The sequence below is a fragment of the Streptomyces sp. NPDC028289 genome (assembly GCF_055565975.1).
The window spans coordinates 224,730-270,030 of record NZ_JBVHTI010000002.1 but is presented as its reverse complement, the minus strand read 5'-3'; the positions used below and the strand labels follow the sequence as shown (position 1 = coordinate 270,030).

Below are 45,301 nucleotides of genomic sequence, written 5' to 3'. Positions count from 1 at the left end.
GCGGTGCGGGCTTGTGGGGGGGGGGGGGGGGGGGGGGGGGGGTGGTACACACCCCGCTGCCCTTCAAAACCGGGGGGGCGCCGGGGGGCGGGGGGGGGGGGGGGGGGGGGGGGGGGGGGGGGGGGGGGGGGGCCCCCGCCCCCCCCCCCCCCCCCCCCACGACGGCGCCGCAGCCGACACAGTCAGGTCACGGCACCCCCGGCGGAGCGCCTAGTAGGCACTCCGCAGCGCTTGTTCGAGGATCGTCGCGCCCTCCTCCGCCTCCGCCACCGTCAGGGACAGAGGCGGGGCGATGCGCAACGCGCTCGTGTTGTGGCCGCCGCCCTTGCCGATCAGGAGGCCGCCTTCACGGGCCGCTTCCAGGACGGCGGAGGCAGACTTGGGGTCGGCCTCGTCGGTGCCGGGCTTGACCAGTTCGACGCCGATCATCAGGCCGCGGCCCCGGACCTCGCGTACGCCGGGCAGCTGGGCGGCGACCGCGCGGAGGCGTTCGATGAGGAGGCCGCCGACGCGGCGGGCGTTGCCCTGGAGGTCGTGTTCCAGGAGGTACGACAGGTTGGCGAGGCCCGCGGCCATGGTGATCTGGGTGCCGCCGAACGTCGAGATGCTGTTGGAGTCCAGGCAGTTCATGATCTCGGAGCGGGCCACCACACCGCCGATGGAGCTGCCGTTGCCGATGCCCTTGGCGAAGGTGAGGATGTCCGGCGGACCGCTCTGGCCATGTGCCTGCCAGCCCCAGAAGTGCTCGCCGGTGCGGCCCCAGCCGGTCTGCACCTCGTCGGCGATCCAGAGGATGCCCTGCTCCTGGAGGACCTTGCGGAAGGCCGCGTACAGCCCGTCGGGCGGGGAGGTGAAGCCGCCGACGCCCTGGATGGGCTCGGCGATCAGCGCGGCCGGCGGGCGGGTGTGGCCGAGGAGGTCGCGCAGGTCGTCGACGCAGGCCGCGATGAAGTCACGGTCGTTCAGCTCGGCGAACGGGCCGCGGGTGCGGACGCCGCCGTGGACGTAGAGCGTCTGCAGCGGGGACAGGGAGGTCGGGGACCAGCCCTTGTTGCCGGTGATGCCGACCGCGCTGAAGGAGCGGCCGTGGTAGCTGTTGCGCATCGCCAGGATGGTGTTGGTGCGCCGGTACGTCGTCGCGAGCAGCAGGGCCGTGTCGTTGGCCTCGGTGCCGGACGTGGTGAAGAAGACGCGGGCGTCCGGGATGCCGCTCAACTGGGCGATGCGCTCGGCGAGTTCGACCATCGGGCGGTTGAGGTAGAGCGTGGAGGAGTGGATGATCCGGCCGGCCTGCTCGCTCACCGCCTTCGTCACCTCGGGCAGGGCGTGCGCGGTCATCGTGGTGAGGATGCCGCCGAAGAAGTCGAGGTAGCGGTTGCCGTCCGCGTCCCAGACGTGCCGGCCCTCGCCGTGGGTGATCTCCAGGGGCTCGTCGTAGTAGAGGGCCAGCCAGTCGGGCAGGACCTGGCGGTGGCGGGCGAAGAGGTCGTTCACGGCTGTACCAGCCCTTCGTAGGCGTCGGGACGGCGGTCGCGGTAGAAGGCCCACTGCTGACGCACTTCTTCGATCAGGTCGAAGTCGAGGTCCCGGACGACGAGTTCCTCACCCTTGTCGCTCGCGACCTCCCCCACGAACTGCCCACGCGGATCGACGAAATAGCTCGTCCCGTAGAAATCGTTGTCCCCGTACTCCTCCTGGCCCACCCGGTTGATGGCGGCGACGAAGTACTCGTTGGCGACGGCGGCGGCCGGCTGTTCCAGCTGCCAGAGGTAGGCCGACAGGCCGCGCGAGGTGGCTGACGGGTTGTACACCAACTGGGCACCGTTGAGGCCGAGTTGCCGCCAGCCCTCGGGGAAGTGGCGGTCGTAGCAGATGTACACGCCCACCTTGCCGACGGCGGTGTCGAAGACCGGCCAGCCGACGTTCCCGGGCTTGAAGTAGTACTTCTCCCAGAAGCCCTTGACCTGCGGGATGTGGTGCTTGCGGTACTTGCCGAGGACGGTACCGTCGGCGTCGATCACGGCGGCGGTGTTGTAGTAGAAGCCGGACTGCTCGACCTCGAAGACGGGGACGACGATCACCATGCCGGTCTCGCGCGCGAGTTCCTGCATACGACGCGTGGTGGGGCCGTCCGGGACCGGCTCGGCCCAGCGGTAGTGCTCGGGTTCCTGGACCTGGCAGAAGTAGGGGGCGTTGAAGACTTCCTGAAATCCGATGATCTTCGCGCCTCGGCGGGCCGCCTCGCGGGCGTGTTCCTCGTGTTTCGCCACCATGGACTCGGTGTCGCCGGTCCAGGTGGCCTGGACCAGAGCGGCGCGTACGACGTTGGCCATGAGCTGCTCCTTCTACGCCCGTAGAGGGTCGAAAGTAGGCCTCCTCGGAGTCCTTGCCAAGACCATCGTCGTTAAGCCGCCGAGTCCATCGCGTTTCTTACCCCGGTGGAGGAGTCAGGGGGCTCCGCCATGGGGGTTCGGCCGTTTACCGGGTACCGGTGCGTGGGGGCTGATCGCGCAGTTCCTCCCCCAGCGCCCCTGAAGGGGTCAAGAAGCGAGGCCCGCCACCCGCAGTGCGTGCAGCAAGTCCCAGTGGCGCTGGTCCGAAATCGTCTGCGCCGAGCGGAGCAGCAGGGGCACCAGGCGCCGGGGATCCGGTTCGGCGCTGTGGGCCGCCTCCTCCGGGGTGCGGACCTGGACGTACGTGTCCAGCAGGGCCCGGGCCTCGCGGTGGCGGCCTTCCGCGTCCAGGGCGAGGACGGCCTCACCGATCTCCGCGGCGGGGCGGGCGACGCCCTGGCGCAGGATCTGGCGGCCGTCGTCGGTCCGGCCCGCGGCGGTCAGGGCGTCGGCGGCCGCGACGAGCCGGGCGGGCGGCAGCGAGGCCGCCTCCCACAGCAGCGTGGCCCAGTCGGCGCCGAGCCCGGCCCGCTGGAGGGCGTCCGCGAGCAGCGGGAACCGGGCGGCGGACCAGTGCGCGACCTCGGCCAGGAGCGCGTGCGCCTCCCCGGTGCGGCCCGCCGCCCGCAGCCCTTCGAGCCGCTTGACGGCCGCCGCCACGGCCCGCTCCGATTCCTCGTCGGACTCCGCGGGCACCGGCTCCGGCCGCGCCGGTACCTCGACGGCCCCGGCGAAACGGGCTCCGCGCGGGGTACGACGGCCGGTGGCGGCCTCGGACACGGACGCCTCCGGCGTCTGCGGTACGACCGTGGGCACGGCCTCGTCCTCCGCCATGCCGGCGAACCGGGCACTGCCCCGTCGCCGCTTGCGCTGCTTGGCCGGGGCGGGAGCCGGGGCCGGAGCCTCGGTCGGGGCGGGGGCGGGAGCCGGGGCCTGGGCGGGAGCCGGAGTCTGGGCGGGAGCCGGGGCCTGGGCCGGCCGGGGAGCCACGGGGAGGGTCTCGCTCGTTGGGCGCCCGGCGAGCTCGGCCCGCTGTTCCAGCCGTCCCATCCGGGCCCGGAGCTCGGCGCACCGGGCGGCCGCGCGTGCGTGGTCGTCGCGGGCCCAGGCGAGGTCGATGTTCAGGGCCTCGGCCTCCTCACGGGAGCGCGCGGCGTCCAGGGCGCGGCCGAGCTGGGCCAGCCGTTCCGCCGCGTACCGCTGTTCCCTGAGGGTGACGTCGAGGCGGTCGCCCAGGTCCTCGCGGGCGCCCGGCCGGGTGTCGTACGCGGCGAGCGCTTCCGCGTGCAGCCGGCGGGCCTGCTCGGCCTCGCGCGCGGCGGCCCCGGTGCCGTGGACGGTGGCCAGATCCTGGAGCAGCGCCTCGACGACGTCCCAGGGCGGCACCTCGCGCCCGGCGAGGCAGCCCTGCATACCGTCGGGGTCGCGCTGCCAGAAGACGGCGCACCAGCCGCCGCCCTGATCCAGGCGCGCCAGCAGGCCGTTCAGGTAGTTCGCGAACTCCCGCACCCGGCCCGGGAGTTGATCCACAGTCATCGCTCGACTCCCACCAGACCGGAACACTCCGGCTTCGTAGGCAACACCAGTCGTGTTACGGCGCTGCTACGGGGAGTTTTCAGCGGGGGCGCGGAGCCCTCATTGCCCGATCTTGACCGATGCGCGTCAGACGACGACCAGGGCGCAGCGCTCCACCAGCTCGTCCATCGACAGACCGAGCGCACGGGCCAGCGCGGCGACCGTGAAGAAGGCGGGGGTCGGCGCCCGCCCGGTCTCGATCTTGCGGAGGGTCTCGGCCGAGATGCCCGCCGCGGCCGCCACCTCCGTCATGCTCCGGCCGCCGCGCGCCTCGCGCAGCAACCGCCCGAGCCGCTCGCCGCGTTCACGTTCTTCCGGGGTGAGAGGGGTGCGCACCATGCCGCCATTCTAACCCGGTCGAGAAAACCGGTATATTAATTGGCATGGTGGAACTGAAGACAGACACATCGATCGACGCCATGTACGCGTCGGGCCAGGTCGTCGGACAGGCCCTGACGGCCGTACGCGAGGCCGCCGGCATCGGCGTCTCCCTGCTCGAACTGGACGAGGTGGCGCGGGAGGTGCTGCGCGAAGCAGGAGCCTCCTCCCCCTTCCTCGGCTACCGGCCCTCGTTCGCACCCACCCCGTTCCCCGCCGTCATCTGCGCGTCCGTGAACGACGCGATCGTGCACGGCATCCCGACCGGTTACCGGCTGCGCGACGGAGACCTGGTCTCCATCGACTGCGGTGCGGTGCTGGACGGCTGGGCGGGCGACTCGGCGATCAGCTTCACGGTCGGCAGGCCGCGCCCGGCGGACGTCCGGCTCATCGAGACCGCCGAGCGGGCGCTCGCGGCGGGCATCGCGGCGGCGGTCGTCGGCAACCGCATCGGCGACATCGCCCACGCGGTCGGCCGGGTGTGCCGGGACGCCGGCTACGGCATCCCACAGGACTTCGGCGGACACGGCATCGGCCGCCGTATGCACGAGGACCCCGGCGTTCCCAACGAGGGCCGCCCCGGTCGCGGCCTCCCGCTGCGGCACGGCATGGTCCTCGCGATCGAGCCCATGGTGATCGGCGGCGGCCGGGACGGCTACCACGCGGCCGAGGACGGCTGGACCCTGCGGACGAACGACGGCTCCCGGGCGGCGCACGCGGAGCACACGGTGGCGATCACCGAGGCGGGGCCGCGGGTTCTCACGGCCAGGAATTCAGAGAACTGACACAGGTTTTCCCTGTGTATTTCTTATCGCGATATGCGGGTCGGCACACCCCAAATGAATTCTCCAGAACACTGAACAACGACGGCGGTCCCCCCGTACTCCTTTCCGTGACGGGCGGAAAAACAGCCGCCCAATCAGCGAAGGAGTTCTCATGGAAAACGTGCGCATGCGCGTTCCGTTCCCCCGGCCCACACGGCGGCAGCCGGTGCCTCCGCCGCCTCCGCCCCATGGTCGGCGGCGGCCCCGGCCGAATACCAACGGCCGCTGATCACGTGGCATAAAACGCGCCGGTCGCACCGGCCGGACTCCGGGTCCGGCCGGTGCGACCACACGACACGAGAAAGGCGGAGATTATCGCGGCAGGACGTAAGGCGGCGCTGCGTTGCCGAATTACTCTGCTGGTTTCCCGTAGGCTCGGCCCGTCCCCCGAACGGCTGGACGTGCCCCCCTCCGGCGGGCGTGCGAAGGTGGTGTGACCGGGCCCTGCAGGGGCACCCGCGTGGACCGGCACGTCGACCAGCGAGCGCGTCCCGCCAGGCGCCGGGACGCCGGAACGGAACGAACGCTCATGACCAGCGGTTACCCCGGACCGGACAACTTCGGACAGGACCCTTTCGGAGAGTTCCTCGCACGCTTCTTCGGCGGCGGAGCCCGCCAGGGCCCCCGCCAGATCGACATCGGCAGGCTGCTGAGCCAGCCGGCCAGGGAACTGGTCAAGGGCGCCGCCCAGTACGCCGCCGAGCACGGCAGCCGGGACCTCGACACCGAGCACCTGCTGCGCGCGGCGCTGACGGCGGAGCCCACCCGTTCCCTGCTGAGCAGGTCCGGCACCGATCCCGACTCGCTGGCGACGGAGATCGACGGCCGCGCGGGGCCGGTCCAGCACCCGCCCGGGGAGGCTCCCCCGCCGACCTCGCTCTCCCTCACCCCGGCCGTCAAACGGGCCCTGCTGGACGCGCACGACCTGGCCCGGGCAGGAGGAGCCGGGTACATCGGCCCCGAGCACGTGCTGGGCGCGCTGGCCGCCAACCCGGACTCGGCCGCCGGGCACATCCTGAACGCCGCCCGGTTCGCCGCCGCCGGCCTGCCGCCGGACACCGCGGAGACCGACCGCTCGCTCGCCGGGCCGGACACCCGGCGCCGTCCCAGCAGCACGCCGAACCTCGACAAGTACGGCCGGGACCTGACCGAGCTGGCCGGTCAGGGCCGGATCGACCCGGTCATCGGCCGCGACGACGAGATCGAGCAGACCATCGAGGTGCTCTCCCGGCGCGGCAAGAACAACCCCGTGCTGATCGGTGACGCCGGTGTCGGAAAGACGGCGATCGTCGAGGGCCTGGCCCAGCGGATCGCCGACGGGGACGTGCCCGACGTACTGTCGTGCCGCCGGGTGATCGCCCTCGACCTGCCCGGCGTGGTCGCCGGCACCCGGTTCCGGGGCGACTTCGAGGAGCGGCTCAACAACATCGTCAACGAGATCCGCTCGCACTCCGACCAGCTGGTCGTCTTCATCGACGAGCTGCACACCGTGGTCGGCGCCGGGGGCGGCGGCGAGGGTGGTGCGATGGACGCGGCCAACATCCTCAAGCCCGCGCTGGCCCGGGGTGAGCTGCACGTCGTGGGCGCGACCACCCTCGAGGAGTTCCGCAAGATCGAGAAGGACGCGGCGCTGGCCCGCCGTTTCCAGCCGATCCTGGTGCCCGAGCCGACGGTCCCGGACGCCATCGAGATCCTGCGCGGCCTGCGGGACCGCTACGAGGCCCACCACCAGGTCCGCTACACCGACGAGGCCCTGGTCGCCGCCGTCGAGCTGTCCGACCGCTACCTCACCGACCGCAGGCTGCCGGACAAGGCGATCGACCTGATCGACCAGGCCGGCGCCCGGGTCCGCCTAGGCGCCCGCACCAAGGGCACGGACGTACGCGCCATGGAGCGCGAGATCGAGCAGCTCACCCGGGACAAGGACCAGGCGGTCGCCGACGAGCAGTACGAACGCGCCACCCAGGTCCGGGACCGCATCGGCGCGTTGAAGACCCGCATCACCGAACTCTCCGGCGAGGACGAGGCGGACGAGGGGCTGAACCTGGAGGTGACGGCCGAGGCGATCGCCGAGGTGGTCTCCCGCCAGACCGGCATCCCGGTCAGCAGCCTCACCCAGGAGGAGAAGGAACGGCTGCTCGGCCTGGAGGCCCATCTGCACCAGCGGGTCGTCGGCCAGGACGAGGCGGTCGCCGTCGTCTCCGAGGCGGTCATGCGCTCCCGTGCCGGACTGGCGAGCCCTAACCGGCCTATCGGCAGCTTCCTCTTCCTCGGCCCGACCGGCGTCGGCAAGACCGAACTGGCCCGCGCGCTCGCCGAGGTGCTGTTCGGCAGCGAGGACCGGATGGTCCGCCTGGACATGAGCGAGTACCAGGAGCGCCACACCGTCTCCCGTCTGGTGGGCGCCCCGCCCGGCTACGTCGGCCACGAGGAGGCGGGCCAGCTCACCGAGGTCGTCCGCCGTCACCCGTACTCCCTGCTCCTCCTCGACGAGGTGGAGAAGGCGCACCCGGACGTCTTCAACATCCTGCTCCAGGTCCTGGACGACGGCCGCCTGACCGACTCCCAGGGCCGCACGGTGGACTTCACCAACACGGTCATCGTGATGACGAGCAACCTGGGCTCGGACGTGATCACGAGGCGCGGTGCCGGCATCGGCTTCGGCGCCGACGACGAGGAGGCGACGGAGGCGGCCCGCCGCGAGCGGGTCCTGCGGCCACTCCGGGACCACTTCCGGCCCGAGTTCCTCAACCGCATCGACGAGATCGTCGTCTTCCGCCGGCTCACCGGCGACCAGCTGCGCCAGATCACCGAACTCCTGCTGGAACACACCCGCCGCATGCTGCACGCCCAGGGCATCACGGCCCACTTCACGGACGCGGCGGTCAACTGGCTGGCGGAACACGGCTACCAGCCGGAGTACGGCGCCCGCCCGCTGCGCCGGACCATCCAACGGGAAGTCGACAACCAGCTGTCCCGACTGCTCCTGGACGGCACGATCGCGGAGGGCAGCACCGTGACGGTCGATGTCACCGACGGCCGCCTGGAGTTCCGCCCGCAGAAGGCGCCCCTCTAGGGACGCCGGGGGTACCCCCGGCCGAAGGCCGGGGGAGGAGGAACTGCGCGACCAGCCCCACGCACCCGCACCCGGCAACTACGGCGCAGGATCCACCACCTGAGCCGACCCCCCACCCCGCCGCACCGTCTCAGCCGCCGCCAGCCACTTCCCACCCGGCAGCCGCTGGACACCAGTAGCCGCCCCGATCTCCGGATTCAACGAGAACGCATGCCCGATGGCCTCCAACTTCCCCCGCACCGCAGGGTCGTTGTACAGCGTCGGCTCCAACTCGGTCTTCGCCGCATTCCGCTGCGACGCCCGAGGCGCGGCGATCGCGTCCACCAGCGGCAGATGCCGGTCGAGGAACTCGGTCAGCACCTGCAGCACCGTCGTGATGATGGTCGCCCCGCCGGGCGACCCCACCGCGACCACCGGACGGTTCGCCTTGTCCAGGACGATGGTCGGCGAGATGGAGGACCGCGGCCGCTTCCCGGGCCCCGGCAGGTTCGGGTCGTGCACCGCGGGGTTGGCCGGGGTGAACGAGAAGTCGGTCAGCTCGTTGTTGAGCAGGAACCCCCGCCCCGGGACGGTCATCGCGCTGCCACCGGTCTGTTCGATGGTCAGCGTGTAGGAGACGACGTTCCCCCACTTGTCGGCGACCGTGAGGTGCGTCGTGTTCTCCCCCTCGTACGTGGTCGGCGCCGCCGTCCCGGTCGACCCTGGGTTGTTGGGGTCGCCCGGTGCGACCGGGCTGGTCAGCACCGCGTCGTCGCTGATCAGCTTCGCCCGCTCGTCGGCGTACCGCTGCGACAGCAGCCCCGTCGTCGGCACGTTCTCGAACGCGGGGTCGCCGACCCAGCGCCCCCGGTCGGCGAAGGAGATCCGGCTCGCCTCGATGAAGTGGTGCAGGTACTGCACCTCACTGGCCGTGGAGAGGTCGGTGTTCTCCAGGATGTTGAGCGCTTCGCCGACGGTGGTCCCGCCGGACGACGAAGGTGCGATCGAGTACACCTTCAGCCCGCGGTACCCCGTCTCGGTCGGCGCCTGCAGCTTGGCCCGGTAGGCGGCCAGATCCTTGGTGGACAGCTTGCCCGCCCGCGCCTTCCATCCCGAACTCGGGTCCACGGGCGGGTTGTCGGCCGTCGACACGATGTCCTTGCCGATGTCGCCCTTGTAGACGGCCCCGATCCCCTTCTTCCCCAGCTCCTCGTAGGTCCGGGCCAGTTCGGGGTTCTTGAAGGTGGAACCCACCACCGGCAGCTTCCCGCCCGGCAGGAACAGCTTGGCCGTGTCGGGGAAGTACCGGAACCGGGTCTCGTTCGCGGCGGTCTGCGACTGGAAGGTGTTGTCGACGACGAACCCGTTGCGGGCGATGCGTTCGGCCGGTTTCAGCACCGAGCCGAGCCGCTCCGTCCCCCACTGGCCGAGCGCCGTCTGCCAGGTGGCCGGCGTCCCCGGGGTGCCGACGCTCAGTCCGCTGCTGACGGCGTCGGCGAAGGCGAGTGGCTTGCCGTTCTCCACGAACAGGTCGGAGTCGGCGGTCAGCGGCGCGGTCTCGCGGCCGTCGATCGTGTGCACCGTACGGGACTTGGCGTCGTAGTAGACGAAGTAGCCGCCACCTCCGATGCCGGAGGAGTAGGGCTCGGTGACGCCGAGCGCGGCGGCGGTCGCGACGGCCGCGTCGACCGCGTTGCCGCCCTTGCGGAGCACCTCGATACCGGCGGCGGTGGCGTCCGCGTCGACGCTGGAGACGGCACCGCCGTAGCCGACGGCCACCGGGGTCTTCGCGGTGGTGGCACCGCCGGAGGCGGGAGGCGCTGCCGCCCCCACCGACACCACGGCGGCCGAGACCGCCAGGACCGTCAGTTTCCGCGCGACAGGGCGACGCATCCGCACCTCCAGTTCCGGAACGTCCGCGCAGCGTATCGGCGGGGCCGCGGCCCCGACAGCCACATTCAGGGCACTGTCATACGACCGCCACACTTCGAACACGGGTACGTTCCGGCCACCTGCGCCCGCTAGCATGCGCGCCCATGAATGACGACCTGCGCAACATTATCCTCGGCGTCGTGGCGGCCGGCATCAGCGCGGCGCTCGGCTGGCTGGCCCGTACCTCGCTGTGGCGCCGGAGCCTGCGCCGCAAGCAGGCCTTTCTCGGGCTGCCGGAGAACTCGGAGTCGCTGCTGGTCGTCAACCGCGATCCCGCCACGTCCGAACCGGCCGTCCACCGTTTCGACGTGTTCGCGCTCCTGGAACTGGCCGCGCTCATCAAGGACTGCGGCGCGAACCTCCAGATGGTGACCCAGGACAACGTCCAGCAGGGCTTCGGCGAGCGTACGGAGTTCTGCGTGGGCGGGCCGGGGTCGAACCGGCGCATGGTGGCCCACATGTCCGCGATGCTGCCGGGCGTGCGCGTCAACATCGACCCGGAGCCGGGCCCGGACCGCGGCGCCTTCCAGATCGGCACCGAGCGCTACCGCCTCGACCCGGGCATCACGGAGTACGTACTGCTGGCCCGCCTCACCGCCGGCCAACGCCCGGACGCTCGCCCGGTGTTCCTCTTCTGCGGGCAGCGCGCGATCACCAACCAGGCGGCCACCCGCTACCTCGCCCGCAACCACGAGCGGCTCGCCCGCAAGCACGGCAAGAACTCCTTCGTGCTGCTCCTCAAGGTCGTCAACTCGCAGGCGTACGGCCCTGACGTGGTCGAACTCGTCGAGGACGTCACCCGTGCCGCGCAGGCACCGCTGCCGCCCGACGCGACCGAGACGCCGCGCGCCTCGCACCGCGCCTCCTGACTGCCCGCACCCTTCAACAATCTTTACTCGCACGTAACTTACCGACGGGTTACTTACGGTAAGAGGTCGCGGTTACCGTCGGGTCACTTTGCATTCACACGTATGGGGAGTGACCTGTGGGAACCCATCGCAAGGCCCTGCGCACGACCGCCGTGGGCGCCGTCTCCGCGACCCTGATCGCCGGAGGTGTCCTCGGGTTCACCCCCGCCGCCCAGGCCGCCACGGACGGCGTCCGGTTCGTCGACGTCGCCGGCGACGGAGGTACGACGCTCAAGGCGAACGTCGTCACGCCCGCGGGCGCCGACGGCTCGCACCGCTACCCGCTGCTCGTCATGCCCACGAGCTGGGGCTTCCCCCAGGTCCAGTACCTGGCCCAGGCCCGGAAACTCGCCGACTCCGGCTATGTCGTGGTGGCCTACAACGTCCGCGGGTTCTGGCAGTCCGGCGGCGGGATAGAAGTGGCGGGGCCGCCCGACGTGGCCGACGCGTCCAAGGTGATCGACTGGGCGCTCGCCAACACCCCGTCCGACGCCGGGCACATCGGCATGGCGGGCGTGTCGTACGGCGCCGGCATCAGCCTGCTCGCGGCCGCGCACGACAGGCGGATCAAGGCGGTTGCCTCGCTCAGCGGCTGGGCCGACCTGATCGACTCGATCTACTCGGGGCGCACGGAGCATTCCGAAGCGACCGCCCTCCTTGACGGCGTCGGCCAGGTCACCGGCCGCCCGAGCGCGGAGACCAGCCAGGTCTTCAAGGACTTCTTCGCCTCAGACCTCTCCAAGGAACAGGAACTGATCGACTGGGGAAAGAAACGTTCCGCCGCGACCCATGTCGACCAGATCAACAAGAACGGCGCGGCGGTCATGCTCGCCAACGCCTGGGGCGACACGATCTTCCCGCCCAACCAGATCGCCGACTTCTACAACACGCTGACCGGCCCCAAACGGCTTGAGCTGCGCCCCGGCGACCACGCCACCGCGGAGCTGACCGGACTGTTCGGGCTGCCCAACGACGTGTGGACGGACACCGAGCGCTGGTTCGACCACTACCTCAAGGGCGACGACAACGGGATCGACCGCGAGCAGCCCGTGGAGCTCAAGTCCCGTTCCACGGGTGGCTACGAGGGCTACCCGGACTGGAAGTCGGTCGGCGCCATGCGGCGGAAGATCGCCCTGGCGGACACGGCCACCGTCCACGCCAACGTCGACTCGGGCGCGGACGGCGGGATCGTCTTCCTGTCCAGCATCCTCGACCAGGTCGCCCAGCTGCCCCCGGTCGCCTCGATCCCGCTGCTCCCCCGCCGTTGGGCCGCCGTCTGGCAGTCCGGGCGGTACACCGACGCGCAACAGGTACGTGGTACGGCCACGTTGCACACCACCCTCACCCCGAGCGCGGAGAGCGGCACCCTCGTCGCCTACCTGTACGACGTGGGGCCGCTCGGCCTCGGCAAGCTGGTCACCAACGCGCCGTACACCTGGCACGGCCGGACGCCCGGCAAGGCGTTCGACGTGGACCTGGACCTGTTCTCCACGGCCTACGACGTGCCCGCCGGGCACCGGCTCGCGCTGGTGATCGACACGGTGGACCCGCTCTACATCGAGCACAACCCGTCCGGCGCGCAGCTGACCTTCTCCTCGCCGGTGGACGACCCGTCGTACGTGTCCGTTCCGCTGCGCGAGCAGTGATCTCCGGCTGCCGCCGGCCGGGCCTGGCCCTTTGGCTGCTGCCCCCTACGGCAGCAGCGTCCCCGGTTCGGCCGGGGCCACCATGCACATCCCGATGCAGACCGGGGAGATCACCATCTCCACAGGGATGAAGGGCAAATCGTAGTCGAGGTTGGACGCGATCGGTTTCCCGGCATGGAGGAACTCCTCGTAGGTGACGAGACGGCCCGGCGAGGTGTCCTCCAGGGTGCGGGTCTCGCGCACGCCGAGCGCGAACGCGGGCCCACGCGGGCCGCGTTCGCCGCAGGGAGCCCAGGAGAAGGGCCGGCGCCGAGAAGTTCACGAGCACCGGTCACCGTACTTGTTGACGTCCCGCAGTTCGATCAGAGGATCGACGGCCATCCGCAGCCCTACCCGCTCTCAGCTGTGTCGTGGTTGCCGCAAACTATCCAGCCGCGAGTGGGCTTAAGGCACGACACGCACTTTTCGGGCATTAGCCGTATTTATGCCGCCTTTATTGCCACGTTCATGGCAGTTCAGGCCTCGGCGACCTCCGCATAGAGCTGGGAGAGTTCGGGGACCCCGCTCGCGGCCCAGTCGTGGCCGGACTCCACGACCTCGAACTCCCGCCCGGACGACAGCCGTACGACCGGCTCGCCGTCCGCCCGGATCTCCCACTCGGCGCCGGGCACGGTCCGGGTCAGGACGGTGCCCAGGTACAGGCCGGCGTCGGTGCCGAGCCAGGTCAGGGTCTCCTCGTCGTCCCGCCAGCGCGGGAGCAACTGGTCGAGGGCCTCCAGCGAGGCCGGGGTGTCGTCGAGCGCGACACCCTCCTCGGCCGCCTGGGCGCGCAGGAACTCGCATTCGGCAAGCAGATCGGGATCGGCGTGGTGGGGGACGTCACCGGTCTTGCCGTGCCTGTTACCCAGAAAGGGGAAGTTCATGGTCCCAGGTTGACACTCACACCTCCAGGTCCACCACCACCGGGGCATGATCGGAAGCGCCCTTTCCCTTGCGCTCCTCGCGGTCGACGTAGGCGTCCGTCACGGCTTTGCCGAATGCTTCGTTGCCGTACACCAGGTCGATACGCATGCCGCGGTTCTTGGGGAAGGCGAGCTGGCGGTAGTCCCAGTAGGTGTAGGGGCGGTCGTACTTCAGCGGGCGCGGGACGACGTCGGTCAGGCCGGTCTCGCGCAGGGCGGTGAGGGCGGCGCGCTCGGCCGGGGTGACATGGGTCAGGCCCTCGAAGGCGGCCACGTCGAAGACGTCGTCGTCCGTCGGCGCCACGTTGTAGTCACCGAGCACCGCGAAGGGGCGGCTGCCGCCCGCGTCCCCGGCGACGGCGGCCTTCAGCGCCTCGAACCACTGGAGCTTGTAGGCGTAGTGCGGGTGGTCCACCTCGCGCCCGTTGGGCACGTACACCGACCAGACCCGGACCGGCCCGCAGGTCGCCGAGATCGCGCGGGGCTCGGGCCCGCCGTCGTAGCCCGGGTCGCCGGGCAGACCCTTGACGACGTCCTCCAGGCCGACCTTCGACAGCACCGCCACGCCGTTCCACCGGCCGGTGGCGTGGACCGCCGCCTCGTAGCCCAGCTCGCGCAGTTGCTCGAAGGGGAACTGTGCCTCGGCGACCTTGGCCTCCTGGAGGCAGAGCACGTCGGTGCCGCTGCTCTCCAGCCAGGCGAGGAGCCTCGGCAGGCGGGCGGTGATCGAGTTCACGTTCCAGGTCGCGATGCGCATGTCCCACAACCTACCGGGCCCCTCTGACAACCGGCCTCGGCCGTCCGGCCTCAGACGTCCGCCGAGGCCCCCGGCGCCAGCCGCTGGTGGTCCGCGCCGCCCAGGGCGCCGATCTGGCGGTCGTAGATCGGCCGGGCGAGGTCGGTGAGCAGGGCGTCGTGGATGTCGTAGGCGCGCTGCGGCTTCACCTCGCGGACGTAGTCGATGACCTCGGAGATCTTGTTCCAGGGCGCCATCACGGGGAGCATCAGCGTCTCGACGGGGTGGTCGGGGACGGTGAGGGCGTCGCCGGGGTGGAAGACCCTGCCGCCGTCGATCAGGTAGCCGACGTTGGTGATGCGCGGGATGTCCGGGTGGATCACCGCGTGCAGCTCTCCGTGCACCTGGACCTCGAAGCCGGCGGCGGTGAAGGTGTCGCCGTGACCGACCGTGTGCACCCGGCCCGGGAAGGCCGCGGCGAGCTGGTCGGCGACGGACTTCAGGGTCCAGATCTCGGCGCCGGGGTCGGCGTCCAGCGCGGCCCGCAGCCGGCCCTCGTCGAAGTGGTCGGCGTGCTCGTGGGTGATCAGGATCGCCTCGGCACCGACGGCCGCGTCCTGCTCGCTGAACCCGCCGGGGTCGAGGACGAGCGTGCGCCCGTCCTTCTCGAGGCGCACGCACGCGTGGGACTTCTTGGTGAGCTTCATGGTCACCATCCTGCCCCCGGGCCGTCCCGCGGTCCTCGGGGACTCCCCGGTCCCCCGGGGGTACCTCAGCCCTTCGGCACTCACCGGTCCGCGGGGTCCCTCAGCCCTCGGGAGTGGTCTCCTCGCGAATGACCTGCTGGGCGACCCGGAACGCGCTGTTCGCGGCCGGTACCCCGCAGTACACCGCCGCCTGGAGCAGCACTTCCTTGATCTCGTCCGGCGTGAGGCCGTTGCGCAGCGCCGCCCGGACGTGGAAACCCAGCTCCTCCAGGTGCCCGCCCGCGACCAGCGCGGTGAGCGTGACACAGCTGCGCGAGCGCCGGTCGAGGCCCGGCCGGTCCCAGATCTCGCCCCAGGCGTAACGGGTGACGAACTCCTGGAAGTCCCCGGAGAACTCGTCGGCCTGCGACAGCGCCCGGTCCACGTGCGCGTCCCCGAGCACCTCCCGGCGGACCTTCAGCCCCGCCTCGTAGGGATCGGGCCGCCCGAGCGGCTGCGGCGCCATGACGGCCGGGGCGATCTCGGCGATCGGTGTGACCTGGGGCGCGACCTGCGGCACGGCCTGGGGCGCGGCGGACAGCACCGGCTTCACCGGGGCTGCCGGGATGGCGATCTGGCCGGTGGTCGAGTCGTAGGCGGGCTGCCAGGCGGTGGAGAAGTGCCGCACCAGCAGATCGGTGACGGCGGCGGGCTGCTCGACCGGGACCAGGTGGGAGGCTCCGGGTACGACCGCGAGCCGGGCGTCCGGGATGCCGGCGACCAGGGTGCGGGCCTCGGCGGGGCCGGTGACCTGGTCGTCGGAGCCGACCAGGACGAGCGTCGGTACGCCGACCCGGGCGAGCTCGTGCCGCACGTCGAAGCCGGCCAGCGCCTCGCAGGCGGCGATGTAGCAGCCGGGGTCGGTGGTGCGGACCATCTGGACCGCCCACTCGGTGATCGCGGGCTGGGCGGCGGCGAACCCGCCGGTGAACCAGCGCTCGGGCGAGGTCCGGGCGATCGGGTCGAGGCCGTTCGTCCGTACGATCACACCGCGCTGCCGGAACTCGTCCGGCGTCCCGAACCGGGGCGAGGTGGCGACCAGCGCCAGCGAGGCGATCCGCTCCGGGTGCCGCAGCGCCAGCTCGACACCGACGGCACCGCCGAGCGCGCAGCCCGCGTAGCCGAAGCGCTGCACCCCGAAGGAGTCCAGCGTGGCCAGCAGCCGTGCGGTCAGCTCGGCCACGGAACCGGCCGGGTGCGCCGGGGAGCCGCCGTGCCCGGGCAGGTCGTAACGGAAGACCCGCCACTGCTGGACCAGCTCCGGGATCTGCCGGTCCCACATGTGCCAGGTGGTACCCAGGGAGGGACCGAGGATCAGGACCGGGGCGTCTTCTGGCCCGTCAAAGCGGTATTGCAGGGTGTTCGGTGGTGTCTCGCTCACCCGTCTGAGCCTCTCATCTGTCACGACAGCCCCTATGAGCGGGGTACTGGCTGTAGCTGTTTGACCAGGTGGAAGACCTCCCGGGCAGCGTAGCGTTTGAGGCAGCGGACGATTTCGCGCCGGGTCTTGCCCTCCTTGATCCGGCGCTCGTAGTAGTCCTGGGTGCGCGAGTCGACCCGCAGACGGGTGAACACGATGCGGTGGAGCGCGGCGTTGGCCTGCCGGTCGCCGCCGCGGTTGAGGCGACGGAACTGCCGACGTCCCGAGGAACGCTCGACAGGGCTGACACCGCAGAGGGCGGCGAACGACGCCTCGCTGTCGAGTCGTTCCGGGTTGTCCCCCACCGTGATCAGCAACGTGACCGCCGTGTCCGGGCCGATCCCCACCACATCGAGAAGCTGCGGGGCATGCTGTTCCACGAGCCGGGTCAGACGAGTCTCCACGTCCCGGATCTGCTCGGAGAGCTGGCCGATCCGGTGAGCCAGCAGGCCCAGCGTGATCCGGGTGGCCTGCAGCACCGACTCCTCGCCGACCTCTTCGCGACCACGCGCATCGGTGAACTGCGCGCAGGTACGAAAGAGTTCGGCATTGCCCAGTCCGGCCAGCTCCTCCCGCAAGACGGGATCGGCAGTGACGAGTACGGCTTTGAGCTGATTGATGGCCGTAGTGCGGGCCTTGACGGCTGACGCCTTGGTGAGTTTGTACATTCTCGCGATCTGCACCGGACCGTCGCCCGTTTTGGCCCGGGCACGGGACCGCCCACTCAACACGACTCGCGCCGCGTTCTGGGCATCAAGCGGATCCGATTTACCGCGCCGACGACGATCCGCCCGGTCCATCCAATTCACGTCGAACACGTCCACACCCTGGGCCAACAGATAGCGGGACAGGGACGCCCCATAGGCACCTGTCCCCTCCACCCCCGCCCGCCCCACGGTCCCCGACTTCCTGGCCCACTTCAGCAGAGCTCGGTATCCAGCCGCGGTGGCCGGGAACTCGTCAGTGGCGAGCACCGCCCCCGTCAAGGAGAGCACCGCAGCAACATGGGCGTCCCGGTGCGTGTCCACTCCCAGCACCACCTCCCCCACAGGGCGACGACGGCGGGCCCGCGGAGCAGGCGTCGTACTGGACAGCGCCGAACCACGCATGCCCGTTCCCCTTCCCGTCCGATGACGTATCGCGTTGCCGGTACCGAGCCGCGTCAGACGGTCAGAATCGTGAGGACGCCACAACAATCGACAGGCCCCTATCGGGACACACCCCGCCAGCCCGGCACCGACAACGCACCATCCCCGACCGCCGGCCGACACCGTGTGACTGAGACACTTCGGTCAGAAATATCATGAGTCAGACCATAGACCCGGGACAGCACCCGCCCATCCTCCCGCCCCCATCTCGCTCCAACCCAGGAACCGCAGGACATGCTCAATCCGCTTCACACAACGCCCCGAACCTGATCCCGGCCAAGCACAACAGCACACAAACGCAAGCAGCGCGATCAGGAGTCGCCAGCCGCAAGAGCGGCGACCCGGGCGCCGCCCTCGTCGGCTGCCTCACCGATCGAATAGGCGGCCGCCGACTTCGGAATCCATGCGTATGGGCCCCACCCGCCCGCGCGGATCCACGACCCAGCGCATGCCCCATCCCCCCATAGACCTCAAGATCATTATCGTGGAATTAAAATTCCATCCCATCAGGGATGCTCGAACATGGAATCCCGAGTGCAGGTCCATGCTTCTTCGGCCGTTACGAGAGCAACGTCCTCATAGCTATGAGTCCACGAACAGCGGGCAGCCTCGGGACCCTCGATCAACTCTCTCCCGAGCCCGACTACGACAACGACCCACAGGCTTGCGCGGCACCAGTCCGCCGATATTTCCGCCAGGCACCAAGAAGACCCCACCCCAGAAATACTGTCCGGTGGGGCCTCAAGCGTCCCGGAAGACGGAGTTTCGTTCGTAATGAACTGGCACGCCACCCCAAAAATAGTCAACTGAAGCATCGACCATTAGCGGAATCCCCGCGAGCTGAACCGGAACACTGCAATCCGTCAATCAAAGCAGGACTGAATCTGATCTGCACGCCATCCGGGATCAGTGCGATCCCCTTGGCGAATTCACCCCAATAGCGCATCGCGGCTACTGACTCTACGAGCGCCATACACCAACAGAAAAGCCCCCTCCGGCACAAAAAAGAATCCTCGGAATCAATCGACGCTCAGGACGGGCCCCCTGCATTCACGATTACAGCAGCCTTGGAATGCCAAAAATGGAATCATCTGACTTGCGGTAGGCAAATCAGATGTAAGAGCTTCACAAGATCTTCGCCCGGCCAGCCGCTATCGCGGCAATTCTCTCGCGATCTCTAGCGCCACATCCACTAGCTCTCGACAATTAGATGGAAAAGCATCTGGACCGCCAAGGGGAAGGTATTTCACAAGATAATGCCGAAGCGTCAAGTTGTCATTTCTGACAAACTCGCGGAGCGCAGCCTCACGCCATTCAGCCGTAAGATCACCCGAGCCATCTGATTCAGTCCCAGCTTTCGCCTCAGCCGCGCGCACATCAGATCGTCGGAGTTGCGTATAGTACCAGGCTTGAGCTGCCCCGATCCGTTCCCGATCTGACCCAGTCTTGAGATATTCAAGCAATGCGCGACGGACTCGAAGGCGCCCAAATGCTTCAATTGCCGGCTTAGCGAACCAACGCGTAAAACTAGGGTCCGGTTCATAGATCGCCGCCGCCACCAGTGGCGTGAAGAAGTCATCCGGGAGGCTCGACCTCGCCGCGAGGGGCCCACGCACCGCCCCCCACACGTCACGCGCCGCGTGCGTGTCGTGTGAGGTAGGGCTGACTTCAAGGCCGAGCAGTCGGGCCAGCTCCAGCACAGACGCGAGGTAAGTCTCAGAAGCCTCGCTCGCCTGCGACAGCATCGAACCAGCGCCTACGGCGTTTTCCGGATCGCTTGCGCCGCTCCGTTCATGCACAGCCGACTCCTCTCTTCCTCCGGACCCCATGACTATGGTACGTACGGATCCCAAGCCTCCGACCCTGGCGCAGGAAGCCCAAATCGCTCAAATGCCTGACGCGCCACGTCCTCAAGCGACATATATGCTTCGGGATCATATTCCCAATCATCGTACCCAGGGTGATAGTGGCCCGAATCATTGTCGAACATCGTAATGCGGCCATTCTCGTCGGCAGTGAACCTTCCGGCCATGAGCACCGGTGCTGGACTCTCGCCTGCTCCAAGGTCCGCTGAAAGACTAGTGTGGCCTCCGTTCAGCCGCGGCGACCCAAAATTAACGACATTGTCCTCAAGCGCTGCCGCGAGGGATCCGTCTCGCTTGACCACGTAGACGTAGTCCCCGGCCGCAAGCGGTTCACCCGGCTTGATCAAGGCATCTGCGGAGACCGGATCCTGAGGGTGATCGTTTACAAATGGGCGGTTGGGCCGCCACACATAGGCCGGCTTACAGGCATCACCGGTGTTGTGGACCAAGATCGAGATGCCGCCCGCCACAACATAGTACGTGTGCTCGCAGGGCGGGCGTCACCTGCATTTTCGCTGGTCAGCGAATTCCGGCCGGTCCGTGGGTGTGCGTGGAAGTGCCGTGCTGTGCCCCTGTGTTGCCGTCGGCGTTGCCGTCAGACGGCTGCGTGCGTGAGGGCGGCGGAGTGGGCTTTGGCCGGTGTCCTGCCCGGGTTGGGGTCGGGCATGGTCAGGGGGCCGTACGCTGGCCCGGCAACTCGGGCAGGCTTTGCCCCTGCCCGGAATTTGAACGAGTGGCCCCCTGGCCTTGCCCGACGCGGGCCCCGGCCCGGGGAGGTGGGTAAAGCCCACGGAGCCGCCCGACCCACCGTCGGACCTGCGCACCGGCCAACTCCCGGCCGTCGCCTCGCCGTCGGCCCGGCACTCGCCATGCGGGCACGTCCGGCTTTCTCCCTGTTTCCGGTCGTCCGCTACGCGCTTCTGCGCGGCCTGGTCGCTGGCCGGCCCGCGGTGGCGAAGCCGAGAGTGGGCCGGGTGGGCGGCCGTGCCGCGCGCGACCCGCGTCAGCGGGTCGCCTTGAAGACGTAGAGAAAGTTTGGACGCATCCCGCTTCGACGGTACGCCATGTCCCTCGGCTGGTCGTTCGGCTTGAAGTGTGGTCCTGCGGGCAGCCGGGTTGATCGCTGTTCGGCCGGTCCGGGACCGTGTGCTGGGGGTACCGTCTGAGTGTTGCCGCAGAACGGAGTTCGCCGTGTCGCAGAGCATCGAGGAACACGCCGGCGCTCGGATCGCCCGTATCCGGAAGCAGCGCGGCCTGACGCAGCAAGGGCTGGCGATGCGGGCGCACCTGTCGAAGTCGCTGTTGTCGAAGGTCGAGTGCGGGCAGAAGCCCGCTTCCCCGGCCCTTGTCGCCGCCTGTGCCCGTGCACTGGGTGTTTCCACATCCGACCTGCTGGGACAGCCGTACGCCGACGAACTGCGGCGCGACCGCATGGACGCCCTGATCCAGCCGATCCGTGAGGGGCTGGAGAACTGGGACGTCGCTCTGGACTGGGAGACGGCTCCGCGCCCGGCCTCGTTGGTCTGGGCGGATGTCCAGCGGGCTCTGGAGCAGCGCCGTCAGGCGCAGTACACGGACATGGTGCGCGACCTGCCTGTGCTGATCGACGAGTCGGTGCAGGCGGTGCATACCAGTACCGGGGAAGAGCAGCGGCTGGCTTACGAATGTCTGGCGGAGACGTTCCGTTGTGTGTTCACCGTGGCGTGGAAGCTCGGCTTCCTCGATCTCGCCACCGTCGCGTTGGACCGGCTCGTGTGGACCGCGCCGCGCGCCGACGAGCCGGGGCTGGCCGCGATGCATGCCTTTCTGCGTGCACAGACCACGTTGTCGTCGGGTCGGTACGACGTGGGTCTGCGGGTGGTCGATCGGGCTCTGCGGGACCTCGAAGGCCAGGAGTCACGCCGCCCGGCGGGCATTGAGGCGATGCGGGGCATGCTGCACCTGCGCGCCGCGACTATCGCGGGCCGGATGAAGGACCGGGACCATGCGGACGCCCGCCTGGCCGAGGCCCGTGCCCTTGCCCAGGCAACGGGCGAGTTGCCGGACTTCGGTGTCACCTGGGGGCCGGTGAACGTCGGTGTGCATGCCGTGGCGATCGCCTCGGAGGCTGACGACTTCGGGCGTGCGATCGCACTCGCCGACAACGTGCGGATTCCACGCGGCTGGACCCGTTCCCGGGCTGGCCACCACTGGATGGACCTCGGCCGGGCCCACGCGTGGGCGGGCCACCCGGAAAAGGCGCTGGACTGCCTGCACCAGGCCCGGCGCATCGCACCGCAGCAGACCCGCTACCACCCGACCGTGCGGGAGACCGTGCTGGCACTGAAGCGGCGGGAGCGGACGCGCAACGGCTCGTTGGCGCAGTACGCGGAGTGGGTCGGGATATAGCGGATTTATAGCGGGAGGAGTTGCACCCTTCGGTGCAACCACGGTGCATCGCCGGTCGGCAGGCTGACGTCTCGTCAGGACCCCCGCGGCCGCGCGAACGGTCCGGGGGCATGGCCAACGCTGACAAGGAGCGTCGACATGCCGCACTGTATCGCCCACATCTTCGAGCCGCTGCTGCGGCTGCTGTGGCCCGCTCGGGGTCGCCATCGCAGACCTGATCACTCATCCGCCGGCCTTGCTGTAGAGGCGTCGACCGCCTGTCCGACTCGCGTACCGGCCGCCCAGGTACTGCGTGGTGAGGAAATCGGGCTGGTCCGCCCGTACCTGGTCGCGCACGAGCGGCGAGAGACGCAGAAGCAGCAGGCTCGGCGTCGCGCGCTCCGGCTGGCTGTGCGCGGCATCGACATCAGTCCCCGGTTGTTCGGCGGAGTGGAGGTCACGGCATGACGAGCGGGACCGGACAGCTGCGCCTGCTGCCGTGGGCCGGGCCCGAGGGCAAGCCGTGCTATCTCGCAAGTGACGGGGCCGGATATCTGTCGAGGCTCGCCGACAACATGGAGTCGACCCAGCTCGGCCTGGCCGGGGAACTCTTCCAGGAGGCCAAGCGTGTTCTGGACAAGCGGCAGTGGACGCAGGGCGAACTGCACCTTCTGGCAGTCCAGTTGACTGAAGCGCTCGGCAACGTGCGCCGCATCGCGGTGAGTCGCGGCGCGCGCCTGCCCACACCCGCCGACGACGATCTCGACACCGTGGACGACCTCGAGGACGAGGAAAAGAGGCAGGAGAGTTCATACCCGGCCGTCTGCCGCTGACCGTGCCTCGTGGCTCCCTGTTCCCATCCAAACCGGGCCGGTAGAGATCCCCGGAGAGCCATGGTTCTCCGGGGATCTCCCTTGCATGCCGTCAGGTGTCCTGGGAGCGCTTGGTTCCTGGACGATGGCTCGCCTCTTCCAGGCGCTCCAGGCGCTCGCGCATGTCGGCCATCTGCTCCAGGATCAGATCCAGCTTGCCCGCCAGATCCATGTCCCGGGATGCCGACGGAGTGGGGTGCGGTGGCTGCTCTCCTGAGCTGCCTTCCGTTCCGCCTGTGTCTCCCGGCTCGCCCCAGAAGAGGCTTTCGCCGATGACGTAAGCCAGCTCTTCCGGCTGCGGCTCGCTCGGCCGGGTGCGGGAGGGGATCTTCTTGCGCGGGTTCTTGTAGACCTTGCGGACGTGCCCTTCCAGGGCCATCGTGGCCAGGGCCTGTTCGGTGTTCTCTTCGCTGTGGCCGACGGCCTTGGCGGCCTCCGCTGCGGTCAGCCGGGTGCCTTTGGGCCACGAGCCGTTACGGATCTTCTGAACAAGGGCCGCGTGGGCGAGGTGCCGTCCGAGGGCGGGATCGTCCGCGTCGCGTACGTAGGCGTCGTGGCTGTGTTCTTCGTCCTCGTAGCGGAGCCATTCGTTGCGTACGAGCAGGCTGACCGCCGTATCGATGACGCGGACCGGTACCGCGTAGTGGTCGGCGAGCGTTTCACGGCCCGGCAGCTTGGTCCCCGGGGTGAGGATGCCGGAGCGGATCTGACGTTCCAGCTCCTTGACGACGCTCTCAAAGGCGTGCTCGAAGTCCGCGGACCTGCTGACGAAGGTGCCCTTGCCCTGGCGGGTCATGACCCATCCCTCGCTGCGCAGGAGCCGCACCGCCTTCTGCACGGTCAGGCTCGACGCGCCGTACGCCTCCATCAACTGGCTGTGGGACGGCAGCAACTGCCCCGGCTGGAGCTTCTCACTTCGGATCTGCTGCTTGAGATCGTCCGCGATGCGCTCGAACGCCAGGCGCGCGTCGTCGGCAGGAGGCATCGTCATCCCTCGGGTCGGCGTACATCGGTGGCCGGAAGGACGGGCCAGCCGCCATTCCCGCAGCACAGCGCGCTGCACCGGCCAGATTAGCGACCCCAGGGACAGAGCGAGAGCGGAACAGTGATGAATAGGGATGGATGGAGTTGGATCGAGTCGGGTAGAGTCGCGTCACGCGATCATCCACATTGGTGAATCGCGCCCCTCTACCTGGAGGTTTGCCGTGAAGACCATGCCCATCGACCAGTCCCAGGCCCTGGTGATCCTGGCCTCCGAGCCTCGGCCGCGGTTCAAGGACCGCGACAGCCAGCAGCCCGCGATCGACCGGGCCACCGCGACCCACCTGCACCTGGTGGACGTGATGTTCGCCTTCAACGGCCGCGCCGAAGTGATCACCGTGAACGTCCCCGAGCCGGGTCTCGGAAAGGGCCTGAAGGTCGGCCTGCCAGTCGCCTTCACCGGCCTGGTCGCCTCGGCCTGGGAGAACGAGATCAACGGCAAGGACCGCCACGGCATCTCCCTGCGCGCCGACGCCATCACCGCCAAGGCGAGTGCCTGATGACCGGCAACCCCCTCGGACTCGCGCTGCTGGTCGTCTCCGGCCTCGGCACGCTCGGGCTGCTGGGCTGGGCCGGGTTCTGCTTCTCGCGCTGGTACCGGGCCGATGCCGAGACCCGTGTCAGCCTGCGGCAGGCACGGCGGATGCGGTGGAGCTGGAAGCGGCTCGCGCCGATGCTCGGCCTGGCCGTCAAGGACGCAACCCCCACCGTGCTCCAGCAGTACGGCCCACAGGAACAGCCGACGAAACCGCGCGTGCTGGTGCCCCGCCTGCACACCCGCGCCGACGCTTTCGGCGTCACCGTCACCGCCGACGCGCTGCCGCAGGTCGGGCTGAGTGCCTGGCAGGACGCCAGCGAGGGCCTGTGCGACGCCTGGGGCATGCGCCGCATCCGGATCACCCAGCCCACACCAGGTGTAATCGTCGCGCGCGGCTTCCGGCGGGAACCGCTGGAGGCGGTGATCCGCTCACCGCTGCTCGGCCCGGACGGCTCCCCGGTCTGCCGACCAGGTCAGTTCGTCTCTACCGATGACGTGCTGCTCGGCTGGGACGAAGACGGCACCCCCGTCGTGCTCAACCTCGCCTACTCCGCCCACGCCCTCATCGCCGGCGCCACCCGCTCCGGCAAATCGATCACCGTCAACACCCTGCTCGCCCACGCCTCCCTCATGCGGGACGTGCGCCTGATCGTGATCGACCCCAACCTCGGCGCCGTCGCGCCCTGGTGGCGCACCGCACACAAAGTCTCCGACGCCATCCACCTCGACGAACCGACCGAGATCCTGCGCTGGGTACGCGAGGAAATGCAGCGCCGTGAGCGGCTGTTCTGGTCCGGCCGCACCGACCGCATCACCGACTTCAGCCCCGACCTGCCGCTGCTGCTCGTGGTGATCGACGAGGTGGCCAACTACACCCGTCACCCCGACCGTAAGTCCCGCGAACGCTTCGAGGCCGAACTGCTGGCCATCGCCAGCCAGGGCGCCAAGTTCGGCGTCCGGCTGTGGCTGCTCACCCAGAAACCCTCCGCCGACGTGCTCACCACCGCCATCCGCACCAACCTGTCCGCCCGGATCTGCCACCGCGTCGACACCGTCGAGGACTTCCTGCACCTCTTCCCCGACGGCCGCGAACTGGACATCACCGCCGCCGACCGCACCATGCCCCAGGGCGTCTCCATCGCCTCCGTCGGCGACATGCGCACGCCCGTCCGGCTGCGCTCGGTCTACCTGCCCACCGAAGCATGCTGGCAGATCAACGACCTCATGTGCAGCAACGGACTGAAGGTCCGCGAACTGCCCGCCTCTGCCGACCTGGACAAAGCCGCGTGACCCGCGCCGGTCAGCCGCCCGAGTCGGAAAGCCCCGCTCCCGACCGAGTCCGTAACGCAGTCATCCCCGGCAAGGGCGTGTAGTCGCCAAACCCTCGCCCCTGCCGGGGCCTCCATCCCCATCCATCCACGGCACACGCATGTGCCGTAGCGCAGAGAGGTCCCGCCAGCATGCCACCACACAACCCCACCACCACAATCCCCCACCCCGAACCGGCCGCAGCCGTACTGCCGTCGTTTACCGGGTACCGGGACCTGCTCGGCCTGATACGGCAGCTGTCCTCGCTTGGCGGGTGCGCCCGGCCCATCCGGCTCGAAGGCCACCGAACCGAGATCGACGCCTTCACCGGCGAGATCCTGCGCGAACTGAAGTCCAAGGAACTGCCCGCCGGGCACCTCCTGGTCCGCTGCGGCAACCGCCGCACCACCCGCTGCCCCTCCTGCGCCGAGCTCTACCGCCAGGACACCTACCACCTCATCGCCGCCGGCCTACGCGGCGGCAAGAACATCCCCGACCAGGTCGCCGCCCACCCCCGCGTCTTCGCCACCCTCACCGCGCCCTCGTACGGACCGGTCCACGGCCGACGCGTCAACGGCTCCGCCCGCTGCCGCTGCGGACGCACCCACACCAAAGGCGACCCGATCCTCGGTGCCCCGCTCGACCCCGAGCACTACGACTACACCGGCGCGGTGCTGTGGAACGCCCACGCCCCCGCCCTGTGGGCGCGCTTCATGCTCCACCTGCGCCGCACCATCGCCGCCGCAGCCGGAATCCCCCAGCGCCTGCTCCACAGGGTCGCCCGCGTCTCGTACGCCAAGGTCGCCGAGTACCAGCGGCGCGGGCTGATCCACTTCCACGCTGTGATCCGCCTCGACGGCCCCGCAGGCAGCCACACCCCACCACCCGCATGGGCCACGCCCGAGACGTTGGCCGATGGCATCCACGCTGCCGCTGCCCGCGCCCATGTCGACGGGCCGGAGATCGACGGTCGGACCTACTCCTTCGGCTTCGGCAGGGAGCTGGACGTCAAGGTCATCCAGTCCGCCGCCTTCCAGGCCGGGACCACGATCACGGAGGGCAAGGTCGCCGGGTACGTGGCGAAGTACGCCACCAAGGGCGCCGAAAGCGCGGCCGGCACCCTCGACCGCCGACTGAAGCTGATCGCCGAACTCGGCCAGGAGACCATTCCCGGCCACGCAGCCCGCATGATCCGGACCGCCTGGGCCCTCGGCGCCCGCCGCGACCTCGCCCACCTGAAACTGCGGGCCTGGGCCCACATGCTCGGCTTCCGCGGCCACTTCTCCACCAAGACCCGCGCCTACTCCACCACCCTCGGCGCCCTCCGGACCGCCCGCGCCGCCTGGCAGAGCCGTCACACCCCCGACCCCGAACCGACCACCCTCGTCCTCGCCCACTGGGCCTACGACGGCGCCGGACTCACCCCCGACCTCGAACGCCTCGCCGCACTCATCGGCGGCGGCTCGACGCGCGAACAGGCGGTGACAGTCGGTGCGTGACGACGAACTCCTCACCGTCCCCGAAGCCATGGCCCGTCTCAAGATCGGCCGCTCCGCCCTCTACGACCTCCTGCGCACCCACCGCCTGGCCTCCCTGACCATCGGCCGCGCCCGCCGCATCCCCGCCCACGCCCTCGCTGACTACGTCCAACGCCACCTGGAAGAGGCCACCCGATGACCGCGCCCAGGCGCAAGAAGACCCGCGCCAACGGCGACGGCACCGTCTACCAGCGCAAGGACGGCCGCTGGGAAGCCGCCGGATACGTCCTCGCCCCCGGCAACACCCGCAAACGCATCCGCGTCTACGGCAACTCGCGCACTGAGGCGCAGGCCAAGCTGACCGAGAAGATCGCCGCCAGCAACCGCGGCATCCCCATCATCACCGCCCAGGGCAGCCTCGCGGCGTACCTGACGTACTGGCTGGAGAACGTCGCCGTCCACCAACTCCGCGAGACCACCCACACCCGCTACAGCGCCGTCGTCGAGCAGTACCTCATCCCCGGCCTCGGCCGGAAGAAGCTCGCCAAGCTCACCGCCAAGGACATCCGCACCTGGCTCAACGAACTGCGGACCGTCTGCCGGTGCTGCGCACGCGGCATCGACGCGGGACGCGATCCCAGGGCCCAGGCCAGCCGTCGCCCGCGTTGCTGCGCGATCGGCCAGTGCTGTCGCAAGCGCCTCTCCCCGGTCACGCTCGCCTACATCCACTCCGTGCTCAAGTCCGCCCTGGAGCACGCCGTGCGCGAGGAGGAGATTCCCCGCAACGTCGCCCGCAACGTCCGCACCGGAACCCCTCGCCCCCGCCGCTTCAACCCCCTCACCGCCGACGAAGCCCGACGCTTCCTCACCGCCGCCCAGGGCCACCGGCACGCCGCCCTGTTCGAACTCGCCCTGCGCACCGGCCTACGCAAGGGCGAACTCCTCGGCCTGCGCTGGGAAGACCTCGACCTCGACGGCTGCACCGCCACCATCCGCCGCACCCTCCAGCGCACCCGTACCGGCGGTCTGACCACCTTGCCGACCAAGACCATCAGCTCCGAACGCCGCATCGCACTGCCGGTCTCCTGCGTCACCTCGCTTCGTTCGCACCGCGAGCATCAGGCACGTGAGAAGGAGAAGGCGGGCGCGGACTGGCAGGGCAGCGGCCACGTCTTCACGCGACCCGACGGGCACCTGATCGAACCCGCCACCCTCACCCGCCACTTCAACGCCCTGCTCCGCGACGCCGGCCTCCGGCCCATCCGGTTTCATGACCTCCGCCACTCGACCGCGACCCTGCTCCTGGAGCAAGGGGTCGAACTCGTCGTCATCAAGGAACTCCTCGGCCACGCACACATCGGCGTCACCGCCACTGTGTACGCCCACGTCCGCCTCCGACTACAGCGCCAGGCCATCGACCTCCTCGGACACGCCCTCGGCAACCTCGCCGAGACCACCGCCGGAGGACGCGAGGGCGACGATCCGTCGGCTTGTGCAGCACCCGTCCACTGACGTTGCCGTCAACTACTGCCGTCAAACGCCTTGGGGCCTTGCCAGCTCAGATCTGGCAAGGCCCCAAGGTTTACTCTATTCAGCGCGGCCAATATGCCTTAGCAAGCGCCACCATTGATCATCCTCCGGCGCACCAGTGACGCTGCGATATCCCCCACCGAGAGCGGAATCAAGGACAAAGTCGCCGACGCTCCCAGCCCAGCATTCAAAAGCGTCGCTCTGCCACCAGATGACTCCTCTATCCGGAAACCCCCAAACGGATCCATCCGCCCTGTTCACGAACACGGGATCGTCGTTCACCTTGCCCAGGCAGAACCAATTTTCACGCCCGAGGCGAACCGGGGCCCCTTCTGTTTCATCGGCATAGAACTGCATCTTCGCCACAGTCTTGGCATCGAAGATCACCACCCGACCAAAGATGCCACCATTCGCAATCCCGAGCAACTCAAGGTACTCACTGGGCCCGTCCGCACCGACGGGCACACGTCCACCCGCTGGCACGGAGTTCATCATCGACCACTCGGGCTCTAGCTGCACGGCTTCGCGTGCCATAGACAGGAGCCGTGGGACTTCAGGTGAGATCATGGCGGACCTTCAATAGAGATGCCGATGGGCGTGCCGTCAGGGAGACCGCGAATCTGCCCCCAGATCTGCCTACCTATATCTTGATTCGTAAAGGCGTCCAGAATATGCAGGTTGCTTGCATCGTCCGGACCGCTCAGCTGCAACTCCCAGACATGATCTGGATTCATCTGCGTCAGGATGCGAGTTCTTAGGCTCGCAGCAAACTCAGGATTAGTTGCACCGAACTGGTCGAAAACGCGGGCAATCAGATTCGCTTTGTACTTATTGGTGATAGAGGAATCACGGGCAACCGGGTTTGGCGCCTTTACGAGCACCCCCTGGTCGCTGAGATCCTGCAAAGCAGAAGCCTTCAAGTTGAACTGACTCTTGGGCATTCCAGGCTGCCACCGCACGGTGACATTTACGGGACAGCCGTCATTGGTGTTGTGCACCAAGATCGACGTGCCGCCCGCCACAACATAGTACGTGTGGAGCTGCTGGACAGTGAGGTTCCAGCGGTTTGCCGTGCCGGGGGTGGGATGGGCGGCGACGACGTAGGCATGGCCGTTGGTGACGGTGTTGAGGGCATCGCCGTGGTGGAGGTTGCCAGCGGGGACCCAGGTGTGGGTGGTGTCGTCCCAGAAGGGGTGGTTGGCGGTGGTGTGGAGGGTGGCTGTGTGGCCGTTCTTAGTGCGGATGGTGAGGTCGAGCAGGTCGTGGTCGTGATTGATCCACACGTGTTGGACGGTGCGGGCGCCTTGGTGCCTTCCGGTTTCGGGGTCGGCAGATTCGACCTTGTCGCCGTTCTTGATCTTGCCGATCGGTTTGGTCTTGCCGTTGTCCATCAGGACGGGAGTGCTGGGCGAGAAGCTGCAGCCCTTCGGGGAGCCGCTGGCGCCCTTTCCGGGGGTGTCGGGTTTAGCTGCGGTAGCGTTGGCGTGTTCGGCGTGGGTCTGAGGGTCCGGGTCCTTGGCGACGGCCCCCTTCGCGGCCGACGCGTCTTCCGTAGCCTTCTCGGATGCCCCGGCCTTGGCGGCCAAGGTGTCAGCCTGCTCTTCGATTGCCTCTGCCGTGGCACTGATTCCCACGAAGATGCGGCTGCCGAGGAGCAGGCTGCCGCCCGCTTCACCGTCGGCAGCGCCGAGAAGCAATCCGGTGGCGCAGTCCACGACGCCTGATTCCAGGCATGCGCCAAGCAGGGGCACTCCTACGAGCCCGCCGATGGTGATGAGCATGGCCGTGCCGCCGCCATAGCTTTCGCATCTGTCCGTGCCAAAGTCAGACGGTGAGCAGGGGACTTCGCCGAGGCTCGGGGTGGGCGTCTGCGTCGAGGCAGGCGTGGAGCTCATCGAGGGCGAGGGCGTGGTGGACGGTGACGGCGAGGCAGTGGTGTTGCCGTTGGATTTGCCGGTTCCCGACTTCTTCTTCGTGGTGCTTGACCCGTCGGGTGGGCCTCCGGCGATGTCTCCCGGTACGAACCGGCCGCTGGGGTCGGAATTGGTGGACGGGTTGTCGCCGGCGTAGGTGTAGCCGCCCATCTGGTTGGGGTCGCCCGCCTCGAAGAGCGGGTCGGGGGTGAGGAAGTGGCCCTGGGCGGGGTCGTAGTTGCGGGCGCCGAGGAGGTCCAGGCCGGTGGTGGCGTCGGTGGGCTTGCCGAGGTAGCCGTGGTTCTCGTCGGCGGCCACCCAGGTGGTGGGTTTGGTGCCGCGGGTGTTGCCGTAGGGGTCGTAGTAGCGGCGGGTGACTGCCAGGGTGCTGGCGTCGATGGCGGTGGTGGCGGTGCCCTGGGCGTTGGCGACTTCGTAGGTGACAGTCCCGCTGCTGGAGCGGCAGATGGTGGTGCCGTCCGGGCCGTGGTAGTAGCGCAGGCCGGTCCAGGTTTTGGCGGTGACATTCAGGGTGATCTGTTCGGTGCCGCCGAACAGATACAGGATGCGGGTCTTGGCGGTGCCGTCGAGGCTGCTGGTCTGTTCCAGCAGGTTGCCGTCGGCGTCGTAGAGGTAGCTGCTGGTGTTGGTGTCAGTGCCCGAGCCGGTGGTGACGGTGGCGGTGCGGCCCTCGGCGTCGTAGGTGAAGGTCTGGGTCTGGCCGGGCGGCAGGGCTCCGGTGCCGGCGGTGGTCCAGGTCTGGCCCGCGCTGCCGCAGGTGGCGAGGGTGAGCTGGGTGCGGATGGTGGCACTTGCGCCGGGGTCGGTCACGCACATCGCGCTGTTGGCGTTGCTGACCAGTGTGCCGGTGCTGGTGACCTTCCACTTCTGGGTGGCGTCGCTGTTGCAGGTGTCGATGACCAGGAGGGTGCCGGCGGTGGTGGCGTTACCGGTGGTGTCCAGGCACATGGTGCCCAGCACCTTCACGGTGCCGTCGGTGCCGATCGTCCAGTTCTGGGCGGCGGATGCGTTGCAGGTGTAGGTGCGGACCACCCCGCCAGGCGTGGTGGAGGCGTTGGCGTCGTCGATGCAGAGCTTGCCGCCGCCTGTGAGGGCGAAGCCGGTGTTGAGCGGGCCGGTGGTGGTGGTCTTCCGGCTGATGGTGTCGCCGGCGTTCTTGTTGCTGTAGGCCGGGTCGGTGTAGGTCGGGGTCCAGGTCGCGGTGCCGGTGGTCGGGTTGCTACTGGTCGTGGTGCCCGCCTGGTCGGGCAGGGTCGCGGCGGCGGTGCCGTCGGTTCCGGTGTAGGCGGTGGTCTGTGTGGTGTTGTTGGCCGCGGTGCCAGTGGTGTCGTGGTTGACCATGCTGGTGCGGTCGCCGAGCAGGTCGTAGGTGTACGTCTGCCAGTACGCTGCCGGGCCACCCACCGTGCCGGCGGTGACCGGGGCCGTGGTGGTGGTCTGCACGGAGCCGGTGGTGCAGCCGCCGACGGCTCCGACCGGGGCGCTGGTGGAGTTGGTGATACCTGCCGTGTCCGTCCAGGCGGCAGTCAGGCGCTGGAAGGAGTCGTATGTGAAGCACTGGGTGTCGTGGGTGGTGTTGTTCTGCAGGTCGTCGATCGCGGTGATCTCGCCGGCCTGGTTGTAGCGGTAGTTGGTCGTGTCCAGGGGGGTCGTGGACGTCTGCAGGAGGCTTTCCGTCTGGGTGACGCTGCCGGTGGTGGCGTCGTACTGGGCGAAGGTGGCCAGTTCCTTGCCGGTGGGGCCGTAGTTGGTCTGCAGGACCCGCCCGAAGGGGTCGTGGACGGTGGTGTCCAGGTAGGAAGGGAGGTTGGACAGGCTGATGGCACCGCCGAAGCCGTTCAGGTTACCGTTGACCGTGTAGCCGAAGTTAACGGTCTCGGCGGGCAGGTTGCCGTCGGCCTGGTAATGGGTGCTGGACAGCAGCCCCACCGTGGGGGTGTAGTCGGCCGTCGTGGTGTAAGTGACGGTGCCGCTGCTGGGGGCGGTGGACTGTCCGGCCGCGGCGAAGCCGTCTGAGGCCGGGACGGTCAGGGTACTGCCGGTCGGCTGATAGGCCGTGTTGTAGCCGGTGACTGCCTGGATATACGCCGATCCCGACTTCCCGCCGACGTACCGGGTGGATGAGGTCGGGTAGCCCTTCGCGAGCGTGTCGTACTCCCAGGAAGCAAGTTCCTTGGTGGGATCCGGCGTGGCCGACCACGCGCCCTTGTACTCGGCTGTGGGGCGGTTGTCCCAGTCGTAGCTGTAGGACAGAACCTGCCCGCGCGAGTCGGTGGTCTGTTGCAGGTTGCCGGCGACGTCGTACTGGTCGTAGCTGGTGGTGCCGGTGTTCGGGTCGGTCTGGGACGTCTTCTGGCCCAGGAGGTTGTAGTGGTAGGACCAGGTGTTTCCGGCGTTGTCCTTGATCGTGTCGATCTGGCCGGCTGGGGTGTAGGTGTAGGTGGTGGCTGTGTCGGCCTCGCTCGCCAGGTGCCAGGTGTCGGTCTTCCAGATCGCGGCACCGGTGCCGTCATAGAGCACCATGTTGGCGTCGTTCTGGATCTGCATCACGGTGCCCGTGGTGGTTCCGGTCGACCACAGAGTGCTGGTGGCGCCCGCGTTGTAGACGACGAAGTTGCCGTCGCTCCGCAAGGTGGCAAAGGCTCCCGGATTGCCGGAGGTGCTGGTCGACCACAGGGTCTTGCCGGTCGCGAGGGAGGTCAGCACCAGGTTGCCGTCGGCCTGCATGGCCAGCCGGGTGCTGTCCGAGGTCAGCGATGTGCCTGATGGGATGACCTGGCCCTGGGTGAGTTTGACCGTGCTGCCGGTGTTCTTGACGACGCTTTCGGTGGTCTGCCCCAGCGCGTTGGTGTAAGTCGCGGTGGAGCGGCCGCCGGCCGGGGCGGTGGTGTCGGTCTCGTCGGCACCGGGGTAGCTTGTGGTGGTGTGCCACTGCTGGACGGCCTGGTGCCACAGTGTGCTGGTGGTCGCGCGGCCCTCACCGTCGTACCCGGTGGTGGTCTCCGACGGAACCTGGTTCTCGTTCGCCGCATACAGGGTGGTGGAAGGGGAGTTGTTCGGCTCGGAGTAGGGCGCGAACGACGCGGTCTGCCAACCGTGCGAGTCGTAGAAGGTGTCGGAGATGATCCGGCCGGAGTTGGTGTCGCCGTCGGCCGTGGCCTGAGTCTGGCGGGGCTGCAGCATCCCGTCGTAGATGGTGATCGACGAGGCGTAGGTGCCGTCCTCGCGCAGCGTCTTCGTGGTCACTGCGGAGGGGTCGCCCGGCGAGGTGACGGTGCCACTCGGCCCGGTGACCACACCGGGGTTGATCGAGTAGGTGAATGTCTCATCCGCGCTCTGGCCCGACGCCTTGTCCCGGCCGGGTAGCCAGACGGCTGTACGTCGGCCGAGCGCGTCGTAGGTGATGTCGGTCTTGCGCTTGTTGGCGTCGCCGTTCTCGGTGGCCAGGCCACGCAGCGGGTCGAGGGTGGAGGTGACCGTCCAGTTCTGGGAGTTGGTGGTCGTGATGCTGGTCGGGTTGGTGTTGCCGCCGAACGGGCTCCAGGCGGGGCTGAAGTCGGTGTGGGTGTTCTGCCCGGTGGCGTCCAGGGCATCGGTGATGCGGCCGGCCCCGTCGTACTTCATGGCCGAGCTGGTCTGCCAGTTCTCCGTGGTCCCGGTGTAACCGGTGGCGGTGCGTACGGCGGTGGCCTGGCCAATGGCGGTGCTGCTGGTCTGGTCGAGCTGTCCGAACGTGCCCAGGTTGGTGAGGGTGCCGTCACCGTCGTAGTAGATCTTCTTGTCGGCCAGCAGCGTGCTCGCAGAGGCGGCCGTGCCGCAGGGGCCGCTGACGGAGGTGACCTGGTCCGGGTAGGACAGGGTCATGGTGTTGCTGGACGACGGCGCCGCATACGTGGTGGTGGCGCACTTCTCCTGCGCGGCCACGCTCACGTCCCCGTGGGCGTCGACGGTTGAGACGCGGCCCTGGCTGTCGTAGTTGGTGTCGGTGCGGGTGTGGCGCCATGTCCCGTTGGCGAGCAGCGCGTAGCCGTGCGACTGTGTGGCCTTGATCCGCAAAGCGATCAGATCGGGGAGGGTCGACAGGTCCGGTTCGGTCTGGCCGGGGTTGTCGTCCTGGGTCCAGTCCGTCCACGGGGTCTGGGCCGTGTGGGCGGTGGTGGTGAAGGTGAACGGGCCGTTGACGGTCACGGCGTTGACGGTGCCGCCCGCCGCCGTGTAGGTGTCGCTTTGCAGAGCTTGGCCGGCGAGTTGGTTGGCATCGGTGACGGTCTGGACCGTGGAGCCTCCGACCTTGGCGTCCACGCTGACCGAGCGGCGGGTGCCGTCGGCCTTGTAGTCGCCGTCCATGCCCTGCAGGTAGGTGGTGGTCTGCTGGGTCACCGGCTCGGGAGCCTGACCAGTCTGCACCGTGACCGTGCGGAATCCGCGGAACTGGTCCCACGTGCGGTACTGGTCGTCCGTCTGGGCCGAGTCGTCCCGGTGCCAAGCGGGACCGGCGTAGCTGTAGGTGGAGACCTGTGTCTCCGAGCCGGCCGGGATGTTCTGGCTGTTCGGTTTGTACTGGGAGGCGATTGTCAGGTCGGATGCCGTGACGGTGTGCACGGTGGTCTTGTTGAACCAGTCCGCGATCGGCTTCGATGTGCCCGGCACGGTCCAGTAGACCGGATAGCAGGAGTTGGTGTTACTGTCCGCGGCCGAGATCGACAGCGTCTTGTTCGCGCACAAGTTGGTGTTGTAGTCGACGGCGATGGACTCGCCGGTCTCGGTCTGGATCGAGGAGATCCTCGGCCGGTACAGCGGCGGCGCCGACGGGGAGGTGTCGTTGACCCGGTTGTCGATCTCGGTACCGGTGAAGGAGACCTGGTTGAGCTTGATGGCACTGTTGCCGTTGCCGTAGGTGTCCTTGCCGGTGTGCTGGATCGACTGCAGCCACATCACGGCCTGCAGAGAACCCGCGTCCTTGGGGTCGACAGTGGTACCGGTGACCGGGTCGACCGTCCCGCCCGCGTCCGAGTACACCTGCCCCAGCTGATAGCTGTCGACGTCGACGAGATCGTCCGTCGAGGAATCCTTGACGTGGACCTTCGTGGTGATGCTGTCCAGCCGGGTGGTGGACCAGAACGTCGGTCCGGCGGTCACGCACACGTTCGTGGGCACGGAGGTGGACCCGGACGGCAGGGTGGTGCTGTCGGTGGAGTCGCAGTGCAGGTCCCACGGCACATCAGGCCAGTGCGGGGCCGTGTTGTCGTTGAGGTTTCCCGCCGAGCAGTCGGTGAAGGTGTCTGTGATCTGGCAGCGCTGCTTGGAGGTGAAGACCACCTGGCCGGCGGGCTTGCGGCCCGTCTGCTCATCGGTGAGCTTGTAGCCGTAGGAGACGGAGTCGAGCTTGCCGCCGCGGACGTACGAGGTCAGGGCGCCCGAGTCACCGGTCGCGGCCTGGCCACCGCCCAGATCGTAGTAGTTGGTCTCGGTCGTGTAGTCGAAGCGCTCGACGAACCCGCTCGGCGAGACGACGAAGTCAAGGTTCCAACGCCAGCCCTCGTGCTTGTCGCACTGCGACGCCTTGCCCTTGGCCGAGTCGTAGCACGGATCGCCCGATTCCGGGTGCAGTACCGGCACACCCCAGGCGGAATCGGTCGAGGAGTCGCCCGGAGTACCGGACTGCATCGCCCCGGAGGGTCCGGGGCCCGTCGGGGAATGGTCGGCCCCGAAGTACGCGGCAGTGCCGTCCGTGGTCAGCAGCCGGAAGTAGACGCCGTCGTGCAGACCGTTGGCGGCCCCGGACAGCTCCTGGACCAGGGTGCCGTCGTCGCCCTGCAGCCGCCACTGCTTGATCTCGCCCGGCACGCTGGAGTCGACGCCGTCGGGCACCAGCTGCCCGGAGTGCGATCCGAAGGAGATCGTGGCGTTGTCACCGGCCCAGCACTGGTCCCCGGATCCCTTGAGGATCTTCTTTCCGCTGCTGTCCAGCAGAGCACCGCAGGAACGATACGCCCGCTCGACGAAGCCTGGCTGGTAGTCCCAGCCGTCACCGATCCAGGACGCCTGGGAGTTCCGGGCCGAGGTCTCCCCGTCCTCGGACTGCGAGTCGTAGGACAGCGCCACCGACGGGGCGTTCCCGCCGACTGTGGACGGAACATCGATCGGGTAGGAGTAGGTGAAGGCGCCGGTACCGGAGGTCTGCCAGCTCCCCGAAGGGTTCAGGGAGGTTGCCGCGTAGGTGCCCTGGGAGCCGGAGCTGCCGGAGGTGACCTCCACGGTCGTCGTGTTCGCCGTGGTGGTGTTCGCGGACATCGGCTCGTCCGTGCCGCTAGCGGTACGTGACGCCGCGGCGCTGGAGGAGCCAAGGGAGAGCGTGGCGGTCAGCTGGTCCGCTGTCGCCCTGTTGCTGAACGTGATGGGCGTCCGCGTCCCGCACTGCTTCAGCTGAGGCGTGGTCATCGCACAGGCCGGAACCTTGAACAGCTGCAGCCGTGAACCGAACCCACCGCCGTACGCCTTGGCCAGCGAGGAATAGTCGATGACCACGCGCACCCGGCCGCTGCGGGGCATCGCATCAGCGCGGGTGAAGGCGAGCAGCATGCCGTCGGCGCCTGCCCGCAAGGTCTGGGCATGCGACGCGACCTTCACCTTGACCGCCGCCAGGCCAGATGCCTTGACGGAGCCTGACTGGTGCCCGGCGGCAGGCGCCGACGACACCCACACCGGCAGGGCACCGGCCTTGACGGGCTTCGTCACCGGAAGGACGCGAGTGCTCGGAGAAGGTGTGAATGCCGCCTTGGGCGATGCAGCGGAGGCGCCAGCGGGACTGGACGGCAGGACCGGCGTCGCCGCGGTAGCGGAGGCAGTGTTGCCGGATGCGATGGTGCGCGTCAGGGAGACAGTTTTCGTACCGGCCTTCGGCCACGCCGGCTTGACGGCCTGATAACGGCTCGCCGCCTTGTAGCCCTTGGGGTGGACGGTGGCGGGTTGGCGGAGGGCATGACTGCCGACTGCCGGGGTCTTCGGCAGGGCTTTCGGGTTCCACACCGTGCCCTTGAAGCGGTACGGCCCCACGACCACGCCAGCGGCCACTGCAGCGGGCACGAGAAGAGTCAGCAACGCGACAGCTGTCGTCGCGAGAGTCAGCGCTCTCCCCCAGATCCGGTACTGGACGCTCGCATACCAACGCCGCTTGCCGCTCACTGAAATCCCCCCACGACCAGCAGTCCTGACAGACCGTCGTCCCCCCACCACGCCCGCTGCGTGATCGTCGGGAGGCTATTGATAGGGGGCGGCCAACTCAATACCCTGTGCCGGCGATGTGACCATGACGTATGCCAACTGAGTGCTTATGTGCCCTTTCCGTGAAGTCGCGAACATCAACACCTGATGGCAAACCGGACACCACGCACACCATTCGCCGCAGCCAAACGTCAAACAATGTGGCGAAGATCACGAAAGCAAAGCATTTGCAAAAAGAGGGGGAGTTGCTAAGTGTTGTCCGGATATTCCCGAAAGCAGCGCAGGAGAAGGGAACTGACGCGCCGTCTGGCGCTGATCCCCGCGCTGGCAGCGTTGTTGCTCACTGTTCCCGCGGCGCCGGCAAGCGCTGACGAGTCATCCCCGGGTGATCCGATGCTGGCCGCCCAGGCCGAGGCCGTCGCCGGCGGTCACGATGCGCCCGTCGATTCCCTCACGACGGAGACCTCCACGGTCACCGCCAACCCCGACGGCACGTTCACCTCCACCATCAACGTCATGCCGGTACGGGTCCTCAAGGACGGCGCCTGGACACCCGTCGACGCCACTCTGGCCACGAATGCGGACGGAACCCTCTCGCCGAAGGCCACGCCGAACGACGTCACCCTGTCGGGCGGCGGCAGTGGCCCGCTGGTCACACAGACCAACGAAGACGGGCACAGCATGGCTCTGACCATGCCCTTCACGCTGCCCACGCCCGTCGTCAACGACGACACCGCCGTCTACAGGTCGGTTCTACCCGGCGTGGATCTGTCCGTGTCGGTCACCGACCAGGGCGGCTTCAGCGATGTACTGATCGTCCACGACGCCGCAGCCGCAGCCGACCCGCACATCAAGAAGCTCACCGAGGCCGCCTCCACCCAAGGACTGACCCTCTCCGCCACGGACTCGGGCGGCATGAACGCCACCACCGCCGACGGCACCGTCGCCTACACCAGCCCACGCCCGCTGATGTGGGACTCCAGCACCACTTCGGACGCACCGGCGACAACCGCACCCGCCTCAGACACCACGACGGCCGGCGATGCCCCTACGGCATCCTCCGCCGACGGCCCCGGTGAGGGAGCCAACGTCAACACGGTGCGGATGAGCACCACGTCCAGCGGCATCACACTGGCACCGGACACAAGCGTCCTCAACGCCCCGGACACCACCTACCCGGTGTACATCGACCCATTCAACAACCCGGTCACCGAGGACGCCGGCCACTACGACGAGGTGTACTCCAGCTCCACCTGCGCTGACAGCCCGCAGTACGACAAACTCCAGCCCCTCGGTGAGGGCGTGGGCTACCAGCGCTGGGGCGGCGTCTGCGGTACCGGCCTGGAGCGCGCCTACTACACCATCCCCACTGACAAACTCGACCCCGCTATGCACGTCTACGACGCTCAGATCACGGTGAACTCCACCTACGCCGCAAGCTGGGACTGCTCACAGAACCAGCCGATCACCCTCCACACCACAGACTCGATCGACTCCGGCACCGACTGGAACAACAAACCCGACCCCATCGACGACAACTATGACCCCGTCAAGATCACGATTCCCAGTGGGGCCAACTCCAACAGCAGCTGCAGCAACCACCCCGCGACCTTCAATGTCCTCAAACAGGCCCAGCGCATAGCGACCTACCACAGCGCCACCGGCGACCACTGGACCGTCGGCCTCTTCGGCAACGAGAGCATCTCTTCCAGCAACGACGACTACCTGCGGATGTCCAGCTCCCTCAGCCTGACAGTGAAATTCGACATCCCCCCGGACATCCCGACAAGTCTCCTTACCGCGCCGCCCGCGAACGGAGCCACCGGTTCCTGCGTCACGAGCGGCGACGGCTGGATCGGCGCGACCACTTACTCCGGCGCCGGAAGCAACGTCCAACTGCACGCCAAGGTCAAATCGAACGTATCCGGCGAGAACGTCAGGGCGGTCTTTCACGTCTGGGACCGAACCGTCCTCGACTCCAACGGCAACGCCCAGGACGAGGGCAAACCCACCACCGGCTACGTCGCAGCGGACACCGCCAGAGACGTCAGCCTACCCATCGGGTTCACCCTCAAAGACGGCCACGAGTACGGCTGGGACGCCTACGCACAGGACAACAACTCAGTTCTGAGCCTGACCTCCGACATCAGCGACCACTGCTGGTTCAAGACCGACTTCACCCCACCCGACACACCCGACATTGCCAACAACGCATCCTTCCCGCCCGTGGGCACCGGCCCTGCCAATCCAGTGGTCTATGCCGCACCACGAAAGACCACCAGCTTCACCGTCACCGCAGCGGACGGAGCCGCGTCCGACACCAGTTGCACGCCGAACGCCTGCCTGTCCAGCGGCGTCGACCACTTCCTATGGCAACTCGACAGCCAGCCCACCGCCACCACCGGCACCCCGGCGTCCGTCACCAGCACCGACAGCTCCGGCACCGCGACCGGAACAATCCCGGTTCCGATCACCAACTGGGGTGTTCACACCCTCTACGTGGCCGCAATCGACGCGGCTGGAAATATCTCCCAGGCCCCCGCCAGCTACACCTTCACCATCCCCTGGAACCCCGACACCAAGATCACACCAGGGGACATCAGCGGCGACGGCGTCCCCGACCTTCTCGCCACCACAAAGACCGGTGACCTTGAACTGATCCCCGGCAACACCGACCCCGCCCAGAGCGCAGCCCCCGCCCAGAGCGATCCGGTCACCGGCCCACCGCCCGCGATCAACGGCCCGGTACTCGTCTCGACCCCTGCTGGCTCACCCGACGGCACCAGCTGGAACAACTACCTCATCGCCCACCGCGGCAATCTGAACGGTGCGGACGTCGACGATCTGTTCGCATACAACAAGAACAATCAGCAGCTGTACATGGTCAAGAACGACCTCGACCCGGCAGGCGGCGGTGTGACCTACTCGACCTATCCCGGGTTCCTCGGCAAACGGTCCCCCGAAGTACTGGACAAACCCAGCTGTGACACGACCATCGTTCCCGACAGCCGCTGCGGCGCCGCCGGATACGACAAATCCACCCCTTGGAAGATCAGCCAGCTCGTCGCTCCTGGTGACCTCTACGGGGGAGGCTTCCCCGCAATCATCACCGTCGAGAACGGCGAACTCTGGTACTACCAGGTCACTGGAGGACCAGCTCTGAGCTACCCGATGCTCCTCGGCGACGGTGACTGGACCGGCATGACCCTGATCGCTCCCGGCAAGGTCAACGGCACCCCGATTCTGTGGGCCCGCGACAACTCCACCGGCGCTCTCTACACCTACTCGCTGGCCCACGATGCCACCGGGCTCCCTCCGCTCCTGCACGCGTCCACCCACACCGCCCTGGCCCTCACCCTGCCTCCAACGTCCTATCCCAAGATCGCATCCTCCGGCGACGTGAACAGCCTCTCCGGCGGCCCGGACGGCAACCCCGATCTCTTCGTAACCGACACCCACGGCGAACTGATCGAGTACCCAGGTACAGCGTCGACCGGTACCACCGCCAACTTCGCCGCCCCTGTCTCCCTGGGCACCGCCGCCAACGCCGCGACTCACTGGTGGAACCTTGACGACGGCACCGGCAACACCACCGCCGACTGCGCCACCGCGACAGACGCCGGCTGCAGCGGTGGGCTCCCAGCCTCACTCAGCGGCGCCTATACCTGGAGCAGCGACTCGACTCGAAGCAAGTACATCAACCTCAACGGCACCACCGGCCATGCCAACACCTCCGGGGCTGCCGTCGACACCTCGCGAAGCTTCACCGTCTCCGCCTGGATCAAGCTCAATTCGTCGTCCGCCAATTCGACATTCGTCTCGCAGGATGGGGCCGTCAACAACGGCTTTCAGCTGTACTACTCCTCGGGCGCCCAGGCGTGGGCCTTCGGCAGACACAGCACCGACGCGAGCGGTGCCGTCTGGCAGGCCACCTACGGCAGCAAGCCCGTCATAGGCAAATGGACACACCTGGTAGGCGTCTTCGACGCCACCAACCAGGAAATCCGGCTCTACGTCGACGGCAAGCTCACCGCCGCCAGGGACTGGACCTACACTCCCTGGAACGCGACCGGCTCCCTCCAGATCGGCCGCAAACTCTCCTCCGGCGCCTACGGCGAGTACGCCAACGCAGGCATCAGCGACATCCACATCTACAACACCGCCCTGCCTCCCGCCGACGCGGCCGCGCCCGGTGACAACCCTGCCATCAGCCAACTCGACTGACCGCTGAGGGGCGTTCAGGCGCTCGGCCGAGTCACTTCGGTCGAGCGCCTGCCAGGTCCGACGGGACGATCATGCAACAGACCTGCGTATCGAACCGTCAGAGCACACCACTACAGTTCTCGATCACCTGACCGACCCAAGAGCGCCGAGGGACCCCAGTCGGATCCTCGCGCTCTCACTTGCAGAGTCGACCAATTCTCTGGGGGGGACCATCATGAGACGCAGCACCTTCTTGGCTGCGGCCACGGCAACCGCACTGACCACCGGCCTGCTCACGGGCCTCGCACCGGCCTGGGCGGACGGCACCACCGGCGGCCCCGTCCTGGTCGACGCCAACGGCTGGAACGAGCCGGGTCTGGTCTTCGTGACGGCGCATTCCGACAGCCCGATCACCCGTATCACGGCCCACTTCTATCCGCTGGACGCACCGGAGGGAGCCCAAGAGGCAGGATCGACCGAGGACTTCACCCAGTACTCCGGACAGGACGCGACGTCCGGTACCTGGCGGGCGCCGGTCCACCTGGCGGACCTCGGTGACTACCGGGTCACCGTCGATCTGCAGGACGCCTCCGGCGCCACCGTCACCGGCGCCCTCTCCCGCGACCCCCTGCAGTACCGGACCATCGTCATGGTCTCCGGTCTGACCGCTACCCCGAGTGTGCCCGACTACCTCCACCAGCAGGTCTCCGTCAGCGGCACCGCCGTCGCCCGGGATCCCCGCACCCCCGACACCCCGACTCCCGCCGCCGACACGCCCGTCGACGTCGTCGCCGACACCGGACTCGGCCGGACGATCACGACCGCGACCGCCGGCCCCGACGGCCGATTCACCGCCGCCTACGTCCCCACCGAGCAGTCGTTCCGGGTGTCCGCCGCGCCCCTGGCCTCCAGCAGCTACCCGGGAGCGATCGACCTGTCGACATACCCCACCCAGTGGCTGCACACCACCCAGGCACCAGTCCGCTTCACGGTAAGCACCCACGCCCTGAACCTGAAACAGGGCGCCACCGGCACCGTCACCGGCCACGCCGAGATCCAGACCACCGCCGGCTGGCAACCACTGCCGAACACCGCGATCACCCTTGATAGCTCCTCGGTGGTGGCCGGGCAGACGACCACCGACAGCCGGGGCGACTACACCCTGCACGTCTCCTCGGAGAGCCCCGCCCCGAACGCCCAACTCTTCGTCGGCACCGACTACATGCCCTTCCAGCAGGTCGCCACCCAGCCCTTCAGCCTCCACGTCGCCTACACCACCCACATCGACGCGGGCGTGTCCCTGTACGACGACTCGGCCCTCCATGTGGACGACGGCTACGTCTACTACGAAGACGCACGCGCCCACTGGCCCGCCAAGCCCACCGTCACCCTGCAGTACTCCAAGGACGGCAAGACCGGCTGGAAGAACGCCACCACCATCCCCGTCAAGATCCGCCACAACAAACCCCTGACCCTGGAGACGTTCGCCCACACCCTCACCGCACCGGACACCGACGCCTACTGGCGAGCCCGCTTCGACGGCAACCCCGACCTGGGCACCAGCACCACCAAGCCCGTCCACCTCTACCGCTACGCCACCCGCATCACCGGCTTCCACGCCTCCCCCGACGCGGTCCGCAAGGGACAGCCGATCAGATTCGCCGGCACCCTGCAGTACAAGAAAGGCACCACCTGGAAACCGCTCACCGACGACGCCTGGCCCACCCTCTACTTCAAACCCCGCGGCTCCAGCACCTACCACTACGTCTGCGAGCTGGACACCGACAAGAAGGGCCACCTCGAGGGCATGGTGACCGCCAAGCAGGACGGCACCTGGGCCCTCGCCCTCAACCGCCAGACCGGCGACCACTACCTCAGAAGCACCCGGGTCACCGACTACGTCGACGTCCGCTAGCCGTTGCCCGTGGCGACGGCACCTGGACCCACCTCGTCGCCACCTTCCGGGCACCAGTCCCGGGAGGCTCCACCAGCGGCAACATGGCCCTGTACCAGAACGGCACCCTCATCGGGACCGCCACCAACCTCAGCCCCCCGTACGACTCCTCCATGCACCTCGCCATCGGTGGCTGCATCAACAGCCCCTCCGCCACCACCCCCTACCTGGCCTTCCCCGGCTCCGTCGCCGACGTCCACGCCTACCCACGCACACTCTCGGCGACCGAAGTCAGCACACTGCACTGACCCACCGAAACACGGCCCGCGCCGACTCCGACACGAGCGGCGCGGGCCCGCCCACGTCCGCGGCGGCGGCCAGCCGCACCCAGCCGGCGAACGGACCAACACCTTCGAACGCTCCACCGAAGACCAGCCTGCGAGACCACCCAGGAGATCACGCCCGCCAGCGCAACCTCCGAGCAAAGGCGCATTGCCGAAATCGAAGCGGCACACCACAGGCGCGTCTACCGGAAAGCCGCCGCAGAAGAGGCCCGCATCCAGTACGTCGGCTCAGCGCTCGCCATATCCACCATCGCGCCAGCCATGCCGCCGAGCCAGCCCAAAACACAACCAGCCGACGGGGGCTTCCTCACACTGCCAGCTGTCACGGGCGAGTCACAAACCCCGTGGACACCCTCTCGGCACAGGATCTCGAAGCTGGACATATATGCCCGCACAGGACTGGATGGACGGCGCTGGACGGCTTCTACGACATGTGCCAGGTGGTACCCAGGGAGGGGCCCAAGATCAGGACGGGAGCCTCTTCTGGCCCGTCAAAGCGGTATTGCAGGGTGTTCGACGGTGTCTCACTCACGCCTCAGACCCTCTCACGTATCACGGACGCCCCTATAGCGTGGGGGTGCGGGAAACCTGTCTGACCAGGTTGAAGACCTCTCGGGCGGCATATCGCTTGAGGCATCGGACGATCTCGCGTCGGGTCTTGCCCTCCTGCGTGCGGCGTTCGTAGTACGCCTGGGTGCACGGGTCGTGGCGCAGTCGGGTGAACACGATGCGGTGCAGGGCGGCGTTGGCCTGCCGGTCGCCGCCGTGGTTGAGCCGGCGCGTGCTCCGCCGGCCGGAGGAGTATTCGATGGGGCTGACTCCGCAAAGGGCAGCAAAGGACGCCTCGGAGCACAGCCGCTCGGGATTGTCCCCCATGGTGATCAGGAGAGTGACGGCACTGTCCGGGCCGATGCCCATCGGTACGAGCAGTTGCGGCGCGTGGCGTTCGACGAGCCGGGTCAGGCGTTGGTTCAGCTCGT

28 protein-coding genes and 2 pseudogenes (1 of these 30 running past the window's edge) are annotated in these 45,301 nt (G+C 68.4%); 15 read left to right on the top strand and 15 right to left on the bottom strand.

Annotated features, from left to right (window positions below; all coding sequences use genetic code 11):
* Positions 1-210: 210 nt before the first annotated feature.
* From ACZ4UV_RS09155 to ACZ4UV_RS09140, 4 genes are all read right to left on the bottom strand, one after another.
* A complete protein-coding gene (locus tag ACZ4UV_RS09155; protein ID WP_451022177.1) occupies positions 211-1,494 on the bottom strand; it encodes an aspartate aminotransferase family protein in 1,284 nt (427 codons plus the stop codon).
* On the bottom strand, positions 1,491-2,333 hold the full coding sequence (locus ACZ4UV_RS09150; RefSeq protein ID WP_451022176.1) for a nitrilase-related carbon-nitrogen hydrolase: 843 nt from the start codon (positions 2,331-2,333) through the stop codon (positions 1,491-1,493). The genes ACZ4UV_RS09155 and ACZ4UV_RS09150 overlap by 4 nt, the downstream gene beginning before the upstream one ends.
* A 207-nt stretch (positions 2,334-2,540) precedes the next feature.
* Positions 2,541-3,929 carry a hypothetical protein gene (locus ACZ4UV_RS09145; protein WP_467837057.1) on the bottom strand — a complete coding sequence of 463 codons (1,389 nt, stop codon included), beginning with the start codon at positions 3,927-3,929 and terminating at the stop codon, positions 2,541-2,543.
* A 126-nt stretch (positions 3,930-4,055) separates the two neighbouring features.
* Positions 4,056-4,307, bottom strand: a complete 252-nt coding sequence (locus tag ACZ4UV_RS09140; protein WP_351500554.1) for a helix-turn-helix domain-containing protein — start codon at positions 4,305-4,307, stop codon at positions 4,056-4,058.
* A 44-nt stretch (positions 4,308-4,351) separates the two neighbouring features.
* Between ACZ4UV_RS09140 and map the strand changes: the two genes are divergently transcribed.
* Both map and ACZ4UV_RS09130 read left to right on the top strand, forming a co-directional pair.
* Positions 4,352-5,131 carry a type I methionyl aminopeptidase gene (gene map / locus ACZ4UV_RS09135; RefSeq protein WP_451022174.1) on the top strand — a complete coding sequence of 260 codons (780 nt, stop codon included), beginning with the start codon at positions 4,352-4,354 and terminating at the stop codon, positions 5,129-5,131.
* A 568-nt stretch (positions 5,132-5,699) separates the two neighbouring features.
* On the top strand, positions 5,700-8,246 hold the full coding sequence (locus ACZ4UV_RS09130) for an ATP-dependent Clp protease ATP-binding subunit (protein ID WP_467837055.1): 2,547 nt from the start codon (positions 5,700-5,702) through the stop codon (positions 8,244-8,246).
* A gap of 78 nt (positions 8,247-8,324) precedes the next feature.
* On the opposite strand, the gene ggt is transcribed toward ACZ4UV_RS09130, so the two are convergent.
* Complete coding sequence (gene ggt, locus ACZ4UV_RS09125; protein ID WP_451021892.1) at positions 8,325-10,118, bottom strand: gamma-glutamyltransferase; 1,794 nt, start codon at positions 10,116-10,118, stop codon at positions 8,325-8,327.
* A 143-nt stretch (positions 10,119-10,261) separates the two neighbouring features.
* Here ggt and ACZ4UV_RS09120 point away from each other — a divergent pair, with 143 nt between their 5' ends.
* Positions 10,262-11,026 (top strand): hypothetical protein, encoded by a 765-nt coding sequence (locus tag ACZ4UV_RS09120; protein ID WP_451021893.1) that lies wholly within the window; start codon positions 10,262-10,264, stop codon positions 11,024-11,026.
* A gap of 116 nt (positions 11,027-11,142) precedes the next feature.
* Positions 11,143-12,711, top strand: a complete 1,569-nt coding sequence (locus ACZ4UV_RS09115) for a CocE/NonD family hydrolase (RefSeq protein WP_451021894.1) — start codon at positions 11,143-11,145, stop codon at positions 12,709-12,711.
* Between the two features lie 45 nt (positions 12,712-12,756).
* Here ACZ4UV_RS09115 and ACZ4UV_RS09110 read toward each other — a convergent pair.
* The 6 genes and pseudogenes from ACZ4UV_RS09110 to ACZ4UV_RS09085 all read right to left on the bottom strand — a co-directional run.
* Positions 12,757-12,990 (bottom strand): annotated as a pseudogene (locus ACZ4UV_RS09110) (amino acid ABC transporter permease); the annotation flags it as partial.
* A gap of 236 nt (positions 12,991-13,226) precedes the next feature.
* Positions 13,227-13,634, bottom strand: coding sequence for a DUF6278 family protein (locus ACZ4UV_RS09105; protein ID WP_390034480.1), 408 nt, complete (start codon positions 13,632-13,634; stop codon positions 13,227-13,229).
* 16 nt (positions 13,635-13,650) lie between these two features.
* Positions 13,651-14,430 (bottom strand): exodeoxyribonuclease III, encoded by a 780-nt coding sequence (locus ACZ4UV_RS09100; RefSeq protein WP_390034481.1) that lies wholly within the window; start codon positions 14,428-14,430, stop codon positions 13,651-13,653.
* A gap of 50 nt (positions 14,431-14,480) precedes the next feature.
* A complete protein-coding gene (locus tag ACZ4UV_RS09095) occupies positions 14,481-15,116 on the bottom strand; it encodes an MBL fold metallo-hydrolase (protein WP_451021895.1) in 636 nt (211 codons plus the stop codon).
* Positions 15,117-15,216: 100 nt separating this feature from the next.
* The gene (gene pcaDC, locus ACZ4UV_RS09090; RefSeq protein WP_451021896.1) at positions 15,217-16,536 is read right to left on the bottom strand and encodes a bifunctional 3-oxoadipate enol-lactonase/4-carboxymuconolactone decarboxylase PcaDC; all 1,320 of its coding nucleotides are present in this window, start codon (positions 16,534-16,536) and stop codon (positions 15,217-15,219) included.
* Positions 16,537-16,568: 32 nt separating this feature from the next.
* A complete protein-coding gene (locus tag ACZ4UV_RS09085) occupies positions 16,569-17,684 on the bottom strand; it encodes an IS110 family RNA-guided transposase (RefSeq protein WP_451021897.1) in 1,116 nt (371 codons plus the stop codon).
* A 3,095-nt stretch (positions 17,685-20,779) separates the two neighbouring features.
* Between ACZ4UV_RS09085 and ACZ4UV_RS09080 the strand changes: the two genes are divergently transcribed.
* From ACZ4UV_RS09080 to ACZ4UV_RS09070, 3 genes are all read left to right on the top strand, one after another.
* On the top strand, positions 20,780-21,976 hold the full coding sequence (locus ACZ4UV_RS09080) for a helix-turn-helix domain-containing protein (RefSeq protein WP_467837048.1): 1,197 nt from the start codon (positions 20,780-20,782) through the stop codon (positions 21,974-21,976).
* 138 nt (positions 21,977-22,114) lie between these two features.
* On the top strand, positions 22,115-22,423 hold the full coding sequence (locus tag ACZ4UV_RS09075; RefSeq protein ID WP_467837046.1) for a hypothetical protein: 309 nt from the start codon (positions 22,115-22,117) through the stop codon (positions 22,421-22,423).
* The gene (locus ACZ4UV_RS09070) at positions 22,420-22,788 is read left to right on the top strand and encodes a hypothetical protein (RefSeq protein WP_402628259.1); all 369 of its coding nucleotides are present in this window, start codon (positions 22,420-22,422) and stop codon (positions 22,786-22,788) included. The genes ACZ4UV_RS09075 and ACZ4UV_RS09070 overlap by 4 nt, the downstream gene beginning before the upstream one ends.
* Before the next feature lie 91 nt (positions 22,789-22,879).
* Here the strand turns inward: ACZ4UV_RS09070 and ACZ4UV_RS09065 are convergent, their stop codons facing one another.
* The gene (locus ACZ4UV_RS09065) at positions 22,880-23,812 is read right to left on the bottom strand and encodes a GntR family transcriptional regulator (protein WP_467837041.1); all 933 of its coding nucleotides are present in this window, start codon (positions 23,810-23,812) and stop codon (positions 22,880-22,882) included.
* A gap of 229 nt (positions 23,813-24,041) precedes the next feature.
* Between ACZ4UV_RS09065 and ACZ4UV_RS09060 the strand changes: the two genes are divergently transcribed.
* The 5 genes from ACZ4UV_RS09060 to ACZ4UV_RS09040 all read left to right on the top strand — a co-directional run bounded on the left by ACZ4UV_RS09060 (position 24,042) and on the right by ACZ4UV_RS09040 (position 28,704).
* A complete protein-coding gene (locus ACZ4UV_RS09060) occupies positions 24,042-24,368 on the top strand; it encodes an SCO3933 family regulatory protein (RefSeq protein WP_467837914.1) in 327 nt (108 codons plus the stop codon).
* The gene (locus ACZ4UV_RS09055) at positions 24,368-25,696 is read left to right on the top strand and encodes an FtsK/SpoIIIE domain-containing protein (protein WP_266595335.1); all 1,329 of its coding nucleotides are present in this window, start codon (positions 24,368-24,370) and stop codon (positions 25,694-25,696) included. The genes ACZ4UV_RS09060 and ACZ4UV_RS09055 overlap by 1 nt, the downstream gene beginning before the upstream one ends.
* A 170-nt stretch (positions 25,697-25,866) precedes the next feature.
* Positions 25,867-27,213, top strand: a complete 1,347-nt coding sequence (locus tag ACZ4UV_RS09050) for a replication initiator (RefSeq protein WP_467837039.1) — start codon at positions 25,867-25,869, stop codon at positions 27,211-27,213.
* Complete coding sequence (locus tag ACZ4UV_RS09045) at positions 27,206-27,391, top strand: helix-turn-helix domain-containing protein (RefSeq protein WP_467837037.1); 186 nt, start codon at positions 27,206-27,208, stop codon at positions 27,389-27,391. The genes ACZ4UV_RS09050 and ACZ4UV_RS09045 overlap by 8 nt, the downstream gene beginning before the upstream one ends.
* Positions 27,388-28,704 (top strand): tyrosine-type recombinase/integrase, encoded by a 1,317-nt coding sequence (locus ACZ4UV_RS09040; RefSeq protein ID WP_467837035.1) that lies wholly within the window; start codon positions 27,388-27,390, stop codon positions 28,702-28,704. The genes ACZ4UV_RS09045 and ACZ4UV_RS09040 overlap by 4 nt, the downstream gene beginning before the upstream one ends.
* 75 nt (positions 28,705-28,779) lie before the next feature.
* Here ACZ4UV_RS09040 and ACZ4UV_RS09035 read toward each other — a convergent pair whose 3' ends face one another.
* Together ACZ4UV_RS09035 and ACZ4UV_RS09030 are read right to left on the bottom strand one after the other, a co-directional pair.
* Positions 28,780-29,289, bottom strand: a complete 510-nt coding sequence (locus tag ACZ4UV_RS09035) for a hypothetical protein (protein WP_363019356.1) — start codon at positions 29,287-29,289, stop codon at positions 28,780-28,782.
* Positions 29,286-37,394, bottom strand: a complete 8,109-nt coding sequence (locus tag ACZ4UV_RS09030; protein ID WP_467837031.1) for a ricin-type beta-trefoil lectin domain protein — start codon at positions 37,392-37,394, stop codon at positions 29,286-29,288. The genes ACZ4UV_RS09035 and ACZ4UV_RS09030 overlap by 4 nt, the downstream gene beginning before the upstream one ends.
* An 879-nt stretch (positions 37,395-38,273) precedes the next feature.
* On the opposite strand from ACZ4UV_RS09030, the gene ACZ4UV_RS09025 reads away from it, so the two are divergent.
* The 3 genes from ACZ4UV_RS09025 (at position 38,274) to ACZ4UV_RS09015 (ending at position 44,285) form a co-directional block, all read left to right on the top strand.
* Positions 38,274-42,104, top strand: coding sequence for a LamG domain-containing protein (locus ACZ4UV_RS09025; protein WP_467837028.1), 3,831 nt, complete (start codon positions 38,274-38,276; stop codon positions 42,102-42,104).
* Between the two features lie 214 nt (positions 42,105-42,318).
* The gene (locus tag ACZ4UV_RS09020) at positions 42,319-43,998 is read left to right on the top strand and encodes a hypothetical protein (RefSeq protein WP_467837024.1); all 1,680 of its coding nucleotides are present in this window, start codon (positions 42,319-42,321) and stop codon (positions 43,996-43,998) included.
* Positions 43,917-44,285 carry a LamG-like jellyroll fold domain-containing protein gene (locus ACZ4UV_RS09015; protein WP_467837912.1) on the top strand — a complete coding sequence of 123 codons (369 nt, stop codon included), beginning with the start codon at positions 43,917-43,919 and terminating at the stop codon, positions 44,283-44,285. The genes ACZ4UV_RS09020 and ACZ4UV_RS09015 overlap by 82 nt, the downstream gene beginning before the upstream one ends.
* A gap of 600 nt (positions 44,286-44,885) precedes the next feature.
* On the opposite strand, the pseudogene ACZ4UV_RS09010 reads toward ACZ4UV_RS09015, so the two are convergent.
* Positions 44,886-45,301 (bottom strand): annotated as a pseudogene (locus ACZ4UV_RS09010) (IS110 family RNA-guided transposase); it runs 677 nt beyond the window's last position.

Excerpts from the sequence above, each read along its gene's own strand:
- ACZ4UV_RS09150 (WP_451022176.1), bottom strand. The coding sequence starts at position 2,333 with ATGGCCAACGTCGTACGCGCCGCTCTGGTCCAGGCCACCTGGACCGGC.
- ACZ4UV_RS09145 (WP_467837057.1), bottom strand. The coding sequence starts at position 3,929 with ATGACTGTGGATCAACTCCCGGGCCGGGTGCGGGAGTTCGCGAACTAC.
- ACZ4UV_RS09140 (WP_351500554.1), bottom strand. The coding sequence starts at position 4,307 with ATGGTGCGCACCCCTCTCACCCCGGAAGAACGTGAACGCGGCGAGCGG.
- map (WP_451022174.1), top strand. The coding sequence starts at position 4,352 with ATGGTGGAACTGAAGACAGACACATCGATCGACGCCATGTACGCGTCG.
- ACZ4UV_RS09130 (WP_467837055.1), top strand. The coding sequence starts at position 5,700 with ATGACCAGCGGTTACCCCGGACCGGACAACTTCGGACAGGACCCTTTC.
- ggt (WP_451021892.1), bottom strand. The coding sequence starts at position 10,118 with ATGCGTCGCCCTGTCGCGCGGAAACTGACGGTCCTGGCGGTCTCGGCC.
- ACZ4UV_RS09120 (WP_451021893.1), top strand. The coding sequence starts at position 10,262 with ATGAATGACGACCTGCGCAACATTATCCTCGGCGTCGTGGCGGCCGGC.
- ACZ4UV_RS09105 (WP_390034480.1), bottom strand. The coding sequence starts at position 13,634 with ATGAACTTCCCCTTTCTGGGTAACAGGCACGGCAAGACCGGTGACGTC.
- ACZ4UV_RS09100 (WP_390034481.1), bottom strand. The coding sequence starts at position 14,430 with ATGCGCATCGCGACCTGGAACGTGAACTCGATCACCGCCCGCCTGCCG.
- ACZ4UV_RS09095 (WP_451021895.1), bottom strand. The coding sequence starts at position 15,116 with ATGAAGCTCACCAAGAAGTCCCACGCGTGCGTGCGCCTCGAGAAGGAC.
- ACZ4UV_RS09085 (WP_451021897.1), bottom strand. The coding sequence starts at position 17,684 with ATGCGTGGTTCGGCGCTGTCCAGTACGACGCCTGCTCCGCGGGCCCGC.
- ACZ4UV_RS09075 (WP_467837046.1), top strand. The coding sequence starts at position 22,115 with ATGCCGCACTGTATCGCCCACATCTTCGAGCCGCTGCTGCGGCTGCTG.
- ACZ4UV_RS09070 (WP_402628259.1), top strand. The coding sequence starts at position 22,420 with ATGACGAGCGGGACCGGACAGCTGCGCCTGCTGCCGTGGGCCGGGCCC.
- ACZ4UV_RS09065 (WP_467837041.1), bottom strand. The coding sequence starts at position 23,812 with ATGCCTCCTGCCGACGACGCGCGCCTGGCGTTCGAGCGCATCGCGGAC.
- ACZ4UV_RS09060 (WP_467837914.1), top strand. The coding sequence starts at position 24,042 with ATGCCCATCGACCAGTCCCAGGCCCTGGTGATCCTGGCCTCCGAGCCT.
- ACZ4UV_RS09055 (WP_266595335.1), top strand. The coding sequence starts at position 24,368 with ATGACCGGCAACCCCCTCGGACTCGCGCTGCTGGTCGTCTCCGGCCTC.
- ACZ4UV_RS09050 (WP_467837039.1), top strand. The coding sequence starts at position 25,867 with ATGCCACCACACAACCCCACCACCACAATCCCCCACCCCGAACCGGCC.
- ACZ4UV_RS09040 (WP_467837035.1), top strand. The coding sequence starts at position 27,388 with ATGACCGCGCCCAGGCGCAAGAAGACCCGCGCCAACGGCGACGGCACC.
- ACZ4UV_RS09035 (WP_363019356.1), bottom strand. The coding sequence starts at position 29,289 with ATGATCTCACCTGAAGTCCCACGGCTCCTGTCTATGGCACGCGAAGCC.
- ACZ4UV_RS09025 (WP_467837028.1), top strand. The coding sequence starts at position 38,274 with ATGCTGGCCGCCCAGGCCGAGGCCGTCGCCGGCGGTCACGATGCGCCC.
- ACZ4UV_RS09020 (WP_467837024.1), top strand. The coding sequence starts at position 42,319 with ATGAGACGCAGCACCTTCTTGGCTGCGGCCACGGCAACCGCACTGACC.